Here is a 43,980-nt window from a genome sequence, read left to right on the forward strand (position 1 = left end):
TCACCGCCAGTAACCCATGCGCAGTGCTTTTAGGCAAATCTAAAACGCGTGTCAGCTCGGCTGCTGTAAGGTTACGAGGGGAACCCGAGACCAGATCCAGAATACGCACCGCACGTCTGAGCGCCGGTACAGTGTCTAAAATTTGCGACGATTGCTGAACTTCCGCCATTGGCCTTCCTTGACATAAATGGCCACGCTGGACCATAGTTCATTATAGTGATTCAAGTTCAATTAGTTGAACTTTAACCTGGGAGGGTTCGGTGATCAACCTCAAAAATTCGGCGCTATTACGTGATGCCTGCCTGGTGAATGGACGCTGGCTGAAAGCCGCGGATGGCAAGACGATTACGGTGGAAAATCCTGCCAGATCGATGAAGATTGGTCACGTTCCTTCATTATCGGCAGATGAGGTGAAAGCCGCGGTGGAGGCAGCAGGCAAGGCATTCCATGATTGGAGCCGCCGTGCTGCAAAGGATCGCGCTGCCATACTGCGCCGCTGGTTTGATCTCATGGTGGCGAACGCTGATGATCTTGGCGCATTGATGACTGCCGAGCAGGGAAAGCCGTTTGCGGAAGCAAGGGGCGAAGCCGTTTATGCGGCATCTTTCGTGGAATGGTTCGCGGAGGAAGCCAAACGTGTTTATGGTGATACCATTCCTTCGCCGACCACCGACAAGCGCATTACCATCCTGAAGCAGCCGATCGGTGTCTGCGCCGCGATCACGCCATGGAACTTCCCGGCCGCGATGATCACCCGCAAGGCGGCCCCGGCGCTTGCCGCAGGCTGCACGATGATCGTCAAACCGGCTGAACAGACGCCACTCACCGCACTTGCTCTGGGTGTTCTCGCCGAAGAAGCGGGCGTTCCCGCCGGTGTCTTCCAAGTGGTTACGGGCGCCGCACGCGATATCGGCAAGGTGTTTACCGAAAGCGACACGGTGCGAAAGATCTCCTTTACCGGATCGACTGAAGTCGGTCGTCTGCTGATGGCGCAATCAGCCCCGACGATCAAGAAGCTGTCACTGGAACTTGGCGGCAACGCGCCCTTCATCGTTTTCGATGACGCCGATCTGGATGCTGCTGTCGAGGGCGCGATCGTATCGAAGTACCGCAATGCCGGACAGACCTGTGTGTGCTCCAACCGGATCTATGTCCAGGCCGGCGTGTACGATGCCTTCGCGGAAAAGCTGGCCAAGAGGGTCGAGAGCCTCTCCGTTGGTGAAGGCACCGAACCCGGTATTCTGATCGGGCCCCTGATCGATCAGGACGCCGTGGCGAAGGTCGAGGATCATGTTGCTGACGCCCTTGGAAAAGGGGCGAAGGTCGTTACCGGCGGAAAGCGCCATGCGCTTGGCGGGACATTCTACGAACCCACGGTGCTGACAGGTGCAACGCAGGCAATGAAGGTTGCCCGTGAGGAGACCTTTGGACCGGTCGCCCCACTTTTCCGGTTTGAAACGGAAGAAGAAGCCGTTGCCATGGCGAACGACACCGAGTTTGGTCTGGCGGCCTATTTCTACACCGAGAATGTCCGCCGGACATGGCGTGTCGCAGAAGCGCTCGAATACGGCATGGTGGGCCACAATACCGGCCTTATCTCCAACGAAGTCGCGCCATTCGGTGGCGTAAAGCAGTCCGGGCTGGGCCGCGAAGGCTCGCACTACGGCATCGATGAATATCTTGAAATCAAATACCTGTGCTCGGCAATCGGCTGAGATCACGCTGGGAGGATCAAATGACCATCAACCCTTTCGAATTCCGCACCGTTCCCTCCATGCAGGTTGCGTGGGGGGGTGCTCAGCGCCTCGGAGAGATTCTTTCCGGCAGGTTCCAGGCGCGCAAGGCACTTCTCATTACCGATGCAGGTCTCATCAAGGCTGGCCTCATCAAACCGATTGCCGACGCTCTGACCGCTAGCGGCTTCAGCGTCACGATCTTCGACAAGGTCGTTGCTGATCCGCCAGAGCACATCGTTGCCGACTGCGTCGAGTCCGCAAGGCAGATCGGGGTCGATATCGTCATCGGTCTTGGCGGGGGCTCCTCGCTCGATATCGCCAAGCTGGTAGCGGTTCTTCTGGTGTCCGACCAGACGCTTGCAGACATGTACGGCATCGGCAACGTCAAGGGATCGCGTCTGCCGCTGGTGTTGGTGCCGACCACGGCTGGAACCGGTTCGGAAGTGACCAACATCTCGATCATCACCACAGGTGAAACCACCAAGATGGGTGTCGTTTCTCCGCAGCTTTACGCCGATTTCGTTCTTCTCGATGCGGAACTGACTGTGGGTCTGCCGCAGGTTCATACCGCGGCTACCGGTATCGACGCCATGGTGCACGCGATTGAGGCTTACACCAGCAAACACAAAAAGAACCCGCTATCAGATGCTCTGGCGCGTGAGGCGTTACGCCTGCTTGGCGCAAACCTGATCGCCGCCTGCAAGGATGGGACCGATCGCAAAGCCCGTGAAGGCATGCTGTTGGGGGCAACATTGGCAGGTCAGGCTTTCGCCAATTCGCCGGTGGCTGCCGTTCACGCGCTCGCTTATCCGCTGGGTGGCCACTACCACGTACCGCATGGCCTTTCCAACGCCCTGATGCTGGGACCAGTGCTGCGTTTCAACGCCAAGGCTGCGGCGTCGCTTTATGCCGAGCTTGCCGATGTGCTCGGCGTGCCGGGCGAGGGTGATACGGCGATGCGTTCGGACGCCTTTGTCCGGCATATGGAAAAACTGATGGATGAAAGCGGTGCGCCGCGGCGCCTTCGTGATGTCGGCGTGACGGACAACACCCTGGCAATGCTTGCTTCCGACGCCATGAAGCAGAGCCGCCTGCTGATTAACAATCCGGTCGAAGTCCGCGAAGAGGATGCACTCGCGCTCTATCGCGAAGCTTTCTGATCCATTTCTTACACCAACATCTTCAGTCCCAAGGGAGGAAAACGAGTGACCGATATCAGACTTTATATGCTTCAGTCAGGTACCCTGAAATGCAAGGTACACAACATCAAGATGAACCAGGGCAATGGTGCGGACTATGAGATTCCAGTCCCATTTTTCCTGATTACCCATCCCGATGGGCACACCGTCATCGACGGTGGCAATGCGATCGAAGTCGCGACCGACCCGCGCGGTCACTGGGGCGGTATCTGCGATGTCTATTGGCCGGTTCTGGATAAGAACATGGGCTGCGTTGACCAGATCAAGGCGCTCGGTTTCGATCCGGCCGATGTGAAATATGTCGTGCAGTCCCACCTGCATCTCGATCATACCGGCGCGATCGGTCGTTCCCCAATGCGACCCACATCGTGCAGCGCTCCGAATACGAATATGCCTTCACACCGGACTGGTTTGCTGGCGGCGGTTACATCCGCAAGGACTTCGACAAGCCGGGCCTGAAGTGGCAGTTCCTCAACGGTACGCAGGACGACTTATTACGACGTCTATGGCGACGGCACGCTCACCACGATCTTCACGCCCGGTCATGCACCCGGCCACCAGTCCTTCCTGGTGCGCCTGCCAAACAGCAAACCGCTTCTCCTGACGATCGATGCTGCCTACACACTGGACCACTGGGAAGAGAAGGCTTTGCCTGGCTTTCTTGCCTCGACCGTTGACACGGTCCGCTCTGTTCAGAAGCTCCGCACCTATGCCGAAAAGCATGATGCGACGGTCGTTACCGGCCATGACCCTGACGCCTGGGCGAATTTCAAGAAGGCACCCGAATTTTACGCGTAAATAGAACGCGCAAGTCAAGGGCCAGATACGGCGAGGTTGCTTGCAGCCTCGCCGATTTTAATCATATGAGCCAACGCAAGAAATCTGGACAAAGACTGCTTTGATCGGCCGAAATCCGCACGTCAGCAATGTGCGCTTCCGTGCCGTTGTCCGTTAATTTTCATCGTCGAGCCGATCATCAACGCGCGTCAGTGCGAAAGGGTCAAAACCCGACTGTTCCGATCCGACGCCACTGGTACCACATCGGTTGCTCCACTGATGAGGTTTCGAGGGCTCAAGACATCGTCTATCGAAGCGAGAGATGCTACCCGCCTAGTGCACGCGAAATCCTGAGTTCGCCTTTAGCAGCACGCCTATATCCGCCTCGCATCGCTTCCACTGCCTATCGTGCCTGGGATTGCGCGATGACAGGCCAGCGTCCGGGACTGTCGTTCACATCATGAATGCTCCATGGTCAAGAATCTGTTTGCATACTATCCAGGCAGTATGTAAAGTGAGCTTATTGAGTTGGAGGAAAACCATGGACGCTGAGAGCCTTGAAGAATTCCGCGCCGTACTGCGACGGTTCGCAAATAATAAAATACAATTACATGCCGCCGCCTATGATAGGGAGGCTCGTTTCCCAGAAGAAAGCCTGATTGCTTTTAAGGAGTTGGGGCTCGTATCGCTTGCTTTTCCCGAGAGCGACGGTGGTCAAGGCGGTGATGTTTTATCGCAGGCTTTGGTACTGGAAGAGCTGGCTCGAGTGTGCGCAACTTCATCGCTCACCTTGATGGTAATCTGGGCGGGTTTGGTCCCGGTTAGCCGTCATGGATCCGAGGAGCTTCGCAAAGAGGTAATCGCACCGGCTATGGACGGTGACGTGGTCGGCTCGATTTGCCTCACGGAGCCTGCGGGTGGCTCTAACCTTTTTGCGCTCAAGACGGCCGCAGTGAAGGTTGATGGTGGGTGGGTGCTGAATGGACAAAAGCGCTACATCACCAACGCTACTCGTTCGGATTGGTACACTGTCCTTGCGCGGAGCGGCGAGAAGCAGCTTGGTCTATTCGCAGTTCACAAGGATGATGAGGGCGTCTCCTTTGGAAGCCGCGAAAGCAAGATGGGCATTAAGGGCAGCCCGACCGCTGACGTAATTTTTGATAACTGCAAAATCCCTGAACATCGCGCAATCGGTGATCCGTCGCAGGGCTACCGCTACATCACCGATTCGCTGACCTGGACGCGGGTCCTGATCGGTGCTCAGGCGCTCGGGATTGCCCAAGGCGCGCTCGAGCAGGCTGTCCGCTATACGTCGGAGCGTGAGCAATTCGGAGAGACACTATCGAGATTGCAGCTCGTACGCGGGAAAATCGCTGACATGGCAACCGAAATAGAAGCGGGGCGCTCTTTGCTTTATCGCGCCGCTGATGCCATCGATCGCGATCAGCCGGAGGCAAGAGCGCTGGCTTCCATGGCGAAGCTTTTCTGCTCGAATGCCGCGATGCGGGTCACCACCGACGCAGTCCAACTCCATGGGGGGGCGGGCTACCTAACTGACTTCCCGGTCGAGCGAATGATGCGCGACGCAAAAATAACGCAGATCTACGAAGGAGCCAATGAGATCCAGCAACTGATCATCGCCAAGCATGTTTATGATGTCTTGAGGAACCAAGCATGAGCCTGATTAATTATCTGACCCGTATCCAATTCGATTTTGGAGCATCGTCCCTCATCAGCGAGGAGTTGTCGTTGCTCGGCGTATCGCGCCCACTCATTGTTACCGATGTGGGGATAGTGAAGGCAGGCTTAATTGAGAAAATCAAAGTCGCTGCCGGCCTAAGTGCAAATACGCCACTCTATGATGGAACGCCTGAAAATCCGGATGAAAACGCTGTTCTGAAAGCAAGGGATCAGTTTCTATCTGAAGGATGCGACTCGATCATTGCAGTCGGCGGCGGTTCCTCTCTTGACCTCGCGAAAGCTGTTTCTCTTCTCGCCACGCATCATGGTGCATTGGAGCAGTACGCAGCGATCCTCGGCGGGATCGGAAAGATTACGAGAGACAAACCGCCTGTTGTGGCTGTGCCGACAACATCGGGGACGGGTAGTGAAGTCGGGCGAGCTGCGCTGATCACACTTAATGACGGACGCAAGCTCGGGTTCATTTCTCCTTACATGATCCCGGAAGTGGCGATATGTGACCCTGACCTGACGCTTGGCCTGCCGGCCTACCTCACAGCGGCCACAGGCATGGACGCGGTTACACATTGCATCGAAACTTTCTTGAGCCCGAGAGAGAACGCTCCGGCGGAAGCTATCGCGCTCGACGGGCTTGCAAGGGCAGTTCGATACTTGGAGAGGGCCGTTAAGGACGGCGGCGACCGAGAAGCTCGCCGAGAAATGATGATGGCCTCACTCGAGGGTGGATTGACTTTCCAAAAAGGGCTTGGAGCAGTGCACGGAATGTCCCATGCACTTGGGGGGTTGAAACCCTTAAGGCTTCATCATGGCACCCTCAATGCCGTGATCTTACCGTCCGTGCTTAGGTTCAATGAGCCCTATGCTGAAGAGAAATATGGACGGCTCAGAATCGCGATGGGTCTCGCAGATGGGGCAGATGTCGCAGAGGCGATCGAGCGTTTGTCACAAAGCCTCGGTCTGCCCTCCACTCTAGGTGAAATGGGCGTCCAAGCGGACAGTTTGCCTTTGATGGTTGATCGCGCGATGGCCGATCACAGCACGGCAACGAACGCTCGGCCCGTAAGTGCTGAAGACTACGCCGCTCTTTTCCGGACTTGCATGGGGAGTGGGCAATGAGCGATGTCGTGCCCCGTAAAGGCCCGTTAAGCGGCGTCAAAGTTCTCGATCTGTCTCGTCTAGCTCCTGGTCCATATTGTACTATGTTGCTAGCCGATATGGGGGCAGAAATCATCGTTGTGGGGGGCGGAAGTGGAAGTCTTCCCATTGGCGCACTAGCGCGTGGCAAGACGTTCATAAATCTTGACCTAAAGTCCGAAGACGGGAAAATAGCCTTCCGCACGCTTGTGCAGGATGCAGACGTGCTCGTTGAGGGTTATCGTCCAGGAGTTGCCGCTAGATTGGGTATCGGGTACGCAGCGCTGGCCGAACTCAATCCCGGCCTAATCTACTGCTCGCTTACCGGATACGGGCAAAGTGGACCGCTTTCACAGGAGGCTGGACACGATATCAATTACTTGGCTCTCTCTGGAGCACTAGGCGCATTTGGTCCTTTGAATGAAGCTCCGATGCTTCCACTCAATCTCCTAGCGGATTTTGCGGGAGGGAGCCTTTTCGCAGTCATAGGCATCCTTGCGGCACTAAACGAGAGAGGCACATCCGGGAAAGGGCAGTATATCGACGCAGCGATGGTGGATGGCTGCCTGTCACTAATGACGATGCATTTCTCTGATTGGGGACAACCAGTCCTTCCGGCAAGGGGGGATGGGCTTCTTACCGGAAGCGCACCATTCTATAGATGTTACGCCTGCTCTGATGGAAAGTTCATTGCAGTAGGGGCGTTGGAGGATAGGTTCTTTTTCAATCTTTGGAATGCCCTTGGTTTTGAGGATGAAGCACCGCAACACCTTGATCGACGCTCTTGGGCCTCCATGACCCAAAGGTTCACTACCGCGTTTATGCTGCGAAGCCGTGATGAGTGGGTATCTCATTTCCGTGGAAAGGATGCTTGCGTGTCGCCTGTTCTGGCACCCGATGAGGCGCTTAACTATCCCCACAACGCGCACCGCCATCCCTACGCAAAGCCTGGCGTTGCGGTTGAAGCCCCATTGATGGCGCATTCGGTTGAGCCAGTGCCGGTCGAGGATAATACGGATCGTTCGCGAGCTGTGCTGTCACGGGCAGGGCTAGCAGATGAAATCGTCGATGGGGCTATCCCAAAAGACCTCTTGATCACGGGATTAAGTTGGCCACCGATGTGAAGCAAATGGGGTGGCATCAAAATATGTGTTAGGTTGCCACCTCAAAACGACTCACGGAAGGTAGACAATTCGAACAATGGTGGCTCATCGAGCGGCGAAAGCCAAAATCAATAAGAAAGCACTGCTCCGCGAAGAAAGCATTCAGCGACTTACGCGAGCCGCTTTCGGGCTCATCGTAACTAAAGGTTATCACGCCTGTACCCTCCAGGAAATTGCATCGACAGCGGGCTTTACGAAAGGCGCGGTGTTTTTCTATTTCGAGAGCAAGGAAAACATCCTTCTTCATCTCTTGGACATCGCAGAATCCCATATAGTCGATACGCTTATAGAACACGTGAAGGGTCTGAAGTGTCCTGCTCCTGAAAAAATCGCGGCATTCTTCAAATACGCATCGAAGCAAGGGATCGATCGGCCTGATGAGCTTCTCTGTCTGATAAAAATGTCAATCGAAAGCCGCGATGGTACTGATCTGGCGGATCGCCGTGTTAGAGAAATATATCAGCGGATATATGACCTGCTCGAGGAAGTTGTCGAGGATGGCAAAAAGGCGGGCGAACTGTCTTCGACTTTGCCTACCAAGGAATTCGCTACTTTAGTTGTTGCCACTCACGATGGGATGATGCTGGAATGGCATCGTCGGGGAGGCGGTATAGATGGTCGTAGATTTGTCGCGACTGTCTGGAGTACGTTCTTAAATGGTATTCTCGTTCGTAGCCCCGACAAATGATATCTGATATCTCGAGCTCCGACCGTCCGTCGGAGCCCAGTGAACAACGGCAATTTATCTCGTAATCCGAACTCTATTTGGGTTGAGCGGACCTATAAAGATCTTTCAGTCGTATCCCGGACGCATGTCGATCCCATGTCTCTTCAGAGATACCAGATTCGCGTAGTTCGCGCTTTCTTACTTTGTTTGTAGAAGTCCTCGGCAGGCTCTCACGCATTTCGATGTACCGTGGCATCATAAAGTGCGGCAGACGGTCCGCGAGGTAGCGCAAAACATTTTCAGGTGTTTCGCCTGCGTCTGCGACGATGCATAACTTTATATCGTCATCACTTTCCATGCCTGACGGCACGCCCACTGCTGCTGCCTCACGGATGCCTGGATGCGAGAGAGCTGCCTGTTCAATGTCGAAAGAGGAGATATTCTCGGAACGCCGGCGGATTCTATCGTGGAGGCGGTCGACAATGAAGAAGTTCCCGCGTTCATCTCGCCATGCGGCGTCTCCCGTGTGAAACCAAAGATCACGCCAAACTTTCACCGTTGCTTCGGCATCGTTCAAATATTGCAGCATCATGGTTCCGGGGTGCTTTGGTCTAACGACCAGTTCGCCCACTTTCCCGTTGGGCAAAAATTTGCCGGTATCTGGATCGGTGATCTCGACGTCGAACCATTCAGTCATCGCGACACCGCATGAGCCGGTTTCACGAGTGCCATCAAGCGAGGTCCAGCATGGACACGTGATCTCTGTCATTCCCCACATTTCTATCCCTTTGAGACCGAAACGCTCCTCGAAAGCTGATCCTAGAGATTTCGGGATCGGACAACACATCAATCTCTTCAAAGAGTGGCCGTCGTCGAATGGCGTTCTCGGCCTTTGGTTTATCATTTCAATCATTGGACCGTGAGCGATGCTGATCGTAACGTCAAATTCGCGAACAGTTTCAAGCCACGTAGCTGCTTCAAAGCGCTTGTCGAGCACGATACTCGCGCCAGCCACGAAACTTGCGAAAACACCCATGAACTTCCCGGCGATGTGGTTCAACGGATGAACGCACAAGAACACGTCTTCAGCGCAGAGACGCGTATTGAGAATGACCTGCTGTGCGAGCATGCAAACTTGGCCATAGGGCATTAGAACGGCTTTGGATGGGCCAGTCGTGCCTGACGTGAACATGACTGCACACGGATCTAGTGGCGTGACATGTACTTTGTCCCAATCCAGAGGTGCCTCATCGAGAGCGTCTTTATAGCTGTAAAAAATGAAGTCTATCGAAGGGTCAGGTGCTGGTAGGGCGCCGTCGACCAGAATCACTGGAAGCCCGTCCAATCCGCCGTATGCATTTTGCAAATCTCGCAGGCACTCCTGCTCAGTGAGGATCACTCGTGGTCGAGCTGTGCTTAGAACATGCTTTAACGGATCTCCGAGCAGGTTCGAGTTGATGCTTGCGTCGACTGCACCGAGTAGATTAGCAGCCAACCAGCCATGAAGTGCCGCTATTGTGCTCTTACAGAAAATCGCAACATGGTCACCTTTTCTCACGCCAATTTTCGCGAGAAAACTGGCAAGAGAACGAGCCTTCCCGATAAACTCTCCATAGGTTTCGGTGTGACCATTCAATTCCGTAATGAACGTCTTGTGAGGCACCCGGCTTTCGTGAAGACGGGCCACATGAGGGGTCGTCCAATTCTCGAAATCACCGAGCGGTAGTTTGGAAAAGTTCGGTGCCATATCTCATCCTCCCAGTAAGAAAGCTTTCTAGCATTACACATCAGGTTGCGCGACACGGCAAACACAGACTATTGACTTACACATACCATACGGATAGTATTTTTGAATAGATGACGCTATGAATTTTAGGGGTGTAAATGAAATGCCTGTAGTGCCCGGTGCATTGAACGGTATCACGGTCCTGGAGCTTGGCATGGTAATGCAGGTCCCTCTCGCTGGGCAGATGCTAAGCGACCTTGGTGCCAGGGTTATCAAGGTCGAGCGGCTGCCTCCGGGCGAGATACTTAGAACCCTTGATCCGATCGCATTGGAGCAGGGTGGCATGAGCGCCTATTATGCAGCTCTCGGGAGGAACAAAGAGAGCGTCTCCCTCGATTTGAAAACGGCTGCCGGAAAAGACATCCTCATGAAAATGGTCGAGTCCGCAGATGTTGTACTCCACAATTTTCGCCCAGGTGTCATGGAGCGTTTGGGCTTCGGTTACGAAGAGCTTGAGAAACTGAATCCCCGCATTGTCTATGCGGTCGGCTACGCATTTGGTGATGTTGGTCCGATGGCACACATGCCTGGGCAGGATATGCTTGCCCAAGCTTATAGTGGCCTTGCTCGAAGTGGTCTCTCGGATGATCAAAAGCCGAACTTGGCGAATTCGCCATATATCGATTACCTGACAGCTTTGACTCTCACTCAGGGGATACTTGCTGCAATAGTTGAGCGCGAGCGTTCGGGAAAGGGGCAAAAGGTCTCCACATCCCTGTTGGCCACCGCGGTATCGGCTCAGATTCTCGAGGCAGCGACGCTTTCAATGCATGGAAAGAGGACGAGTTGGTCCAAGCAATCGATTCTCCTACCCACCTCTGACGGATGGGTTCTTATCTTGACGCTATTTCGAGATAATCCGCTTCAGGGAATGTGCCGTGCGTTTGACATTGAGGACTTGAGCAAAAAGGAGCAGTTCTCCACGCACGCGCTGCAGGTCGCTGGATTACAGGAAATTGGCTCACTGCTCGCACCGATTGTCAATAATATGGCTACCGCTGAATGCGTTTCCCGCCTCTCTAAGGAAGACGTGCTTTGCTCACCGGTGAATACGCTTGAGGAAGCTATAGATTCCGAACAGGTAAAACAGAACGAGATGCTTTGGGATGTGGACGTTCCTGGCTACGGCAGCGTGAGGCTAGTGGGCAATCCACTCAACCTGTCACGGACGCCTTTGAGGATTGCTACGGTGCCACGACATCTTGGTGAAGACACTCAAGATGTGCTTCGGGAACTGGGGTTTCCAGCAGAGACGGTCGAAGAGTTTCGTAGCTCCGGAGCAGTTCATTACTGACAGGACGCTTTAGGCTGCGCGGAAAAGATACTATCCGGATAGATTGAGGAGGATGACATGGCGGATATGGTTGGTAAGCAGGACATCAAGATTTGGCAACCCGCGATGCAGCGGATGATTTCGCGTATCGACGCAACGATTGAAATGCGATTGGACGGGTTTCCTCATTTCGCGGATCCGACGACAGGTGTTTGGACAACAACACCTGAAGGGTTTTGGACCGGGGGGTTCTGGATCGGCGAGCTCTGGTTGGCGGGTGCTTTGACCCAGCAAAAGTCGTATTCAGATGAAGCTAAGCGCTGGCTGGCGAAGCTCGAAACTAGAATCGAAAGCCAAACAGTTTTCCGGGGATTTTTGTTTTACTATGGTGCGGTTGTTGGTGCCCTTCTTCATCGGGAGCCGTTGGCGGAACGATTTGCGGCTCTGGCATCAGCGTCACTTTTGCAGCAGTACGACGGCAACGCTGGTATTATCCCACTCGGTAGCGAAGCAGAAGAAGCGCATGCCGTAGGAAATGGCGAGGCCAATATCGATGGGCTTCCCGCAACGCCGCTTATGCTATGGGTAGCGCGGCATCTTGGCGATCCGGAGATGAGGCAGATCGCACTTAACCACGCTTACAAGAGTGGCGAATTCTTCATTCGGCCCGATGGCGGTGTGGTGCAGTCTGCTTCCTTCGATCGGGGCACTGGCGTGCTGTCAAGACGTTACACCCATAAAGGATATTCAGACACCTCTATTTGGACGAGAGCTCAAGCTTGGGCGATGCTCGGGTACGCCCTAAGCGCACAGATTGAGCCGAAGGAACGTCAACTGTTGGAGCTCGCAACTAAGGTCGCTGACTGGTGGGTCGAGCACCTGCCTGACGATGGGGTTGCCTATTGGGACTTTGACGCTCCGGTGACGTCGGATACAAAAAAAGACACGTCTGGAACTGCGATCGCCTCTGCTGCTCTCTTGAAGCTTTCTGCGCTTCATCCCGATCCCAGCAAAGCATCTCAATATTCTGCCACGGCGCGACGCAGCCTCGAAGCTTTGGTCGAACGACACCTCACCGACGACGGCATTCTAGCAGACGGCTGTTTCGATCCAAAGAATGACAAAGCAGTCAACAGCGAACTTATTTGGGGCGACTACTTCTTGTTAGAATGCCTCGGAGTGCTCACTGGCCGCATCAACAGTGCGTTGTGAGGCTCTCCGTTATGGCTGACGATGCAATCTTAAGAGCCGAAAATCTCCGGATGGAATTCCGCGGATTTCACGCAGTTGACTCCGTAAATATTGCTATTAAGCGTGGCAGTATTCATGCGTTGATTGGCCCGAATGGTGCGGGCAAGACTACTTGCTTCAACCTTCTGACCAAGTTTCTGACCCCAACCGAAGGAACGATTGTATTCGACGGTGAAGACGTGACATCGAAGTCTCCGTCTGCGATCGCGAGACTTGGAATGATTAGATCATTCCAAATCTCAGCAGTTTTTCCTACAATGACAGTTACCGAGAACATTGTCGTAGCTCTCCAGCGAGGTCGTGGGCAGTCGCTGGACTTTTGGCGCAGCGATGCTGTTCTGAGATCGCTCGTTCCACGAGCCATGGCACTTGCTGAAGAGGTAGGCCTCGAACGCTTTGCCTCGACGCCAGCAGGCGAACTCTCTTACGGGAGAAAGAGAGCGCTTGAGATTGCCACTACCTTGGCGCTTGACCCAAAGCTAATGTTGCTTGACGAGCCAATGGCCGGGATGGCGGTCGAAGACATCGACCGCATCGTTGAGCTGATCCGGCGTGTTGCGGTAGGCCGGACGGTACTAATGGTCGAGCACAACCTAAAAGTCGTCTCAACGCTGTCAGACAAGATCACGGTGCTCGCCCGCGGAAAGGTGCTCGCCGAAGGGAACTATGCAAGCGTCTCTTCAGATCCACGTGTCCTAGAAGCCTATCTCGGAGCTAGCCATGGATAAGAACTCTGTTTCCAGGATAAATGACACAGTTGCCGCGACGCCTCTCTTGAGCGTGAAGGATCTGCAAGGCTGGTATGGTGAAAGTCATGTGCTCCATGGCATTACATTTGATGTATGCGAAGGCGAGGTTATTACCCTGCTTGGGCGCAATGGCGCAGGCAAGACAACCACGCTCCGCGCAATCATGGGAATGCTTGCCCGTCGGACAGGGTCGATCAAACTCAAAGCGGACGAGCTAATCCATCTGAGTTCGAGACATGTCGCCCGGAAGGGGATTGCCATTTGCCCGGAAACGCGGGGCATTTTTGCAAGTTTGAATGTCGAAGAGAACCTTATGTTGCCACCTAAAGTGGCGTCAGGTGGTTTAGAAGTCGGTGAAATTTTCGATCTGTTCCCGAATCTAAGAGAGCGGATCCACAGCCCGGGCACTAAGCTTTCGGGCGGCGAACAGCAGATGCTGGCTATAGGGCGGATTCTGCGCACGGGCGCAAAAATCCTCCTTCTCGACGAACCAACTGAAGGCCTTGCACCGGTGATCGTGCAAAGCATCTGCCGGACAATTGCTCGCCTCAAAGCGCTCGGCTTCACCATTATTCTAGTGGAGCAGAACTTTCATGCTGCAGCATCAGTGGCCGACCGACATTTGATAGTCGAGCAAGGGAGAGTGATCGATGAGTTGGGGGAGGTCGAGAGTCAACAAAGCATCAAAAAGCTAGAGGCTTACTTGGGAGTTTAAACTCGGAAAATGGGAGTGAGGAGAATGAAAGTAGGAATCAAAGTTGTCGCGGCTTTTATCGCGGCGTTGTCAGCCGGAACGGCCAGTGCGGATGATGCTATTAACGTGAAAATCGGTGTTCTGAATGATAGGTCGGGCACCTACGCTGACTTATCGGGAGAAGGATCAGTTATTGCAGCGACGATGGCTGTCGAAGATTTTACATCGCAGAACAAAAGCCTGAAGATCGATATCGTCTCTGCTGACCATCAAAATAAACCTGACATCGCTTCAAACATCGCCCGCCAATGGTTTGACCAGAGCGGCGTAGACATGATTATCGATCTGCCAGCTTCGTCTGCGGCATTGGCCGTCAGTGAGTTGGGAAAACAAAAAGACAAACTCGTAATAGTCTCCGCGGGCGGGTCGTCCGACCTCACCGGAAGCAAATGTAACGCGAATACCATCCATTGGACTTATGACACTTGGGCACTAGGTCATGGAACAGGTAGTGCACTTGTCAAGCAAGGCTATGACAGCTGGTATTTCGTTACAGCTGACTACGCATTTGGCCATTCCCTGGAACGAGATACTGCTGCTTCCGTGAAGGAAGCTGGTGGTAAGGTTCTCGGTCAGGTGCGTCATCCTTTCCCAGGACAAGATTTCTCGTCTTATTTGCTCCAAGCGCAATCGTCTGGCGCGAAAGTTATTGGCCTGGCTAATGCAGGCGGCGATACAATTAATGCAATCAAGCAAGCATCAGAATTTGGTATTACGCAGGGAGGCCAAACCTTGGCAGGTCTACTTGTGTTCATCAGCGATGTTCACGCGCTCGGCCTGCAAACTGCGCAAGGCTTGGTACTAACAGAAGCGTTTTATTGGGATCAAAATGATTCAACTCGCGAGTGGTCGAAACGGTTTGCCGACCGTTTTGGTGGAACGATGCCAACCATGGCGCATGCTGGCGTGTATTCAGCGGTGACACATTATCTAAAGTCAGTCTCCGCGCTGAACTCGAAGACGACCGCTGACGTTGTCAAATTCATGAAGGAAACGCCGACGGACGATGTCGTGCTCGGAAAAGGAAAAATCCGCGAAGACGGTCGGCGTGTGCAAGATATGTACCTGTTCCAGGTGAAAAAGCCTGAGGAATCTAAGGGTCCTTGGGATTACTACAAGTTGCTTGCAACTATTCCGGCAAAAGAGGCCTTCCGTCCTATCGAGGCTGGCGGCTGCAACTTGATCAAGTAATCAGAGCGCGACCAGGTCTCTTGCTTTCGCGCGGTACCTGGTCCGTTCGTTTCGATTGGATGCGACGATGTTAACAATACTTGGTGTGCCGACAGCGGCTCTGTTCGGGCAACTGTTACTTGGTCTGATTAACGGGGCCTTCTACGCGACTTTGAGCCTTGGTTTGGCAATCATATTTGGATTGCTAAACATCATCAACTTTGCCCATGGCGCACAATACATGATGGGTGCGTTCATGGCGTGGCTGTTGTTGAATTATCTTGGGATTGGCTACTGGCCGTCCCTGATCATAGCGCCGTTGATCGTAGCTGTTCTGGGCATGATTATTGAGCGGTTGTTGCTCTCAAGACTTTACAAACTGGATCACCTTTACGGTCTCCTCCTCACGTTTGGTCTCGCATTGATAATAGAGGGCCTGTTCAGAAACGCATACGGCGTGTCGGGCTTGTCATATCAAGTTCCCACAATGTTGAGTGGGGGCGTAAATCTCGGTTTTATATACCTGCCGTACTACCGCGGTTGGATAGTTGTCGCCTCATTGTTGGTATGTATCGCGACGTGGCTCGTGATCGAGAAGACCAGACTTGGGTCGTTCCTTCGCGCGGCTACTGAAAACCCGGAGCTCGTGCAGGCGTTCGGTATCAATGTACCGTTGATCATAACGCTCACCTACGGTCTTGGAGTGGCGTTGGCTGCTTTCGCAGGTGTGTTGGCCGCACCTGTATATGCCGTAAATCCCAACATGGGCGCGAACCTGATTATCGTTGTATTCGCGGTGGTGGTTATCGGTGGAATGGGGTCGATTTTCGGCGCGATTATTACTGGCTTGAGCCTGGGAATTATCGAAGGTCTTACCAAGGTTTTCTATCCCGAAGCTGCATCTACGGTGATCTTTGTGATCATGGCTATTGTCCTGATGATCAAACCATCAGGTTTGTTTGGCAGGAGCGTTTGAGATGGCTATGAACATCATTTCACAGGAAAATGCAGGCTCTAAAAATTGGCTTCAAACGAGCTCATCCACGCTTATCAAGTTTGGAATACTACTCGTTCTGCTCTTCATGGCACCGCTTGTCGTATATCCAATATTCGCGATGAAGATCCTATGCTTCGCATTGTTCGCAGCGGCATTTAACCTTCTCCTCGGCTACGGAGGACTCTTGTCCTTCGGCCATGCCGCCTTTTTCGGATCGGCGAGCTATATCACCGCATATTCTGCAAAGGTTTGGGGGATGTCTCCCGAAGTTTCAATCCTCATCGGCGCAATAGCGGCGGGGGGGCTGGGCCTAGTCTTTGGTAGCTTGGCTATCCGCCGACAGGGCATCTACTTCGCGATGGTTACCCTCGCCCTAGCGCAAATGGTTTACTTTGTCGCTCTACAGGCTCCGTTCACCGGAGGAGAAGACGGTATCCAGGCTATACCCCGCGGAGCGCTCTTCGGCATCGTTGATCTAAGCAGTGACGCATCGATGTACGCCCTGGTAGCAACGATATTTTTCGGTTCTCTACTCGTCATCCATAGGATCGTGAATTCGCCGTTTGGACGAGTGCTGCATGCAGTCCGTGAAAACGAGGCACGCGCGATCTCGATGGGGTACGAGGTGCAGAAGCATAAGCTAACTCTGTTCGTCCTTTCGGCAGTTCTGTCCGGCTTGGCGGGGGGAATGAAGGCGATCGTCTTCCAGTTGGCTTCTTTGACCGATGTTTTCTGGACTATGTCCGGCGAGGTGGTGCTCATGACGCTGATAGGCGGGGTCGCGACATTCTTTGGACCACTGGTCGGAGCGGCTCTTATTGTCGCACTTCAAAATTATTTAGCCGACTTTGGAAGCTGGGTGACGATCACCCAAGGTGCCATCTTCGTCGCCTGCGTGCTTCTGTTTCGCAAGGGTATTGTCGGATTGGCTATCGAACGGTGGACGAAGCGCTCTTCCACAGCGTCTTAACTTTCAGTCATATCGGAGAAGATCGTGACTTTTTTCCAGAACTTAGTCGGTGGCGCATGGGTCGGCAACGAAGCGTCCAAAAACGTGAACCCATCCGATATCAATGACGTAGTTGGCGAGTTTGCTCGCGGCTCCGCCGAGGACACCCGGGATGCTATAGCTGCGGCGAAGGCTGCCTTTCCGGCATGGTCTCGTTCTGGCATTCTCGAGCGCCACGCGATCCTTCGAAAGACATCAGATGAGATCCTCTCGCGAAAGGACGAGCTCGGCCGCCTGCTTTCGCGCGAGGAAGGCAAGACCCTGGCGGAAGGAATCGGCGAAACAGTGCGGGCCAGCCAGATAATTGATTTCTTCGCGGGTGAATGCTTGCGGCTTGCGGGGGAGGTGCTTCCCTCGGTGCGCCCGGGCGTCGGAGTGGAAGTCACGCGCGAGCCGATTGGGGTCGTCGGAATAATCACGCCCTGGAACTTTCCGATCGCAATCCCTGCATGGAAAATTGCTCCGGCGCTCTGCTACGGCAACACCGTTGTCTTGAAACCAGCCGACCTCGTACCAGGCTGCTCTTGGGCCATAGTCGACATTCTGGTGCGGGCCGGGTTGCCTGAAGGCGTTTTGAACCTTGTTATGGGGCGTGGGTCAGTGGTGGGGCAGGCCATGCTCGACAGCTCAGATGTGGATGCATTGAGTTTTACCGGGTCTACCGCGACGGGTAAGCGTGTGGCGCTCGCTTCTATTGAGCATAACCGAAAGTTTCAGCTTGAGATGGGCGGGAAGAATCCCTTCGTTGTGCTCGACGATGCAGATCTCGATGTTGCGGTGGAGGCTACCGTCAATTCGGCGTTCTTTTCCACCGGTCAGCGGTGCACAGCCTCGTCTCGCATCATCGTGACGGAAGGCATCCATGATCGCTTTGTCGCGGCCGTCTGCGAGCGACTGAAGAGGGTGGTTGTGGGTGATGCGCTGAATACAGGAACTCATATCGGCCCTGTTGTCGATGAGAACCAGCTTAAACAAGACACTGATTACATCGAGATCGGCAAGGCAGAAGGGGCGAAGCTTGCTTTCGGTGGCGAGCTACTGAAACGAGAAACGCCTGGCTTCTACCTATCACCAGCCCTTTTCACAGAAGCGACGAATGAGATGCGCATCTCGCGCGAAGAAATCTTTGGGCCTGTGGCCGCAGTTATCCGCGTCAAGGATTACGAGGAAGCACTCGCAGTAGCTAACGACACGTCCTTCGGACTGTCCTCGGGCATCGCGACCAAGAGCCTTAAGCATGCGATGCATTTCAAGCGAAATGCGGAAGCAGGCATGGTCATGGTGAATTTGCCGACAGCTGGCGTAGACTTCCATGTTCCGTTCGGCGGTCGCAAGGGATCGTCTTTTGGTCCCCGCGAGCAAGGCCGTCACGCCGCCGAGTTCTACACAACGGTGAAGACCGCCTACACGCTGGCCTGAGGAGAACCCACTATGAAAGTATTGGTCGCAGTTAAACGAGTTGTCGACTACAACGTGAAAATTCGCGTGAAATCCGATGGCACGGGCGTTGAACTTGCCAACGTTAAAATGTCGATGAACCCGTTTGACGAAATCTCCGTCGAAGAGGCTCTTCGCCTGAAGGAAGCTGGCAAGGCCGAAGAAGTGGTCGTTGTGTCGATTGGTCCGGCCAAGGCGGAAGAAACGTTGCGTACGGCGCTCGCCATGGGTGCTGACCGCGCCATCTTGATTGAAACCGATGAAACGGTTGAGCCGCTGGCGGTTGCCAAGCTGTTGAAGGGCGTGGTTGACGCTGAAACGCCGGATCTGGTGATCCTCGGCAAGCAGGCAATCGATGACGACAGCAACCAGACCGGCCAGATGCTGGCAGCATTGCTCGGCTGGGGTCAGGGCACCTTTGCCTCCAAGGTCGAGATCGCGGACGGTTCCGTTGCGGTCACCCGCGAAGTCGATGGCGGTCTGCAGACCGTTTCCCTGAAACTGCCTGCCATCGTCACCACCGACCTTCGTTTGAACGAGCCACGTTACGCGTCGCTGCCAAACATCATGAAGGCCAAGAAGAAGCCGCTGGACAAGAAGACCCCGGCTGATCTCGGTGTTGATATTGCACCGCGCCTCAAGGTTTTGAAGACCGAAGAACCGGCTGGCCGCAAGGCTGGCGTCAAGGTTGGCTCGGTCGCAGAGCTGGTATCGAAACTCAAGGCCGACGGCGTATTGTAAGAGACGGATAAGGGAGATTTTATTATGGCCATTCTTCTTCTGGCAGAACACGACAACGCAACCCTTTCCGACCAGACAGCAAAGACGCTGACCGCAGCTGCCAAGATCGGCGGAGACGTGCATGTGCTGGTGGCTGGTTCCGGTGCCAAGGCTGCAGCCGATGAAGCAGCAAAGCTTTCCGGCGTTGCCAAGGTACTTCTTGCTGATGACGCATCCTACGCAAACCAGCTGGCAGAACCGCTTGCTGCATTGATCGTATCGCTGAGCGGTTCCTACGATGTCATCATCGCACCTGCGACGGCATCGGCCAAGAATGTTGCGCCACGCGTTGCAGCCCTGCTCGACGCTGCACAGGTTTCGGAAATCACCGAAGTGGTGTCCGCTGACACCTTCAAGCGTCCGATCTATGCTGGCAACGCCATCCAGACCGTACAGGCAACTGACGCCAAGAAGGTCGTCACCGTGCGTACGGCCTCGTTCGCTGCGGCTGCTGCCGGTGGTTCTGCTGCCGTTGAAGCGGTTGCTGCTGCTGCCAACCCGGGCGTTTCGTCCTTCGTATCGGATGCGCTGGCATCGTCTGACCGTCCTGAACTGACATCTGCCAAGATCATCATTTCCGGTGGCCGTGCACTCGGTTCGTCGGAAAAGTTCAAGGAAGTTCTTCTGCCGGTTGCTGACAAGCTGGGCGCTGCCGTTGGTGCATCGCGTGCGGCTGTTGACGCCGGTTACGCACCAAACGACTGGCAGGTTGGCCAGACCGGCAAGGTGGTTGCACCGCAGCTTTATATTGCCGCTGGCATTTCCGGTGCCATCCAGCACCTGGCCGGCATGAAGGACAGTAAGGTCATCGTGGCCATCAACAAGGACGAAGAAGCACCGATCTTCCAGGTTGCTGACTACGGCCTGGTCGGGGACTTGTTTGACATTTTGCCCAAGCTAGAACAGGCGGTCACAGCCTCATGACAGATCAAGCTGTCCGCTTTCCTGAACGCGAGTCGATGGAATTCGACGTTGTGATTGTGGGTGCCGGTCCTGCGGGTTTGTCAGCGGCGATCCGGCTGAAGCAGATCAATCCTGAGCTTTCAGTTGTCGTTCTGGAAAAGGGCGGCGAGGTCGGCGCGCATATCCTGTCGGGTGCGGTGGTCGATCCTGTCGGTATCGATCGCCTGCTGCCCGGCTGGCGTGAGGAAGAAGGCCATCCCTTCAAGACTGAAGTCAAGGACGACCAGTTCCTGTTTTTAGGCCCTGCCGGCTCGATCCGCCTGCCGAACTTCGCCATGCCGCCCTTGATGAACAATCACGGCAATTATATCGTCTCGCTCGGCAATGTCTGCCGCTGGCTGGCGGGCCACGCAGAAGCACTTGGCGTCGAGATCTATCCGGGCTTTGCCGCCAGTGAAGTGCTTTATAATGATGAGGGTGCCGTCATCGGTGTCGCCACCGGCGACATGGGCATCGAGAAAAACGGCGAGCCCGGCCCGAACTATACACGCGGCATGGAACTGCTTGGTAAGTACGTGCTGATCGGTGAAGGCGTGCGCGGGTCGCTGGCCAAGCAGCTGATTGCCAAGTTCAACCTGTCGAAAGACTCGGATGTCCAGAAGTTCGGCATTGGCCTGAAGGAACTCTGGCAGGTGAAGCCGGAGAACCACAAGCCGGGTCTGGTGCAGCACTCCTTCGGCTGGCCGCTGGGCATGAAGACCGGTGGCGGCTCGTTCCTCTATCATCTGGAGGACAATCTGGTGGCCGTCGGTTTCGTGGTGCACCTGAACTACAAGAACCCCTATCTGTTTCCGTTCGAGGAATTCCAGCGCTACAAGACGCATCCGGCGATTGCGCCAACCTTCGAAGGCGGCAAGCGCTTGTCCTATGGCGCCCGCGCCATCACCGAAGGCGGGTATCAGTCCGTGCCGAAACTGACCTTCCCGGGCGGTGCGCTGATCGGCTGTTCGGCCGGTCTGGTCAATGTGCCGCGCATCAAGGGCAGCCACAATGCGGTTCTGTCCGGCATGCTGGCGGCAGACAAGATCGCCGAGGCGATTGCCAGCGGCCGCGCCAATGACGAGGTGATCGAGATCGAAAACGAATGGCGCGCCAGCGATATCGGCAAGGATCTGAAGCGCGTTCGCAACGTCAAGCCGCTGTGGTCGCGGTTCGGCACGGCAATCGGCGTCGGGCTTGGTGCTCTGGATATGTGGATCAACCAGATATTCGGCACATCACCCATCACGCTGAAACACGGCAAGACGGATGCTGAGAGCCTTGAGCCTGCGGCAAAACACAAAGAGATCGATTATCCGCGCCCGGATGGTGTTCTGACCTTCGACCGCCTGTCATCGGTGTTCCTGTCGGGCACCAACCATGAGGAAGACCAGCCGGTGCATCTTCATGTCAGGGACATGGATCTGCAGAAGCGCTGCGAGCATGATGTCTATGCCGGCCCGTCGACACGTTACTGTCCGGCCGGGGTTTACGAGTGGGTGGAGAAGGACGGTCAGGACGTCTTCGTCATCAACGCGCAGAACTGCGTGCACTGTAAGACCTGCGACATCAAGGACCCCAACCAGAACATCAACTGGGTGCCGCCACAAGGCGGCGAAGGGCCGGTCTACGCCAATATGTGAACCCTAAAAACGAGATGGTGGCGGTTCTGCGCGCCACCAGCCGAATCAAAAGGAGTGTTCCATAATCTATCTTATGCGATTATTGTATGCGCGCTGGTACATTCTATTTCCAAGTGCGACATGCCAATATTTTCAATGGCTTCACTTTGGAGATTTTTACATGTCCGGTTGCTATACGCAATTGACCCTCGCCGATCGCCGCCTCCTTCACCGTCTGGTTGATCAGAAAGTCACGATCAACGAAATGGCCCGGCGGCTGGGACGCCACAGGTCGACCATCTATCGAGAAATCCGCCGCAACACCTTCCATGACAACGAGCTGCCCGAGTACACCGGGTAGTTTGGGACGATCGCCGATGAACTGAGGCGCGAGCGGCGGCGACGTCTGCGCAAGCTTCGACGCTATCCAGATCTTCGTGCCGAAGTCATTCGTCGATTGGAGGCCCGGTGGTCACCCGAACAGATCGCCGGGCGTCTGGTATCGGAGAAATTGAGCCTTGTCCGTGTCTGCGCCGAGACCATTTACCGGTTCATCTACAGCAAGGAAGATTATCAGCTCGGTCTCTATCACTATCTGCCGGAAGCACGCCGCAAACGTCGGCCACTGCGGTCAAGAAAGCCTCGCGACGGAGCATTCCCGGCCAGCCATCGCATATCGCAAAGGCCTGATTTCATTGGAAACAGATCGCGGTTTGGGCACTGGGAGGGTGACCTTATCATCTTCGAGCGACCGTTTGGCCATGCCAATGTCACGTCCCTCGTCGAGCGCAAGAGCCGCTATACCGTTCTCATCAAAAACCCGAGCCGGCATTCGCGACCGATCATGGACAAGATCGTGCGGGCATTCTCCCGCCTGCCCGCCTTCGCACGACAGAGCTTCACGTTTGATCGCGGCACAGAGTTCGCGGCATTCCGGGCTTTGGAAGACGGTATCGGCGCGCGGAGCTGGTTCTGCGATCCAAGCGCGCCCTGGCAGAAAGGCGCCGTCGAAAACGCTAACAAGCGCATCCGCCGCTTTTTACCGCCGAACACCGACCTCAGCCAGATGTCGCAAGCAACGTTGAACCAGGTCGCACGCATCCTCAACGACCAACCCAGAAAGTGCCTTGGATACCGGACACCAGCCGAAGCATTCATGGCGCATTTGCAGGAGGAAGCCTGATCCCCTACCCTGAAAACCGGCACGTTGCACTTGGGGTAGCTTCTCCAACGCCCATTTAGTAATGCGACACTTGGGCCAGATAGAAATGCGACACTCCTCTCGCACGACGACGCTGGTCAATGTCAACGTTGGGAGCAAGGATGCGGCAATGTTCAGCCTGACTGCGGTCAGGAGCGTTCGGAGTTGCCATGTCCTTTTTGATCACCATGTCGCAGAAAGAATTGCATCGCCTCGAAGTCATCCAGAAGATTCATGATCAACGCCTGAGCGTCGTTCAGGCCGCCAGCGTGCTCGGCATCAGCCGAAGCCAGATGCACCGGGTATTAAAAGCATATGAGACGGGTGGCATACCTGAGCTCGTCTCGAAGAAGCGCCAGCAACCAAGCAACCGGCGTCACAGCGAGGATATTCGCAATGCAGTTCTTGATCTGGTCAAAGAACGATATGCTGATTTCGGTCCGACGTTGGCCCGCGAGAAGCTGCTTGAACGGCACCAGCTTGCGATCGGTAAGGAAACGCTGCGCCAATGGATGACCGAAGCCGGCATCTGGATCTCACGGAAAGAACGCAAGAAGCGTGTCTTTTAACCACGCGGCCGACGTGACTGCTTTGGCGAGCTGGTGCAGATCGACGGATCGCATCATTGGTGGTTCGAGAACCGCGGACCAAAATGTGCCCTGCTCGTCTACATCGATGACGCCACCGGAAAGCTGCTACATCTGCGCTTTGCGGGATCTGAGAACACATTCAATTATCTGCATGCGACAAAAGCTTATTTGCAGCAATGGGGTAAACCGCTGGCTTTCTACAGCGACAAGCATGGCGTCTTTCGTTCTACGCACGTCTCACAGAAAGATCGCACGAGTGGCCTGACGCAATTCGGACGCGCGCTCTATGAGCTGAACATCGACATCATCTGCGCCAACACCCCTCAGGCCAAGGGCCGGGTTGAACGGGCCAATCAGACCCTGCAGGATCGACTGGTCAAAGAATTAAGGCTCCGCGGTATCGACACGATAGACGCTGCCAACCATTACGCTCCGGAGTTCATTGACGACTTCAACGCCCGCTTCGGCAAACCACCCCGCAATCCGAAGGATATGCATCGCCCCCTCGCCGCCCACGAGAACCTTGACGGCGCCATGTGCCGTAAGGAGGTTCGCACCCTGTCGCAGTCACTGACGTTGCGCTATGACAAGGTGATATTCATTCTCGATCCGACGGAACGGGCAACATCACTGGCGGGTCAAAAAGTCGTCGTATGCGATTATCCAGACGGCCGCCTGGAGATCATGCACGACAGTTTCACCCTGCCCTACAGAACCTTCGACACGCTTCGCTCGGTTCACCGGTCGCCTGTGGTTGAGAACAAACGACTGGACGATATGCTGTCACTGGTCGCTCAGATGCAAGAAGGCCGCGATTTACAACGGAGCAAACGCGGCCCGCGACGAACCGGACAGGCCAACAGCATGTTTGAGATCCCGGACAGCAGCCAGAGCAATGTATATCAAAAGCGCGGTCGCAAGCCTGGGCGACGGACGGATTTCATGAACGATCCAGAAGTGATTGCGAGAAGGCAGAAAGCGCTTGCTCGAATGGAGGCGGCGGAGTGATGTTCGACTGGCAACGTTTTTTCAGGTTGACAGTGCCAATATATCCATTATTCTGGATGTATGGAAAATATTAGCGCGATAGCGGCCCTTGCGGCCTTGGCCCAGAACACCCGCCTTGAGACGTTCCGTCTGCTCGTGCGGCACGAACCGGATGGAATTCCGGCAGGCGAGCTCGCCCGGCTCCTCGATGTCCCGCAGAACACGATGTCGGCGCATCTTGCGACACTTTCCCGTGCCGGTCTGGTCAAGAGCGAACGCCAGAGCCGATCAATCATCTACCGGGCCGACCTAGACGGCCTGCGCGACCTGACACTATTCCTGCTGAAGGACTGCTGCGGCGGATCGGCGGAGCTTTGCGCTCCCCTGATCGCAGAACTGACGCCATGCTGCGCGCCGGGGGCGAACCCATGTTGAGCGCGATCGCATTGCACGAAGTTGCCGGTAGCGACGCTCGTCTCCGCGAAGTGCTGCGTGCGGCGGATCTCCCGACCGATGACATTGAAGACGAAGGCCGCGCCTTCTTCAAAGCCGTCTTTGGCGACGGCCAAACGATCGGATATGCCGGCCTCGAACGCTGCGCCGGCGATTACCTGCTGCGTTCTTTTGTCGTGCTCGCGGAACATCGGGGTCATGGGTTCGGCCGGGCAATCGTCGAGGCAACGCTTCGAGGTTTGGGTGGCGATATTTTCCTCGCGACGACGAGTGCCGCGCCGATTTTCTCGAGCATCGGGTTTTCAGAGGTGCCGCGGGCCGAAGTGCCGGCCGCGGTGCTTGCGAGCCGCCAACTATCCTTCATTTGCCCCTCGTCGGCGACCATCATGAAGCTCAACAGGCCTCCAACCTAACCACGGACCACGACCATGCCAGACAAGACCTATAACGTGCTGTTCCTCTGCACGGGCAATTCCGCGCGCTCTATTCTCGCCGAATCCATCCTCAACAAGGTGGGCGGCGGCCGGTTCAAGGCGTATTCCGCCGGCAGCCAGCCGAAGGGCGAAGTCAATCCGCACGCGCTGAAGGAACTGGCTGCGCTCGGCTATCCATCGACGGGTTTCTCTTCGAAGAGCTGGGACGTGTTCGCCGCACCCGGCGCACCGGAGATGGACTTCATCTTCACCGTCTGCGACAGCGCAGCCGGCGAAGCCTGCCCTGTGTGGATTGGCCATCCGATGACTGCCCACTGGGGTGTCGAGGATCCGGCGGCCGTCGTCGGCACTGAAGTCGAGATCCAGCGCGCTTTCGCCCAGGCCGCCCGGTTCCTGAAGAACCGGATCAGTGCCTTCATCAACCTGCCCATCGCCTCGATCGACCGCCTGGCCCTCGAGCAGCACGTTCGCCAGATCGGTTCGCTCGAAGGCGCGTCGGCCAAATCCGCGAAGGCCGAGTAAGATGTCGACATTTGAACGATACCTGACCGTCTGGGTCTTCCTCTGTATCGCCGTAGGCGTTGCCCTAGGCCACCTGATGCCCGGCGTCTTCCAGATCACCGGCAGCGCCGAGATCGCCAAGGTCAACATCCCCGTCGCCATCCTGATCTGGCTGATGATCATCCCGATGCTGCTAAAGATCGATTTCCGGTCGTTGGCGCAGGTCGGATCCTACTGGCGTGGGATCGGCGTGACGCTGATCATCAACTGGGCGATCAAGCCGTTCTCGATGGCGTTGCTGGGCTGGCTGTTTGTCGGCTGGCTGTTTCGGCCCTATCTGCCGGCAGACCAGATCGACTCCTATATTGCAGGCCTGATCATTCTTGCTGCGGCACCCTGCACGGCCATGGTCTTCGTCTGGTCAAACCTGACACGGGGCGAGCCGCTGTTCACGCTCTCGCAAGTGGCTTTGAACGACGCCATCATGATCGTCGCCTTCGCACCGATCGTCGGCTTGCTGCTTGGCCTCTCGGCCATCACCGTGCCATGGGCGACGCTCGCCCTGTCCGTCGCTCTCTACATTGTCGTGCCTGTCATAATCGCGCAGGTTCTCCGGCGCCGCCTGACCGCCGATGGGACCACTCGGGCACTCGATAGCCTCCTTGCCAAGCTCCAGCCGTTGTCGCTGGTCGCGCTGCTGGCTACCCTCGTGCTTCTCTTTGCATTCCAGGGCGAGCAGATCATCGCGCAGCCGACCATCATCGCCTTGCTCGCGGTCCCGATCCTGATCCAGGTCTACTTCAACTCCGGTCTCGCCTACCTCCTGAACCGGATGTCGGGAGAACGCCATTGCGTCGCCGGACCCTCCGCACTCATCGGAGCGAGCAACTTCTTCGAACTCGCGGTCGCCGCCGCCATCAGCCTGTTCGGATTTCAGTCGGGAGCGGCACTCGCCACTGTCGTCGGTGTCCTGATCGAGGTTCCGGTGATGCTGTCCGTCGTCTGGATCGTGAACCGCTCGAAGGGCTGGTACGAGGCATCGCCCGCTGTCGCCCGCAACACCATCACCGAAAGGATCTGACTATGGACGTTACTATCTATCACAACCCGGACTGCGGTACGTCGCGGAACACGCTCGAGCTAATTCGGCATGCCGGGATCGAGCCCACCGTCATCGAGTACCTGGAGAACCCGCCATCGCGCGAGCAGCTTTCCACGATGATCGCAGATGCCGGCCTGACGGTTCGGGAAGCAATCCGCGAGAAGGGCACGACCTATGCGGAACTCGGCCTCGACAATCCGAGCCTGACGGACGAGCAGTTGCTGGACGCGATGATCGCCACCCCGATCCTGATCAACCGACCGTTTGTTGTCACCCCGCTTGGCACCCGACTTGCCCGCCCCTCGGAGGTCGTGCTCGACATCTTGCCGGTCGATGCCTTCAAAGGACCGTTCGCCAAGGAAGACGGCGAGCAGGTTCTCGACCAGGAAGGAAAGCGCATTGTCTGAGACATTTCCCGCATTACACGACGACCATCTTCAGCCGATCGCCCCAGAATCGCTGCGGCCAGCATTCTCGACGCACAAGCCCAGAATCCTGATCCTCTACGGATCACTCCGCGAGGTATCTTATAGCCGTCTGCTTGCCTTTGAAGTCCGTCGGCTGCTCGAACGTCTTGGATGCGAGGTGCGGATCTTCGATCCGTCTGGATTGCCACTTCCGGATGAAGCGCCCGTTAGCCATCCTAAGGTTCAGGAACTGCGCGACCTCTCCCAATGGTCGGAGGGCCAGGTCTGGATCAGCCCTGAGCGCCATGGCGCGATGACCGGGATCATGAAGTCGCAGATCGACTGGATCCCGCTGTCGCTCGGATCGGTCCGCCCGACACAGGGCAAGACGCTTGCGGTGATGGAGGTTTCCGGCGGCAGCCAATCCTTCAATGCTGTGAACCAGATGCGCATCCTCGGCCGCTGGATGCGGATGATCACCGTTCCCAATCAGAGCAGCGTTGCGAAGGCGTTTCAGGAATTCGACGCCAATGGCCGGATGAAGCCATCGTCCTACTATGACCGTGTCGTCGACGTCTGCGAGGAGCTGGTGAAGTTCACCATCATGACCCGCGACGCCTCGTCTTATCTGACCGATCGCTACAGCGAGCGGAAGGAACAGGCGGCCGAGCTGGAGAAGCGGGTCTCACTGAAGTCGATCTGACTGCCTAGACCGTTGCGGTGGCTGGCCGCCTACAGGATGCAGCCACCGCAACGAATGCCGCGATGCTGACCGCGCCGAGACAAGCGTTTCCAATGAGTGACAGGCTCAGGCCGAGGTTCTCCATCGCCGCCGCGAACGCGAAGGGTGCGCCGGCTCCGAGCGCCAGTCGAGCCGCCGCCATCTTGCCCGTGATCGCCCCATATCCATCCGATCCGAACAGATAGAGCGGCAGGCTTCCCTGCGCGATGCTGTTGATGCCGGAACCGAGCCCGAGGCAGATTGCAAACGCGACGGCCCCCGGCAGCCATTCTCCACTTGCCAGCAGGATCAGGATGCCGAACACGATCAGCACTGCAGACACCACCGCGAGCGCCGGCGGCGACAAATTCTTTCCGAAGACCATGTTGATCAGGCGGCTCGCAACCTGTGCCGGGCCGAACAGGGACCCGATAACCACGGCCGCAGCACCCAGTCCGATGGAACCGAGCATCGGCACCATATGCGCGAGGATCGCGGCCAGCGTAAACCCAAGAAGCGCGAAGGCTAACGACACCATGATCATGCTTCGGCCGCGCGCATCGAGGGGGATTGCCCCGATGACAGCTTCGCGAGGCCGGGCGGCGGCTTCCGCATTCGATCGGGTCTTACCGACGCGCATGATCCAGAGGTGCAGAGGCATGCAGAGGAACAGGTTCAGCGCTGCAAAGACCAGATAGATCTCACGCCACGACATCCATCCGGAAAGTGCGGCCGAGATCGGCCAGAAGATAGTCGATGCGAACCCGCCGATCAGCGTGAGGTAGGTGATGCTCCGCGATGCGGTGCGGGGATCGCTCTCGACCAATGCCGCGAATGCCGCCTGATACTGCACCATCCCTGATGAGACCTCGAGCAGAATGATGGCGATGGCGAATACCGCGACCGACGGCGACCAGGCGCACAGCGCAAGGGTCAGGGCCGCGAGGGCTGAGCCGATCGTCATGATCGTCGCCGCGCCGATCCGGTCCATCTGCTTGCCGATATAGGTGGCCGACAGGCCGCCAATGAACAAGGACACCGAGAACACCCCGAACACTTCGGCCAGCGATAACCCGAGATCCGCCGCCATGCCGGGGGCCAGGATGCTGAAGCTGTAATAGAGCGTGCCGTAACCGATGATCTGCGTCAGGCCAAGAGCCGTGACGATGCCCGCCGGGATTTCCGAACTACGCAACGACGTCACCCTCGTCGTCCGAGCTGTAGCAATCGCCTCCGCGCGCTACATTCTCCTTGATCGCCGGATGGCCTGCGCAGCAATCCTCCGTCAAAAATCTGACGAGATCCGCAAGCGCGTCGTAGCTGGCGCTGTAGATGATCGAGCGGGATTCCCTTCTCTGCGATATCAAACCCGACCGCTCCAGCTCCTTCAGATGGAAGGAGACATTCGTGGCAGAAACACCCATGCGCTCGGCGATCACGCCCGCGGCCAGTCCTTCAGGCCCGGCGACCACCAGCGCCCGGACGATGGCAAGGCGCGTCTCCTGGGCGAGGGCCGCAAATGAGGAGAGTGCTTGTTGCTGGTCCATCATTCAATAATCCTTGGAATATCGAATAATGGGTATCAGGATTGATCGCGTTCTGCAACGTTACGTCAGTTTATTGGTTGAGGAAGCTCACATGAGGATTTCGTCGTCAAGATCAATCATCGTTTCATAGCGTGCCCCTTCGATTTCGTATCGAACCCATGGTCTGAGCCACCTTGCTTGACGCGGCACGTTTCCTTCACCGGTTCAAACTCACATACGGTCGCCGTTTTGTCCGGCAGCACCATTATCCCGCTTGCGTAGCGGCAAGGCTCAGGAGAACGGGACCAATCTAAAGCGCGGCATTTGAAGCCCGACTTCGAGGCGGTTCGCTCACCTGGATCCGCCAGGAGTGATCAGTCCTGGAAGATTGTGTGTTCGGCAATTTTTTGGTTGTCAGGCGGTCTTCATGACAGCCCCCTCGATGAGAACACCCGCAGTGACAAATTTCCACAGTGCGATAAGGAGTTTGCGCGCCAAGGCAACTATCGCGGCTTTCTTTAAGCGTCCACCATTCGACTGAACCCGATCCACAAACCAACGGCTGAGCGCTGATGCTGGCTGATTGCGTAGCCACAGCCACGATAGTTGGATCATCGTAGTGCGCAGCCGAGGGTTCCCTGCCTTTGAGACACCCTGCTCGTGGTCGATGGTCCCGCTCATCCATGGGGTTGGTGTCAAACCGGCATAGGCGGCAATCTGCCGCCTATTATCAAAATGCCGGGACAGGGCTTCGGTCCAAAGAACGGCGGCAAATTCAGCGCCAACACCCTTCAAGGACAGCAGCATCGCTGCGGGCGAGGTTGCCTCAACCGCTGGCTGGTCCTCCATCGATAGAAGAGAATTACGCTCGCTCTCCACTGCAGCGATCTGCTCTAGCAGCAACTCGAGACGGTCGAGTTCCCGATTGATTTGAGCCTTCAAGTGTTTCGGTAACTCACGCCCATCTCCAGTCTGAAGCTCCTCCAGCCGCTGACGGCGATCTTTACGGAGCGGCTGATAGCCGCTGACGCCTTGAGTAAAGAGTAGCCCCTTCACGCGATTGACATGCCTGACCCGCTCAGCAATCAAAACTTTGCGTTCCCGGCAAATCCGACGCCGATCTTCGTCACTCGGATCTGGCGCTCTGACCATCGCACATACGCGTGGCTCGCCGCGCTTGAACGCGAGCAATGTGCGCGTCAGAGCCTCTCCATCGATCTTGTCGGTCTTAGCACGCCGACGTCGACGGGAAGTCGCGATCGAAGCTGCGTCGACGACGTAACTCTCGATGCCGTGAGCCTCCAGCACGCGGTGTATCCAGAAGCCGTCCAATCCTGCCTCCTGGATCGTTACGATGGGAAATAATTTCCCTGTTCTCAATCGCGCCTTCTGCTGTAGCTGCTCAAATCGTTCCAGCAACTCGGCTACATTGCCACCGGCCACTACATGCTTCGACATCTTCTCGCCGCTGCCTGGCGACAACGAAGTGATCAACCAGGCCGATCGGCTCAGTTCCAATGACCAAAAATTGCGCCAAGATCGATGCGGACAGCGGTCGGTTGAATGGATGCAGGTTCCATAAACTGCTCCTCCTGAGCGAGTGTTTAGATGCAACCTCACTCTGCCAGAGCGGCGGCCGCTGTTCACTCCTCATGGGATCTAAAGCCGAAGAGGGAGTTCCATCACTCGCCCCCTCCCTACCCTTGCAACCCGGCCCAGCCGGTCCGGTCGGGGGCTGACCGTCAGAGCAAGAACGCGGTGAATGTCGCATTTCTAACGGGCCAGAGGCGTCGCATTTCTAATCGGCTTTGACATCGTTTGTAGTCGGGTGGGTTCAAGGATGAAGTGCGACTTGCGAATGATACCAATGGGTTGTCACTCGCAAGGAACCTGCAATGAAACGCAGCGACTCCCATATCGACATGGATGAAAGACGAAAGATCGCCCGCTGGCGTACGGCTGGCCTGACTGTTGACATCATCGCCGAGAAGATTGGACGCCATCGTTCAACAATTTTCCGCGAGATCCGGCGCATCGATGACGGGGTCCCCAATCTGAACGGCTATTATTGTGTCACGGCGTATGACATGGCTTGCGAACGGCGGGCCAAACTGCGCAAGCTGATGCGCTCCTCGCATGTCCGGCAATCTGTCATCGACCGGATCATGCACGATCTGACGGCCAAGCGATCAAGCTGTGGCGGCACCTGCCGGAGCATCGAGCTCGGCGGCCATCGCGACATGCCAGACGCAAGCATGGTCAACGGTTTAGTCCGGAACTCAACATCCTGCGCCGCCCGGATGTGGTCGCCGATCGCAAGCAGTTCGGGGACTGGGAGCGGGACCTGAACCAGTTCCGAAAGAAGTTTGGAAAGGCCAACGTCACATCACTCGTTGAACGGGTCAGCCGCTTTGCAACCGTTCTCCGCAACAATGATCGGCAGTCTCGACCGGTCATGAACGGCCTTGTGCAAGCACTTCAGACCCTGCCCCACGTCGCCCGTCGTTCCATCACGTTCGACCGTGGCACGGAGTTCAGCGACTGGCCTTACCTACAGGCGAGCATTGGCACCCATACCTGGTTCTGCGACCCTCAATCGCCGTGGCAAAAAGAACCGTCGAAAATACCAAGAGGCCGGTGCGGAAATGGCTTTTGAATGAGGTCGATCCCTTATCGGCGACCGACGGCGACCTCATTGAGATCTGTAACCAGCTCAATGCCACGCCGCGCACATGCCTCGGCTATCGAACGCCGGCGGAAGTCTTCCGAAAAAAACTGCTCGCCGAAATGCGGCATGCCGGCTAGCTCCAAACGCCCGCAAGTCGCGCTTCAGCATGAACTCACAAATCTTCCAAGCGGGCGGACATTTCCGTCTTTCCGGCACGTCGTGAATACACAACGCAAGCGAACTCCCAACGCTAAGCTACGGCAATGCGCCCCGGAGCCCCGTGAAACGCTCAGTTTGCTAATCCTTGGCTCTAGGCGCGCCCCTGAAATAAACTTCAGACAGCCGAAATTCCCCTTTGTCGCGCCTGCACTGAGCAACGATGTCGATACTTGCCTTCAAAAATGCGAAGATGTCGGCTCGATCAAGGCCCGCCCCGCCTTCTGACTCCTTGACGAGCAGGACAAGCTGCTCAAATGCCAGTTCTGCGGAGTTGGCATGGATGGTGGTTATTGACCCGGGATGGCCCGAATTCACATTCCGGATATAGTAGAAGGCCGTCCCGTCGCGAAGCTCCTGCAGCATAATCCTATCCGGTCGCATACGAAGGCAGGATTCGAGAAGTTCCTTGGGCCCGGCGCTAGAAAGCCCCTGTCCTCCTTTCGAGTAGAACAAGCGCACGTGGTTCGGTTGTGGGATAACAAGCTCTGGAGTGTCCTCTATGGAAATGACCCTCTCGTTTTCGGGAATATGCTTGATCAGTGCCTTGGAAAGTGTCGTTTTCGCAGAGCCTGTGGCGCCAGAAATAATAATGTTTTTCCGGGCGATGACGGCCTGTCGCAGGAAATCCTTGAAACGGCCCGAACGGTAAGTTTCGCTCAGTTCCTCATCCTGCGGGGAGGAGATACTCTTCGCCGCGCATGCTCCCTGGAAAAATCCCTTGTCCTCCAAATCATCAAGGCTGAAGTCGATCGAGGATGGCTTGCGGATCGTTATGCTGACACTGTCCTTGATCGTCGCCGGGGGAATGACGATCTGAATCCGCTCACCCCCTGGTAGCGCCGCAGACAATATTGGATGCTTCTCATCGATCGACTGATTTGAGAAACTCGCTACGGCCCGGGTAAGACGCATGAGTTTTTCGAAGCTTAGCTCTGGCATCTCATGAGTCCGCCAACCGCCGAGACCTTCAGTCAACACCTGCCCAGGCCGATTGACAATGATTTCAAAAAGGGTCCCGTCCTGAAGGAATGTCGAAAACGGCTTTAACAGCTCGCTGACCACAACCGAATCCTGCCTGAGTGACATTTCGCGCCCTATTTCGTCAGGAGCGTTGATCGTGGCGCGAAATCCCCTAGGGCTGCACGATCAAAAACGCGGTTTTTAGGTTCGATCACCCGAAGACTGTAGATGCCGGAAAAGTCGAGATCTCGAGCCACAAAGATCGAAACAGGCTCACCCTGATGTTTATTGAGGGTCGGCGGGATATTAATGGACTGTTCGATCGCGATTGCGGCCGCCTGTTGACTTGCACTCGTTGTTTTTTGCGCATCGACATCGCTGTCCCGCAGCCGACTGTTTGCATAGTTCGTCGCGTCCCCGACAACGGAAAGCAGAAGAGCGCCGCCGAACCGCTCCCACCAATGGGTGTCGACATAGCCGTCGAAACCGGCACGACCAAGTCTGTCGGTTGCTGGTGATGCGAGAGTGACGATAACGCCCTTCGGTGTTTTCGCGCGATTCCAAAGAATGAACAGGCGCGTTTGCCCGCGTTGAAGCCCTCCACGATATTCGCCGACAACCTGCGTGCCCTTTTCCATCAAGACCACCCTGCCATTGTCAGAAAGAACGTCGCGGTTGATTACACAAGTGGTAAATCCCGGCTGGTCGGATGCTAACGCGGTTTCAAGAATGCAAGGAATAGACGTTCCCATCGCCACGGTGAAGTTTCGGTTTCCAAGTGTGCCGGCCCTTGAGCCTTCAAGCCGCGTTGGCCGCAGCAGGCCATCGAAACGATCCTGCTCATTGTTCTGCCGGTTCTGGACGGTCACCTTGTTATCGAGGGACACGAAATTTTCGTTGTCGGAAGAATAGTAGCTAGCACTTTCGCTCCCATCTTTCCGGTTCTTGTTGCCGCCACTGAAGGCCATGACGGGGGCACGGCGAGCGGAATCGAGCATTTCGTCCTTCTCTTCAGTGACCGGTTGTTCGACGGGCGTCGGCAGTTTTATTTCAGGCACCGGCTGTTCCGGCTCAACTTTCTCTTTTGCAGCCTCGAAGGGCGTCGTCTGGCGAATAACGATCCGTTCAGGCTGAACATTGTCTTCTCTCCCCTTCTTTCCCGTCGTGGACCACAGTGCGAAGCCGACGAATGCGATGATCGCAACTGCAACAGCGCCGCGTTTCAAAACAGGGTTCGTGTCCACCCCGCGACTCGTGCTAATTTCGGCACGCTCTCCAGGGATGCGATCCTCGACGTCCTGATCCATGACTATTCCCTTCACTATTGCCCGGTGATGTCACTCTTCACGACGCGCTCCACCGAAGGAGACGTCGTGTTGGTGTCAGGATTGATACCTACGCGGTCGTAGGCTTCGTTGAAGATGCAGAGCACCTCCTTACCCCGACGCAGGATGAACTTGCGGCTGATCGCATGCACCATCACCAGATCTCGATCGATTGATTTCGGAACTAGGCTTTCGGATCCATCGGAGTTCTCCATATAGATCGCGGGCATCTCCTGATTACCCCCAAAGGCGAAGGTCGTGATCTTGCCGTTGTCATAGACGCTTTGCGGTTCAAGTGCATGCGAGCCCTGGGCTGAATAGCGCCAGTTGCGAGGGCCATATGCTTCGTGAAGCGAAAGGACGTTGTCGGCGTCCTTCGCCCGGGCCGCAAGCGCCCTCGATGCTGCCTCGCGTCGGCGAAGCTCGGCTTCGTCGTCCGGATATCTGTACTTCACGTAGAAGTAGGTGTTTTGACCAGCCTCCACTGAGCCGTCGCGCACCGTTAGTTCCATCTGGTAGCTACGGGTCGAACCATTCCTGCGCGTCGTCACCACGGATATATTCGTCACCGGCTGGTTTTCGCGCGGTTTCAGGAACAGGGTGTTGCCGGCAGGCGCAACTTCCCAGGCAACGCTATTGCCGAGGGCGACATGGGCAATTTCTTCATCCGCAGCGAATTCAACCTGCACGGATGACCGTAAAGAGCCGACGACCCTCGTAATATTGTAGGGTTGGTAGTTCACGAACCGGACCCGGCTGTCTTGCGATGCACCGCTTGGAACCTCAAGGGCAAGCGCTGGCAACGCCAAAACATGAAGGACCACCATAAGGATTGTTGGAGTCCGCATCATCTCACAACCTCCGGATCTGCACGATATTCGCTGACGGCAAAGCCGAGCGGGTTTACGAGACGGTCCGACGACGACATCGGAGCGTTGGCGTAGGAGTAGGTCAGCGACGCAACCCAATGGGTCATTCGCCCTTCCTCGCCACGCCTGATCGTTCGCATGTAGCGAACGGAGACCACATTCTCATTGATGAGGGAGATTGAAGCGATATCGATCCTTGCAGTGGCGCCGCGACCGTAAGTATTTTGAGGCGATTGCGGGTTGGTGCCACGGTAGAGGGCAGCAAAACGCGTCTGCTCGGCCTGCGTCGACAAAAGAGCGACGGTGCGGAAATTCTCCTGTGCTTCGCTCCAGACGTAACCCTCGCGGGCCCTTACATATTTCGCGGCGAAATACTTGGTCACCGCCTCGTCGTAGGTGCCTGCCGTCGATGTCAGAGCCGACACGACATCGACGATGCCGGTCGAATTGTCGACGCGCACCACAAACGGCTCAACAGTCTTGAGGGGTGTAAGACCCGCGACCGCGAAGACGGCTACACCGGCGACGATGCCTGACGCCATGGCGATCGACCAGGCAATCCTGTTTGATCGCTCGACCTGGATCATCCGGTCCTGGTCGAAACGGCGTGCTTTGTCGAAGTAGCTCTTCAGATTATCTGCCGTCACCATGTCTCAGCCCTCACAACGGCGATAGGAAGCCTCGATATCCAGATACGCAAAAGCTGCGGTCTGGCTGGTCTCTTCGGCAAAGGGCGTGACGGAAGTGGACGGACTCGCGTTGAATTGCTGCTGTTTCAGCTTAACGTCGCCGTCCCATTCCCACATCGACCGGTTCATTGGGCGGCGTGAATAGCTGTCACATTTTGGCAAGGGGTGGGTCATTGAAGCGCAGCCGACAAGTGCGGCTGAAAAGACGAGCAACAGGGCAGGCTTAAACATTCAGCGATCCTCTGCTTATTGTTCTGTACTGGTGTCTACGCCGGCATTCCTTGATCCGAAGGCGCGGCGGGCAAACCGGGCACCGCGACCAATCATCCGGGCCGTATAAGAGGCTCCTCGGGCCAGCGTGCTTTCATTGACGTCACGTGCCGTCGAATAACCATAGACCAGCGAGGCGCCGCCAGACGCCAGCGCCGATGCAATGCCGGGCAGCTGGTAGAATACATAAAGGGCAGCTATCCCGATGGCGCAAAGAGCGGTAGGGCGCATAAGGATGTCGCTATAGCTGTCGATTGCGGTGAAGGCCGAGTCCATGCAGGAGATCAAAAGCGAACCGACGGCAACGACGAGGACCTGAAGGATCACGAAGTTTGCGAGCTGCCCGATCCAGGCTTCCGTAAAGCGGCGCGTCGATTGGAACATGGCAAGCGCGATAAAAATCGGCCCTATCGCGAGAACGATCGCCAGAGCCAAACGTGCATAAAGGGAAACGACATAGCCGATTCCCGCCACTAAAAAGCTGATGCCAATAGCCATCATGCCGCCCACGCCCGTGACGATGTCAACCGGCCAGGAAGCCCTTTTCCAAATATCGGCAGCAGCGGCCTGCCCTTTGTCCAGCAGGCTGTCGAAGGTGCTGGCACTTAGCGCCGTACCTGCATTTAGCGCCTGGGCGATCTCACGTGGCAAAACATCGAAGAAGATGTTTGTGACATAGGTCTGATAGTCGTCGGCGTTCTTCACTAGCATCACTATGATAGCGAGCTTCATCGCGCGGAAGGCGAAGTCGAGGATCGGTTCCTGTACCGAGCCCCGAAGGATGAGGTAGCCGTAGAGCACCACGTAAAGAGTCACTGCCACCGTCAAAGGACCAGCGGCCCATTCGCCTATATTCGACGTCCCATCGGAGACGAAAGTCTCCAACGGCCGCTTGAACTGACCGTCGATGAACTCAAACACCTTGTACATTTTGTCAGCCTCCCAAAGCCTTTTGCATATTCTGGAGCCGGCGCTTAAAGTCGACCGCTTCCGCATTCAGGCAATTGGGCGTCTGGCGCAATTCACCCGGATTGTTGCGGCACTCGGAAATCGTGCGGGACAGTAATCCGGTGTCGGCGACGAACTCGTCCACCGTGTAAGTTCGCTCCGCTTCTTGCGAGCAAGCCGCCAAGAGCAACAGGCAAAGGACGATGAGAGGGTGCCTCATTGCAAAGCCGCCTTCATAGCGTCCATCCGTTGGCGCCAATCCTCGGCCTTGCGCTGTTCATCGACCTGCTGGTGCGCCTGCTGCACCATCCTCAGCCCCTCCATCCGCAGAACATCAGTCTGCAGGAATGCCTGTTCGGCTTGCAGCCGAGCCTGCAGGTCGGCAATCTCCTTGGCGTCGCCAGCCGTGGAAATCTTTTCCCGCAGCTGATCAATCCCGTCGATGCGCTTGCTCGCCGCATTGTAGATCTGTTCACCAAGGCTCATCTGTCCGGCATTCCTATTCTGGATCCGGGACAATTCCTTCGCATAGAAATCATCGGCGTCGGTGCGGTAGGTCGAGTTACTCTCCAGAAACCTTGAGGCGGATCCGCCGAACGCGCCGGTCCCGTTGCCTTTGAGCAATCCCTCGATTGCAGCGAAGTCGGAGGGAAGCGCCTTGCGGATTGCCGGATCGTTGAGAATGTTGGCGACATCCGCCATATCCGTCAGCTTGTTGAGCGAGCCATAAAGCTCTCGAGCCTGCTCGATCTGCGCATTAAGGGCGTCTAGTTGCGATTTTAGCTGTGCGATGCTCTCGATCTGCTTGGCAATCGCAGCCTGATCGTTGACAGGAATCCCCTGCCCTGGCGCGCTTTCAGCGGCAAGCATGAGCACCGCGCTGAGCAGTACGCCATGGAGTCGACAGGAAGTCATTAGCGTGAACTCCTTCGCTTTTGGAAAATGGGAAGCCAGGTCTCGACGTCATCTCCAACCTCCGCGCGGATCTCGTCGAAAAGTTCGACATTTGCAGTCCGGCCCGAGAGGATGGCGAGCTCATCGTCGAAACCGTTCAAATCGAGCTCCGCAACAACACTGTTGTTTCCCTGCTTCAGCACGAACCGCCGGCTCTCGGCCGAAAGTTCACGAGCGATGAGCTCGTATTCGCGCTCAGTGAGTTTGAACCCTTCGACATAATCGTCGCGATTGCCGCGCGGATTGGGCAGAAATATCTGTGTCGCACATTGCTCGATTATCGTGTGCGCGATCGGTGAGTTCAGTGCGTCACGTGGACTTTGCGTGGCAAAAAGCATCAATCCATTTTGTTTGCGGATGGTCTTCAGCTTGTTTTGCGCAAGATCACGGAATGCCTCGTCGCGCAGCGCCTTCCAGAATTCGTCGATGACGATGATGATCCGGCGACCGTCGATCAGTTGCTCAACGCGATGGAAGAGATAGGCCATCAGTGGCGTGCGGATTTCCTCGTTGTCGAGGAAGTCTGTCATGTCGTAGCCTATAAATCTGCCTGATCCGCGCAAGTCGCCCAAACCGATATTCTCGATGGGATTGTCGAAGACCCAGCCAAGCGGCCCTCCCCTCTCCCATCGGCGGAGCCTGGCCGCAATCCCTTCCGGATCCGTATTGTTGAGGAAAGTTCGCAACGCCCCTATCGTCCGTTGATCGGCGGGCAGGTCGGCCAGGCCGTCAATTGCCCCCGAAATGTCGCGAAGTTCGGTGACAGTCAGTTCCCGCGCCCCTGAACCCACAAGCTTGCCGATCCAGCGCGCTAGGAACAATTTGTTCTCCGGCGTCAGGTTGAGGGCCTTCAGGGGAGCGCAGCCGGTGGGGACCCCGTTCTTCAGCGGAAGGTAGGTGCCTCCGGCGGCGCGAACATAAAGATCCGCCCCGCGATCCTTGTCGAAGAACACCACGTGCGGGTCGTGTTTCTCGAGCTGTGACAGCATGAAATTAACAATCACGGTTTTACCCGCGCCGGACGGACCGCACATGAAGGTGTTGCCGAGATCGCCATGATGGAAATTAAAATAGTAGGGCGAGCCCGAGGCGGTCTTGAGCACGGCGACGGCAGGTCCCCACTCATTCCCATCCTTCTGCCCGATCGGATAGGAATGGAACGGTGACAGTGCCGCGAAATTCTTCGAGCTGATTGCACCCGAGCGCGCGCGGTAGCGAAAATTGCCAGGAAGTTGCGCCCACCATGCCGCGTCAAGGCCGAGATCCTCACGCGCAACGACAGCCCCGCCATTGGTCAGGCTGGCGCGGACCTTCGCCAGATTGTCTGTTAATTCCTTTAACGCGGTCGCAAAGACGGAAAGTGTCAGGTGATGTTCGCCCATCACGAAGCGGTTGGACTCCAGGTCGTCCATCGCGTCGTAAAGTTCATTGATCTGCGAAGCTGCCATGTCGCCGCTGCTTACCAACTGGTTTTGCTTACGGCCCATGATGACGCGAGCGTCAGCCTTCGACAGGAAGCTGAACGACTGAGAGAGAATGAGTTCAAACGGACTGTTCAGAACTCCGTCCAGCATGCCTGTCCTGGTGCGAGCCGGATATTCCTTGAAGCTCAGCATGCCGGCAAAGCGACTTTCTGCCTCATGCCGGATTTCGATCGTTTCCCGACCTATGATCACGCGATCAGAGTAAATTGCCGAGGCGACGCGACCTTCAGTAAGTGGCACACGCTCACGTCGTCCGCCCACGATCTGGTGCAGCACCTCGCTCGGTTCGGAGAAGAGCATGTCTTCTTCTTCGTATAGGGACAGGATACGTGGTTCGAAACGCCTCAAGCCAGCCATTACATTAGCGACCTTGTCCTCAAGCTGCTTCAGAGCCTCCACATCCAACTCTATATCGAAGCGTTTTGACCGTCGAAGGTGCGACAGCAGCCTCCCAGCCTTGTCCGCGGGGTCACGCGCTGGCGACCAGAGGACTGTCAAATAGAGGTCGTTTCGGAAAAGTTGTTCGCTCGCCATGCGTTCCCGGTATTTCTCGTTGAGCGAGGCAGAGAACGGCGTTGCAAACGTTCCGCCCGGATAATCGGTATCCCTGCGCCGAATGAGATGGGTCCAGATCGCGAGCCGCTCATCCGCTATGTTGCGATAGAGTGTGTTGAGGTCGCGATGGAGGGCGTTGAGATCGAGCGAATCGGCGGTCTCGAAAGACACGCCTGCGAGCGCAACCATGACCATGAGTGTGCGGGACTCAAGCGCAATCGTCTTCTCGTCTATGTGTCGCACGTAGGGGATGAAAGCCTCTGGCGTGAGCTCCCGTGATCTGAGTTTTCCGATGTCAGGCAATTCCGATATCCCTCTCGTCGAAGCGGCGTGCCAGCGTCAGAGGCGAAAGTGTTGCCCCGCCCCAATAGGCGCTGTTGCGCGACCGGCCGCGTGTCTCGATCCAAGCGAGCAGGATGCGGAACATGTTATGATCGTTCTTGACCAGCGCTCGGAAGATCAGATGAAAAACAATCCCGACGAACGCGTAGGATATTGATCCGGCGACGATATAGAGGATCGTCGTGGTCATGATGTTGAAGCCCATAGCCTCGATCGTCACGCCGGCGATCATCGCGGGCCGCGTGCACGCGATAAAGAGTGTGTCTTCTTCGAGAACCATTCGTCCGTCTGCCATCTTCAACCACCGACGATTGTGTTGACGAATTCGGTAGCACCGAAGATGCCGCCAATGCCGATGATCCAAAAGCCTGCTCGCCTTAAGTCCATGTAGCCAAACATCCAGGCAACACAGATGACAATGACCGCAATCACAGCCAGAAGCTTGGCTATGTTTCCCGTCAACATGTCGACGATGTTCTGCAGGACGGTTTCGATACCGGCGGCTTGCGCGAAGGCGGGCTCAACCATCGTCACCACAATAAAGGCAGCGATGACGGTCGAAGCGAAGACGGGTCTGATCTGGGAACTGATTATCATTCACTGCTCCAATTCCAATTGATTGTCCTGAAACACTAGGACGGATGAACGGCTTCGGGTCTTGAAGACGTCCCACGAGGGCGCCGCTGAGATCGCGGGTGGTTTCTCTTGGCTGTTTTCCGCCGTCACCTCGGCGACGACATCTGCCTGGGAAGAGCTCGCCGAAACGTTTATCCGCGCCCCCTGCCCGGAATCGCCGATTGTCAAATGAGCGATCGTCGGTCCAAGGCGTTCCATTTCGCGGCGAACCTGATCGCCGTAGTTGAGCACGCCCCCGACCGACGGATCGTCACGTCCACAGCAGGATTGCGGCACGTGCTCGGCCAAGACATGGTATGCACCGACCTTCACCGCGAAACGGTAACGGGCGCCGAGTGGAGTTGGTGAAGACGCCTGGTCTAGGCAGTGCTCGAAGGCGTCTGGCACCGAAAGGTTCAATATTTGCAGCTCTTCCGTTCCGATCCCTTCAGGACTAACGTGCATGTCGCGGCGTTCCGCCGCAAAGGATGTGGTGACTTTGATTGCCTCGGCCTTTGTCTTAGGTTGCAGCCCGAGCGATGCACTGCTCTCGATACTGATGTTGAGCGCAGACAGCCAGCTTTCGCAGCTGACCACACCGGGAACGGCCTCCGATGCAACGAAAAGCTCGCAGATCTCGCAAAAACTTGGAAAGACAACGGGCACGCTCAAAACCACACCCTCTGCTTGCCCACCCCCTCGATCGTCAAATCGACGTATCGAGGTTTATCCCGGAGGAGAGGTCGGGCCACGATATGAGCCAAGCACTGATATCGCCCCTCTACCTTTTGCCACCTAGGCGACGTGACAAGGCCCTTATTTGGATCGCCTCCAACTGAATCCGATCGGCAAAAGGCTTCGCTGACAGGCCGCAGAGACGTTGAAATGCAAGTCGCGTCACGTCCCTTGGGACCGTAGCCCGCAGATAATCGGTAACCGGCGCTGCAGTGGTATGGCTCGTAAAAGGGGCGAGAGGTTTGAAAGCCCACGCCCGTGCAAGTTGGGAACGAACGCCCTTTTGCCAACCACTTCCAAAGTTTTTCAACAGGTGGCCTGCATTCGCCATACTGGGTGGGACCGCCCGGATTGGATAAGCACAGGATAACCTGGCACCCCCATTCATCGGCACGAGCGCTTCGTTCCGAAATGGTGTAGAGTGAAGCAAACCCTGACGCTAATATGATTGTTCGAAAGAAAAGGCCCTTCATGCCCAATCCCCTCCGTCTTCCTAAATGCCCGCCTCAACCCAGCGGCGAATCATTTCAAACATTTTACTATTCAAATAATAGATAGTTAAAACGATGGCAAGCAATTTGAGTGAAAGGTGGCAGACTCAGGCCTTGTCCGTTTTTGCCGTGCGTGAAATCCTGGAGAAGCCGATCGATGGTGAATCGGCGCAGTCGCGCATCAAGCAGATCGGCATGATGAATATTCTCTATCTGATGCACCAGGCGCATCAGAAATTAACCCTGTCAAATGTAATTGATATTACCGGAATGACGCGTGGCGGGGTGATCGAAACCATTGAACTCTTGGTCCGGCGCGGCATCCTTACAGAGACGCTCGGAAAAAACTCAATGGGACGAGGAACGGCACGACAGTTTGAGTTTTCCCCGCAGGTTTTTGCCGCGCTTGGGGGCGTTAACGTGGCCTCATCCACCTAGTTTAATTTATGATATTTCATATAGTATAGTTCTTGGAGCTGGTTTTTGATTATACGTCAACACGGTCGGGCTTAGTCGCGTCTTACGCAATGTCCGCAAGTGGCGAGTGGGTCGCGGCCAAGCGGCCAAGCAATTTGGGTCGCCAGTGCCCGACTTAGCGCCATTGCCTCATGAGACAAAAAACGGCGAAGCTGCACTCAACCTCGCCGTATAAAGGTGTCGGCTTGCGTGTCTTATTTACGCGTAGAATTCGGGAGCCTTCTTGAAGTTCGCCCAAGCGTCAGGGTCATGACCGGTAACGACCGTCGCATCATGCTTCTCGGCGTAGGTGCGGAGCTTCTGAACAGAA

Annotated in this window: 41 protein-coding genes and 6 pseudogenes; 28 read left to right on the forward strand and 19 right to left on the reverse strand. The window is 56.1% G+C overall.

The window, feature by feature from the left end; genetic code table 11:
• Nucleotides 1-205: helix-turn-helix domain-containing protein (locus AGR2A_RS26480; RefSeq protein ID WP_139786423.1), on the reverse strand; the 205-nt coding region annotated here is incomplete at its 3' end.
• A gap of 55 nt (nt 206-260) precedes the next feature.
• Here AGR2A_RS26480 and AGR2A_RS26485 point away from each other — a divergent pair.
• From AGR2A_RS26485 to AGR2A_RS26515, 7 genes and pseudogenes are all read left to right on the forward strand, one after another.
• Nucleotides 261-1,715, forward strand: coding sequence for an NAD-dependent succinate-semialdehyde dehydrogenase (locus AGR2A_RS26485; protein ID WP_080823565.1), 1,455 nt, complete (start codon nt 261-263; stop codon nt 1,713-1,715).
• 20 nt (nt 1,716-1,735) lie between these two features.
• Nucleotides 1,736-2,896, forward strand: a complete 1,161-nt coding sequence (locus AGR2A_RS26490) for an iron-containing alcohol dehydrogenase (protein ID WP_080823566.1) — start codon at nt 1,736-1,738, stop codon at nt 2,894-2,896.
• 45 nt (nt 2,897-2,941) lie between these two features.
• A pseudogene (gene attM / locus AGR2A_RS26495) lies at nt 2,942-3,733 on the forward strand (AttM family quorum-quenching N-acyl homoserine lactonase).
• Nucleotides 3,734-4,253: 520 nt separating this feature from the next.
• The gene (locus AGR2A_RS26500) at nt 4,254-5,390 is read left to right on the forward strand and encodes an acyl-CoA dehydrogenase family protein (RefSeq protein WP_046802460.1); all 1,137 of its coding nucleotides are present in this window, start codon (nt 4,254-4,256) and stop codon (nt 5,388-5,390) included.
• Entirely contained in the window at nt 5,387-6,529 is a 1,143-nt protein-coding gene (locus AGR2A_RS26505) for an iron-containing alcohol dehydrogenase (RefSeq protein ID WP_046802459.1), read from the forward strand. Before AGR2A_RS26500 ends, AGR2A_RS26505 begins: the two co-directional genes overlap by 4 nt.
• Nucleotides 6,526-7,671, forward strand: coding sequence for a CaiB/BaiF CoA transferase family protein (locus AGR2A_RS26510; RefSeq protein WP_072493474.1), 1,146 nt, complete (start codon nt 6,526-6,528; stop codon nt 7,669-7,671). The genes AGR2A_RS26505 and AGR2A_RS26510 overlap by 4 nt, the downstream gene beginning before the upstream one ends.
• A 76-nt stretch (nt 7,672-7,747) precedes the next feature.
• Nucleotides 7,748-8,398 (forward strand): TetR/AcrR family transcriptional regulator, encoded by a 651-nt coding sequence (locus AGR2A_RS26515; RefSeq protein ID WP_052760297.1) that lies wholly within the window; start codon nt 7,748-7,750, stop codon nt 8,396-8,398.
• A 73-nt stretch (nt 8,399-8,471) separates the two neighbouring features.
• Here AGR2A_RS26515 and AGR2A_RS26520 read toward each other — a convergent pair whose 3' ends face one another.
• Nucleotides 8,472-10,124 (reverse strand): AMP-binding protein, encoded by a 1,653-nt coding sequence (locus AGR2A_RS26520; RefSeq protein ID WP_080823568.1) that lies wholly within the window; start codon nt 10,122-10,124, stop codon nt 8,472-8,474.
• 142 nt (nt 10,125-10,266) lie between these two features.
• Between AGR2A_RS26520 and AGR2A_RS26525 the strand changes: the two genes are divergently transcribed.
• The 19 genes and pseudogenes from AGR2A_RS26525 (at nt 10,267) to arsH (ending at nt 28,525) form a co-directional block, all read left to right on the forward strand.
• On the forward strand, nt 10,267-11,457 hold the full coding sequence (locus tag AGR2A_RS26525; RefSeq protein WP_072493664.1) for a CaiB/BaiF CoA transferase family protein: 1,191 nt from the start codon (nt 10,267-10,269) through the stop codon (nt 11,455-11,457).
• A 57-nt stretch (nt 11,458-11,514) separates the two neighbouring features.
• Entirely contained in the window at nt 11,515-12,648 is a 1,134-nt protein-coding gene (locus AGR2A_RS26530) for a glycoside hydrolase family 88 protein (RefSeq protein ID WP_052760294.1), read from the forward strand.
• An 11-nt stretch (nt 12,649-12,659) separates the two neighbouring features.
• Entirely contained in the window at nt 12,660-13,415 is a 756-nt protein-coding gene (locus AGR2A_RS26535; RefSeq protein ID WP_072493475.1) for an ABC transporter ATP-binding protein, read from the forward strand.
• Nucleotides 13,408-14,151, forward strand: coding sequence for an ABC transporter ATP-binding protein (locus AGR2A_RS26540; RefSeq protein WP_046802456.1), 744 nt, complete (start codon nt 13,408-13,410; stop codon nt 14,149-14,151). Before AGR2A_RS26535 ends, AGR2A_RS26540 begins: the two co-directional genes overlap by 8 nt.
• A gap of 24 nt (nt 14,152-14,175) precedes the next feature.
• The gene (locus AGR2A_RS26545; protein WP_080823571.1) at nt 14,176-15,381 is read left to right on the forward strand and encodes an ABC transporter substrate-binding protein; all 1,206 of its coding nucleotides are present in this window, start codon (nt 14,176-14,178) and stop codon (nt 15,379-15,381) included.
• Between the two features lie 67 nt (nt 15,382-15,448).
• Nucleotides 15,449-16,336 carry a branched-chain amino acid ABC transporter permease gene (locus AGR2A_RS26550; RefSeq protein ID WP_072493477.1) on the forward strand — a complete coding sequence of 296 codons (888 nt, stop codon included), beginning with the start codon at nt 15,449-15,451 and terminating at the stop codon, nt 16,334-16,336.
• A 7-nt stretch (nt 16,337-16,343) separates the two neighbouring features.
• Complete coding sequence (locus AGR2A_RS26555) at nt 16,344-17,327, forward strand: branched-chain amino acid ABC transporter permease (RefSeq protein ID WP_080823592.1); 984 nt, start codon at nt 16,344-16,346, stop codon at nt 17,325-17,327.
• Between the two features lie 24 nt (nt 17,328-17,351).
• Nucleotides 17,352-18,785, forward strand: coding sequence for an aldehyde dehydrogenase family protein (locus tag AGR2A_RS26560; protein ID WP_072493479.1), 1,434 nt, complete (start codon nt 17,352-17,354; stop codon nt 18,783-18,785).
• Nucleotides 18,786-18,797: 12 nt separating this feature from the next.
• A complete protein-coding gene (locus AGR2A_RS26565; RefSeq protein WP_046802313.1) occupies nt 18,798-19,544 on the forward strand; it encodes an electron transfer flavoprotein subunit beta/FixA family protein in 747 nt (248 codons plus the stop codon).
• Nucleotides 19,545-19,568: 24 nt separating this feature from the next.
• Nucleotides 19,569-20,507, forward strand: coding sequence for an electron transfer flavoprotein subunit alpha/FixB family protein (locus AGR2A_RS26570; RefSeq protein ID WP_072493480.1), 939 nt, complete (start codon nt 19,569-19,571; stop codon nt 20,505-20,507).
• A complete protein-coding gene (locus AGR2A_RS26575) occupies nt 20,504-22,168 on the forward strand; it encodes an electron transfer flavoprotein-ubiquinone oxidoreductase (RefSeq protein ID WP_062654032.1) in 1,665 nt (554 codons plus the stop codon). The genes AGR2A_RS26570 and AGR2A_RS26575 overlap by 4 nt, the downstream gene beginning before the upstream one ends.
• Nucleotides 22,169-22,328: 160 nt before the next feature.
• Nucleotides 22,329-23,330: pseudogene (locus tag AGR2A_RS26580) on the forward strand (IS30 family transposase).
• Nucleotides 23,331-23,518: 188 nt separating this feature from the next.
• A pseudogene (locus AGR2A_RS26585) lies at nt 23,519-24,946 on the forward strand (ISNCY family transposase).
• A 60-nt stretch (nt 24,947-25,006) separates the two neighbouring features.
• Nucleotides 25,007-25,360 (forward strand): ArsR/SmtB family transcription factor, encoded by a 354-nt coding sequence (locus AGR2A_RS26590; protein ID WP_072493486.1) that lies wholly within the window; start codon nt 25,007-25,009, stop codon nt 25,358-25,360.
• Nucleotides 25,354-25,791 carry a GNAT family N-acetyltransferase gene (locus AGR2A_RS26595; protein ID WP_072528615.1) on the forward strand — a complete coding sequence of 146 codons (438 nt, stop codon included), beginning with the start codon at nt 25,354-25,356 and terminating at the stop codon, nt 25,789-25,791. The genes AGR2A_RS26590 and AGR2A_RS26595 overlap by 7 nt, the downstream gene beginning before the upstream one ends.
• Before the next feature lie 15 nt (nt 25,792-25,806).
• Nucleotides 25,807-26,334, forward strand: coding sequence for an arsenate reductase ArsC (locus tag AGR2A_RS26600; protein ID WP_072493488.1), 528 nt, complete (start codon nt 25,807-25,809; stop codon nt 26,332-26,334).
• Nucleotide 26,335: 1 nt separating this feature from the next.
• The gene (gene arsB, locus AGR2A_RS26605) at nt 26,336-27,394 is read left to right on the forward strand and encodes an ACR3 family arsenite efflux transporter (protein WP_072493489.1); all 1,059 of its coding nucleotides are present in this window, start codon (nt 26,336-26,338) and stop codon (nt 27,392-27,394) included.
• Nucleotides 27,395-27,396: 2 nt separating this feature from the next.
• A complete protein-coding gene (gene arsC, locus AGR2A_RS26610; RefSeq protein WP_072528593.1) occupies nt 27,397-27,822 on the forward strand; it encodes an arsenate reductase (glutaredoxin) in 426 nt (141 codons plus the stop codon).
• A complete protein-coding gene (gene arsH, locus AGR2A_RS26615) occupies nt 27,749-28,525 on the forward strand; it encodes an arsenical resistance protein ArsH (protein ID WP_072493490.1) in 777 nt (258 codons plus the stop codon). Before arsC ends, arsH begins: the two co-directional genes overlap by 74 nt.
• 4 nt (nt 28,526-28,529) lie before the next feature.
• Here arsH and arsK read toward each other — a convergent pair whose 3' ends face one another.
• The 3 genes and pseudogenes from arsK to AGR2A_RS26630 all read right to left on the reverse strand — a co-directional run bounded on the left by arsK (nt 28,530) and on the right by AGR2A_RS26630 (nt 31,649).
• Nucleotides 28,530-29,738, reverse strand: a complete 1,209-nt coding sequence (gene arsK, locus AGR2A_RS26620; RefSeq protein WP_072493491.1) for an arsenite efflux MFS transporter ArsK — start codon at nt 29,736-29,738, stop codon at nt 28,530-28,532.
• Nucleotides 29,731-30,090 (reverse strand): ArsR/SmtB family transcription factor, encoded by a 360-nt coding sequence (locus AGR2A_RS26625; protein ID WP_080823594.1) that lies wholly within the window; start codon nt 30,088-30,090, stop codon nt 29,731-29,733. The genes arsK and AGR2A_RS26625 overlap by 8 nt, the downstream gene beginning before the upstream one ends.
• Before the next feature lie 393 nt (nt 30,091-30,483).
• A pseudogene (locus AGR2A_RS26630) lies at nt 30,484-31,649 on the reverse strand (IS110 family transposase).
• A gap of 315 nt (nt 31,650-31,964) precedes the next feature.
• On the opposite strand from AGR2A_RS26630, the pseudogene AGR2A_RS26635 reads away from it, so the two are divergent.
• A pseudogene (locus AGR2A_RS26635) lies at nt 31,965-32,874 on the forward strand (IS30 family transposase).
• 160 nt (nt 32,875-33,034) lie between these two features.
• Here AGR2A_RS26635 and virB11 read toward each other — a convergent pair.
• From virB11 to AGR2A_RS30255, 13 genes are read right to left on the reverse strand one after another with little or no spacing between them, the layout of a single operon-like run.
• The gene (gene virB11 / locus AGR2A_RS26640) at nt 33,035-34,042 is read right to left on the reverse strand and encodes a P-type DNA transfer ATPase VirB11 (RefSeq protein WP_072493492.1); all 1,008 of its coding nucleotides are present in this window, start codon (nt 34,040-34,042) and stop codon (nt 33,035-33,037) included.
• An 8-nt stretch (nt 34,043-34,050) separates the two neighbouring features.
• Nucleotides 34,051-35,223, reverse strand: coding sequence for a type IV secretion system protein VirB10 (virB10, locus tag AGR2A_RS26645; RefSeq protein WP_072493493.1), 1,173 nt, complete (start codon nt 35,221-35,223; stop codon nt 34,051-34,053).
• A gap of 14 nt (nt 35,224-35,237) precedes the next feature.
• Nucleotides 35,238-36,089 (reverse strand): P-type conjugative transfer protein VirB9, encoded by an 852-nt coding sequence (gene virB9, locus AGR2A_RS26650; protein ID WP_080823595.1) that lies wholly within the window; start codon nt 36,087-36,089, stop codon nt 35,238-35,240.
• Complete coding sequence (locus AGR2A_RS26655; protein WP_072493495.1) at nt 36,089-36,760, reverse strand: virB8 family protein; 672 nt, start codon at nt 36,758-36,760, stop codon at nt 36,089-36,091. Before AGR2A_RS26655 ends, virB9 begins: the two co-directional genes overlap by 1 nt.
• A gap of 3 nt (nt 36,761-36,763) precedes the next feature.
• Entirely contained in the window at nt 36,764-37,030 is a 267-nt protein-coding gene (locus tag AGR2A_RS26660) for a hypothetical protein (protein WP_063947381.1), read from the reverse strand.
• Between the two features lie 15 nt (nt 37,031-37,045).
• Nucleotides 37,046-37,999 (reverse strand): type IV secretion system protein, encoded by a 954-nt coding sequence (locus AGR2A_RS26665; protein WP_072493496.1) that lies wholly within the window; start codon nt 37,997-37,999, stop codon nt 37,046-37,048.
• Nucleotides 38,000-38,003: 4 nt separating this feature from the next.
• Nucleotides 38,004-38,237 (reverse strand): EexN family lipoprotein, encoded by a 234-nt coding sequence (locus tag AGR2A_RS26670; RefSeq protein ID WP_072493497.1) that lies wholly within the window; start codon nt 38,235-38,237, stop codon nt 38,004-38,006.
• Nucleotides 38,234-38,932, reverse strand: coding sequence for a P-type DNA transfer protein VirB5 (gene virB5 / locus AGR2A_RS26675; protein WP_072493498.1), 699 nt, complete (start codon nt 38,930-38,932; stop codon nt 38,234-38,236). Before virB5 ends, AGR2A_RS26670 begins: the two co-directional genes overlap by 4 nt.
• Nucleotides 38,932-41,313: a VirB4 family type IV secretion/conjugal transfer ATPase gene (locus AGR2A_RS26680; RefSeq protein WP_072493499.1), complete on the reverse strand. Its 2,382-nt coding sequence runs from the start codon at nt 41,311-41,313 to the stop codon at nt 38,932-38,934. Before AGR2A_RS26680 ends, virB5 begins: the two co-directional genes overlap by 1 nt.
• Nucleotides 41,306-41,647 (reverse strand): type IV secretion system protein VirB3, encoded by a 342-nt coding sequence (locus AGR2A_RS26685; RefSeq protein WP_072493500.1) that lies wholly within the window; start codon nt 41,645-41,647, stop codon nt 41,306-41,308. The genes AGR2A_RS26680 and AGR2A_RS26685 overlap by 8 nt, the downstream gene beginning before the upstream one ends.
• Nucleotides 41,648-41,649: 2 nt before the next feature.
• Nucleotides 41,650-41,949, reverse strand: coding sequence for a TrbC/VirB2 family protein (locus tag AGR2A_RS26690; RefSeq protein WP_072493501.1), 300 nt, complete (start codon nt 41,947-41,949; stop codon nt 41,650-41,652).
• Nucleotides 41,950-42,633 (reverse strand): type IV secretion system protein VirB1, encoded by a 684-nt coding sequence (locus tag AGR2A_RS26695; protein WP_072493667.1) that lies wholly within the window; start codon nt 42,631-42,633, stop codon nt 41,950-41,952. It abuts the gene before it with no gap.
• Nucleotides 42,634-42,635: 2 nt separating this feature from the next.
• On the reverse strand, nt 42,636-43,175 hold the full coding sequence (locus tag AGR2A_RS30255) for a hypothetical protein (RefSeq protein ID WP_072493502.1): 540 nt from the start codon (nt 43,173-43,175) through the stop codon (nt 42,636-42,638).
• 93 nt (nt 43,176-43,268) lie between these two features.
• Between AGR2A_RS30255 and AGR2A_RS26705 the strand changes: the two genes are divergently transcribed.
• Complete coding sequence (locus AGR2A_RS26705) at nt 43,269-43,631, forward strand: transcriptional regulator (RefSeq protein WP_072493503.1); 363 nt, start codon at nt 43,269-43,271, stop codon at nt 43,629-43,631.
• A 237-nt stretch (nt 43,632-43,868) separates the two neighbouring features.
• On the opposite strand, the pseudogene AGR2A_RS30260 reads toward AGR2A_RS26705, so the two are convergent.
• Nucleotides 43,869-43,980, reverse strand: a pseudogene (locus AGR2A_RS30260) (N-acyl homoserine lactonase family protein); the annotation flags it as partial.

This window comes from Agrobacterium genomosp. 2 str. CFBP 5494, assembly GCF_900013495.1.
In the GTDB taxonomy this organism is placed as follows: Bacteria; Pseudomonadota; Alphaproteobacteria; order Rhizobiales; family Rhizobiaceae; genus Agrobacterium; species Agrobacterium pusense.

What these genes read in the sequence shown, in the direction of transcription:
- AGR2A_RS26490 (WP_080823566.1), top strand. Translation starts at nt 1,736, where the DNA reads ATGACCATCAACCCTTTCGAATTCCGCACCGTTCCCTCCATGCAGGTT.
- AGR2A_RS26500 (WP_046802460.1), top strand. Translation starts at nt 4,254, where the DNA reads ATGGACGCTGAGAGCCTTGAAGAATTCCGCGCCGTACTGCGACGGTTC.
- AGR2A_RS26505 (WP_046802459.1), top strand. Translation starts at nt 5,387, where the DNA reads ATGAGCCTGATTAATTATCTGACCCGTATCCAATTCGATTTTGGAGCA.
- AGR2A_RS26510 (WP_072493474.1), top strand. Translation starts at nt 6,526, where the DNA reads ATGAGCGATGTCGTGCCCCGTAAAGGCCCGTTAAGCGGCGTCAAAGTT.
- AGR2A_RS26515 (WP_052760297.1), top strand. Translation starts at nt 7,748, where the DNA reads ATGGTGGCTCATCGAGCGGCGAAAGCCAAAATCAATAAGAAAGCACTG.
- AGR2A_RS26520 (WP_080823568.1), bottom strand. Translation starts at nt 10,124, where the DNA reads ATGGCACCGAACTTTTCCAAACTACCGCTCGGTGATTTCGAGAATTGG.
- AGR2A_RS26525 (WP_072493664.1), top strand. Translation starts at nt 10,267, where the DNA reads ATGCCTGTAGTGCCCGGTGCATTGAACGGTATCACGGTCCTGGAGCTT.
- AGR2A_RS26530 (WP_052760294.1), top strand. Translation starts at nt 11,515, where the DNA reads ATGGCGGATATGGTTGGTAAGCAGGACATCAAGATTTGGCAACCCGCG.
- AGR2A_RS26535 (WP_072493475.1), top strand. Translation starts at nt 12,660, where the DNA reads ATGGCTGACGATGCAATCTTAAGAGCCGAAAATCTCCGGATGGAATTC.
- AGR2A_RS26540 (WP_046802456.1), top strand. Translation starts at nt 13,408, where the DNA reads ATGGATAAGAACTCTGTTTCCAGGATAAATGACACAGTTGCCGCGACG.
- AGR2A_RS26545 (WP_080823571.1), top strand. Translation starts at nt 14,176, where the DNA reads ATGAAAGTAGGAATCAAAGTTGTCGCGGCTTTTATCGCGGCGTTGTCA.
- AGR2A_RS26550 (WP_072493477.1), top strand. Translation starts at nt 15,449, where the DNA reads ATGTTAACAATACTTGGTGTGCCGACAGCGGCTCTGTTCGGGCAACTG.
- AGR2A_RS26555 (WP_080823592.1), top strand. Translation starts at nt 16,344, where the DNA reads ATGAACATCATTTCACAGGAAAATGCAGGCTCTAAAAATTGGCTTCAA.
- AGR2A_RS26565 (WP_046802313.1), top strand. Translation starts at nt 18,798, where the DNA reads ATGAAAGTATTGGTCGCAGTTAAACGAGTTGTCGACTACAACGTGAAA.
- AGR2A_RS26570 (WP_072493480.1), top strand. Translation starts at nt 19,569, where the DNA reads ATGGCCATTCTTCTTCTGGCAGAACACGACAACGCAACCCTTTCCGAC.
- AGR2A_RS26575 (WP_062654032.1), top strand. Translation starts at nt 20,504, where the DNA reads ATGACAGATCAAGCTGTCCGCTTTCCTGAACGCGAGTCGATGGAATTC.
- AGR2A_RS26590 (WP_072493486.1), top strand. Translation starts at nt 25,007, where the DNA reads ATGGAAAATATTAGCGCGATAGCGGCCCTTGCGGCCTTGGCCCAGAAC.
- AGR2A_RS26595 (WP_072528615.1), top strand. Translation starts at nt 25,354, where the DNA reads ATGTTGAGCGCGATCGCATTGCACGAAGTTGCCGGTAGCGACGCTCGT.
- AGR2A_RS26600 (WP_072493488.1), top strand. Translation starts at nt 25,807, where the DNA reads ATGCCAGACAAGACCTATAACGTGCTGTTCCTCTGCACGGGCAATTCC.
- arsB (WP_072493489.1), top strand. Translation starts at nt 26,336, where the DNA reads ATGTCGACATTTGAACGATACCTGACCGTCTGGGTCTTCCTCTGTATC.
- arsC (WP_072528593.1), top strand. Translation starts at nt 27,397, where the DNA reads ATGGACGTTACTATCTATCACAACCCGGACTGCGGTACGTCGCGGAAC.
- arsH (WP_072493490.1), top strand. Translation starts at nt 27,749, where the DNA reads ATGCCTTCAAAGGACCGTTCGCCAAGGAAGACGGCGAGCAGGTTCTCG.
- AGR2A_RS26625 (WP_080823594.1), bottom strand. Translation starts at nt 30,090, where the DNA reads ATGGACCAGCAACAAGCACTCTCCTCATTTGCGGCCCTCGCCCAGGAG.
- virB11 (WP_072493492.1), bottom strand. Translation starts at nt 34,042, where the DNA reads ATGTCACTCAGGCAGGATTCGGTTGTGGTCAGCGAGCTGTTAAAGCCG.
- virB10 (WP_072493493.1), bottom strand. Translation starts at nt 35,223, where the DNA reads ATGGATCAGGACGTCGAGGATCGCATCCCTGGAGAGCGTGCCGAAATT.
- virB9 (WP_080823595.1), bottom strand. Translation starts at nt 36,089, where the DNA reads ATGCGGACTCCAACAATCCTTATGGTGGTCCTTCATGTTTTGGCGTTG.
- AGR2A_RS26655 (WP_072493495.1), bottom strand. Translation starts at nt 36,760, where the DNA reads ATGGTGACGGCAGATAATCTGAAGAGCTACTTCGACAAAGCACGCCGT.
- AGR2A_RS26660 (WP_063947381.1), bottom strand. Translation starts at nt 37,030, where the DNA reads ATGTTTAAGCCTGCCCTGTTGCTCGTCTTTTCAGCCGCACTTGTCGGC.
- AGR2A_RS26665 (WP_072493496.1), bottom strand. Translation starts at nt 37,999, where the DNA reads ATGTACAAGGTGTTTGAGTTCATCGACGGTCAGTTCAAGCGGCCGTTG.
- AGR2A_RS26670 (WP_072493497.1), bottom strand. Translation starts at nt 38,237, where the DNA reads ATGAGGCACCCTCTCATCGTCCTTTGCCTGTTGCTCTTGGCGGCTTGC.
- virB5 (WP_072493498.1), bottom strand. Translation starts at nt 38,932, where the DNA reads ATGACTTCCTGTCGACTCCATGGCGTACTGCTCAGCGCGGTGCTCATG.
- AGR2A_RS26685 (WP_072493500.1), bottom strand. Translation starts at nt 41,647, where the DNA reads ATGGCAGACGGACGAATGGTTCTCGAAGAAGACACACTCTTTATCGCG.
- AGR2A_RS26690 (WP_072493501.1), bottom strand. Translation starts at nt 41,949, where the DNA reads ATGATAATCAGTTCCCAGATCAGACCCGTCTTCGCTTCGACCGTCATC.
- AGR2A_RS30255 (WP_072493502.1), bottom strand. Translation starts at nt 43,175, where the DNA reads ATGAAGGGCCTTTTCTTTCGAACAATCATATTAGCGTCAGGGTTTGCT.
- AGR2A_RS26705 (WP_072493503.1), top strand. Translation starts at nt 43,269, where the DNA reads ATGGCAAGCAATTTGAGTGAAAGGTGGCAGACTCAGGCCTTGTCCGTT.